Here is a 56,718-nt window from a genome sequence, read left to right on the forward strand (position 1 = left end):
ACAGCGTCTCGATCCCGTCGAGCCCGCCCTCCTCGCAGCGCTTCGCCGCCGCGGCATAGGCCTTCACGACCCGGTCGATATCATGCCGGTCCATCTCGCGGGGGATCGCGCGGTGCAGGGTCTCGCGCAACGGCGAGGGGCCGATGGCGGGCAGCCAGTCCTGGTCATAGGGCTGGGCGCGGCGCCCGAGATGCGTGATCTGGCACATCAGCGCCGCCCCCTGCGCGTGCATCCGCTCGGAAAAGCGCTGCAGGTGCGGGATGATCCCGTCGACGCCCACGTTGAGCTGGTTGAAGATGTTCGGGCTGTCCGGCGCCACGTTCGACGACCCCCCGAACATCGACAGCGCGATCCCGCCGCGCGCCTTCTCCTCGTGATAGGCCTGGTAGGCGTCCTGCGGATACCCGTCGACCTGCAGCCCGCAGGCATGGCTGGTCGACATGATCCGGTTGCGCAGTTCCAGCCCCCTGATCTTCAGCGGGGTCAGCAGCGGATCGGTCCGCCGGGTCTGGGCGGGGACATCACCCTGTAGCATGTGGCTCTCCATGGAATTCGAACTCTTCAATATTTCAACGCCTTACCCAAGCCGGTTGAACGGGTGCGAGGTGCGCGTCAGGCCGCCGTCGACACAGATGTTCTGGCCGACGATGTAGCTGTTGGCGTCGCTCGCCAGGAAGGCGACCAGCCTGGCCACCTCCTCGGGGCGGCCGGGCCGCCCGGCGGGAATATGCTGCGACGCCTGGTCAATCTGTTCCTGGCTGTATTTCCCGCGCATCGTCTCGCTCAGCGTGTAGCCGGGCGACACCGCGTTCACCAGGATGCCCTTCCCCGCCACCTCCGCCGCCAGCGCGGCATTCAGCCCGTCCAGCCCGAATTTCGAGGCGCAATAGGCGGTGTTCAGCGGGTTGCCCGCCACGCTCCAGATCGAGGTGATGTTGACGATCCGCCCCCAGCCCCTTTCCATCATGTGCGGCAGGCAGGCCCGGGTCAGGGCATAGGGCCCCTCGAGGTTCGTCCCGAGGATCTGGCCAAGCCGGTCGTCATCCGTCTCGGTCATCGCGCCCTTCAGGTTGATGCCGGCATTGTTGATCAGGATATCGGGCCGCAGCACCGTCTCCACATGCCCGATCGCCGCCGCCCGGCTGGCCGGGTCGAGAAAGTCCAGCGGTAGGTACCCGATCGCCCCGTCAAGCCCCTCCGGCCGTTCCGCCGACCGCCCGGTGATCGTGCAGGCACAGCCCGCCGCCCGAAGCTCGGCGGCGATGGCGGCCCCGATCCCCTTGCCGGCCCCGGTGATCAGCGCGGTGCGTTTTCCCCTCGTCATGTCTCGGCCTCTTCGTACAGGTAGCACGCCGTCGCGTGGCCCGGCCCGGTGCCGCGGAAATCCGGGTGGCGCTCGGCACAGGCCGCCATGGCGTGCGGACAGCGGTTGAGATAACGGCAGGCGCGCCGGTCGTCGGTCAGCGGGTTGAACACGTCCCGCGTGCTGGCCACGCTTTTGCGCTCGTGGTCGAGCGTGCCCAGAAGCTCCTGCGTATACGGGTGCTTCGGATCGGCATAGACCGCCCTGGTCGGCCCGAATTCCAGCAGCTTGCCGAAATACATGATGGCGATCCGGTCGCACAGGAACCGCGCCACATGCAGGTCATGGGTCACGAAGACGATGGTCAGGTCGTGACTGTCGCGCAGCCGCTTCAGCAGGTTGAGGATCTGCGCCCTCACCGAAACATCCAGCTTCGACACCGCCTCGTCGGCGAACAGCACCCTGGGGTTCGTGGCCAGCGCCCGCGCGATGGCCGCCCGCTGAAGCTGCCCGCCCGACAGTTCATGTGGGAAGCGGTTCCGGAACTGCGCGCCAAGCCCCACGTCCTTGAGCAGCGCGTCGATCGCCTCGGCCATGCTGCCCCGCCCGGCGTGCCCGTGCAGGCGCAGGGGGATCGCGATGGCCTCGGCAATCGTCTGGCGCGGGTTGAGCGAGGAAAGCGGGTCCTGGAACACCATCTGCAGCGTCCCGTCGCTCAGCCGCGCGGGCTTGCCGTCCAGCGTCACCGCGCCGCCGGCCACCGAATGCAGCCCCAGCGCGGCCTTGCAGATCGTCGTCTTGCCGCTGCCCGACTCGCCCACGATGCCAAGGATCTCGCCCCGCGCGACCGACAGGCTCACGTGGTCGACCGCGTTGAAGCTGGTCGTCCTGCCGCGCAGGCGCGACATCATCCCGGCAGAGGCCGCGAATGTCACGACCACGTCGTGGAAATCCAGCAATCCGCTCATGGCGTCACCTCGTTCGCCGCGCCCTGCCCGGCCTTGATACAGCGCACCAGCCCGTGCCCCTCGACCGGCCGCAGCGCGATGGCGTGGTCGCAGGCCTTTTCATAAAGCGGGCAGCGCGGCGCGAAACGGCAGCGGTTCTCCGGGTGCACCCCTGTGCCGATCTCGCCCGAGATTTCCGTCAGCGTCTCGACCTCGCCCTCAAGCTCGCGCGCTGTCCGCACCAGCCCTTGCGTATAAGGGTGCTGCGGGCGACGCATCAGCGCCTCGGTCGGGCCCTGCTCGACGATCTGGCCGGCATACATGACGATCACGCTGTCGCTGATCATCTCGGCGATGGTCATGTCGTGGGTGATGAAGATGAACGAGGCATCGGTCTCGCGCCGCAGCTTGTCGAACAGGTCGAGGATCTGGCGCTCGACGAGGTTGTCGAGGTTGGTCGTCGGCTCGTCCGCCACGATCAGCGAGGGCTTGGAGAACATCACCAGCGCGATCAGGCAGCGTTGCAGCATCCCGCCGCTCATCTGGTGGGGGTACTTCCGCAGCGCGTTCTCGGGGTCGGCGATGTCGGCCTTGGCCAGCACCTCCTTCGCCTCCTTCATGATCTCGCCGCGCGGGGCACCGGCGCCGCGATGCAGCTTGCCCACCGTGCGGAAATGCCAGCCGATCGTCTTGACCGGGTTGAACGAGCCCACCGGGTCCTGGAAGATCATCGCCAGCTCGGTGCCGCGCAGGCGGTTGAACTCGGCCTCGGTGAGCGTGCTGATGTCCCGGCCCTTGAACCGGATCGCCTTCGCCTCGAGGCTGGCGTTCTTCGGCAGAAGCCGCAGGATCGCCTTCGACGTCACCGTCTTGCCCGAGCCGGATTCCCCGATCAGGCCCAGCACCTTGCCCCGGTCGACCGAGAAGGACACGTCGGACGATACCGTCAGGTTGGCACTGGCCAGCCGGAACGCCACGTTCAGGTCGTTCACTTCGAGCAATGTCTCGGTCATCGTCATTCCCTCACTTTCAGCCGGGGGTCGGACAGGTCGCGGATGCCGTCGCCCAGCAGGTTGAGCCCCAGCAGCGCCACCGTCACCGACAGCCCGCTCAGCGTCAGAACCCAGGGCGAGCGGCGGAAATACTCCTGCCCGTCGGCCATGATCACGCCCAGCGACGGGGTCGGCGGCTGCACGCCCAGCCCGATGAAGGACAGCCCGCTTTCGATCACGATGCCGAAGGCGACGGCGATGGTGGCCTGCACCAGGATCGGCGCCGAGATGTTGGGCAGGATCTCGCGGAACAGGATGCGCGGGGTGCCCTGCCCCATCACCTGCGCCGCCTGCACGTAGGCGTCGTTGCGCACCGTCTCGGTCATGTTGCGGGTGATGCGGGCGAAGATGGGCAGGTAGACCAGCATGATCGCCAGGGCCACGTTGGTCACGCCATAGCCAAGGGCCACCATCAGGAACAGCGCAAGCACGAAGGCCGGAAAGGCGAACAGCAGGTCGACGACACGCATCACGATCACGTCCATCCAGCCGCCGTGGAAACCCGAGTAGAGCCCCGCCGTGATCCCGAACACCATCGCCGCGAACACGCCCGAGACGCTGATCAGAAGCGAGATGCGCGCGCCTTCCAGGACCCGGGTGATCACGTCGCGCCCAAGGCTGTCGGTGCCGAACGGATGTGCCCAGGACGGCGGCTGCAGGGCATTCATGAAATCGTGCTGGTTGCTGCTCCATTTCGACAGCATCGGCCCGAAGAACACCGCCAGCAGGAACAGCGTGGTGATCGTCAGCCCGGCCAGCGCGGTGCGGTTGTGAAGGAAATGCTTGAGTTTCATCGGGATTACCTCACGCGTCTCGGGTCAAGCATGGCGCAGATCAGGTCGACCACGTAATTGACCGCCAGCACGATGCCGAGGAACACGACCGCACAGGCCTGCACCACGAAGAAATCGCGGGCAAAGGCCGCCTCGACCATCAGCGACCCCACGCCGTTGATGCCGAAGATGCGCTCGATGATGACCACGCCGCCCAAAAGATAGCGGATCTGCAACCCGACGACGGTGATGTAGGGGATCAGCGAATTGCGGAAGACGTGGTGCAGGAAGCGGAACCGCCCGGAATGCCCCATCGCCTTGGCCACCATCACGTGCTCGCGGTCGAGGTTCTCGATCAGCGCGGTGCGTAAGGTGCGGGTGAAGACGGCCGCCATCGGCGCGGCGATCGCCAGCGCCGGCAGGAAGCCCGAGTAGAAGGCCCCGGCCAGCGAGTCCGACGGCGGGGTGAACCCGTAGGAGGGAAACCATCCCAGCCCGATCGACAGGCCAAGGATCAGCATGTAGCCGAACCAGAAATCCGGCATCGACACGCCCAGCACCGCCAGCGACGTGGCCGAGGTGTCGACCGTCGTGCCCCGGTTCAGCGCGGCCAGCGTGCCCAGGACAAGCGACAGGGTGACGGCGATCAGGATGGCATAAACACCCACGAAAATGGTGTTCGGCAGGCGGTAGAGCAGCAGGTCCCCGATATTCTCGCCGGCCGAAACCGACAGGGACTGGCCGAAATCGAACCGCACCAGCCCGCCGAGCCAGTCGAGATATTGCGCCATCAAGGGGGCGTCGAGGCCGTGTTTCCGGTTGAACGCCGCCACGGTTTCGTCGGTCGCGTAGTCGCCCAGCACGATCAGCGCCGGGTCGCCCGGCGCGGCCTTCATCACGAGGAAGACGACGATCGTGCCGACCAGCATCGTGACAAGCGACCCCGACAGGCGGGTCAGGAAATATTTCAGGCTAGAGGGCATCTGGCTTGGTCCGTCGGTCAGCGGCCCCCCGCGACAGGTGCGCGGGGGGCCTTGTCAGGCGAATGGCTCAGCAGTTTCCAACCGCCGCAAGCTGCGCCCCGAAGGCCGAGTACGGCAGCTGCACGAACCCGTCCACGTCGGGCGCCAGCAGGTTGTGCACGTTGCTCTCGAAACACGGCAGCACCGGGCAATCCTCGATCGCCAGCGCCTCCGCCTCGCGATACAGCGCCCCGCGCGCCTCGAGGTCGGTCTCCCGCCGGGCCGCTTCGAGCAGCTTGTCCACCTCGGGGTTGGAATAATGCTCGAAATTGCGCGCCCCGTCCGTGTGATAGATCTCGTAGGCATACTCATCCGGGTCCACCAGCCCCAGCCAGCCCCAGATCGACGCCTGCACGTCCCCGGTCTGCATCCGCTGGTAGACCGTGCCGGAATCCGACACCTCGACCGTGAAATTCACCCCCAGGACCTGGTTCACCTGCAGAACGAACACCTCGGCGAACCGCTTCCACCAGCTCGACCCCCAGGTCAGCACGGTCGCCTCGGTCCCGGCGCCGTACTTGGATTTCTCCAGCTCGGCCAGCGCCTTCTCCTGGTTCAGCGTCACCAGCTCCGGCGTCTCCTGCGTCGCGGCCCAGGAGATCGAGCTGGGGATGATCCCGTTCGCCGCCCGGCCCTCGCCGAACAGCACCACGTTGACCATCGCCTGCCGGTCGAACGCGTAGGACAGCGCCCGGCGGAAATGCACGTCGTCGAACGGCGCGACCGAGTTGTTGAGGCTCACGAAACGCGAGCTCGTCCCCGCCTGCTTGAGAACCTGCACGCGGTCATCCTCTTCCAGTTCCGGCACGTCGGCAAAGGGCGCGGTGCTGGTCACGTCGATGCTGCCCCCCAGAAGCGCGGTCACACCCGCCGATTCCTCGGCGATGAGCGGCACTTCCACCGTCTGCACCTTGGGCAGGCCTTCCTCGAAATAGTCCCCGTGCGCCGCCAGCTCGAGCGACGCGCCCGGCTCGTGGCTCACCAGCTTGAACGGGCCGGTGCCCACCGGGTTCGAGGCGAACTCCTCGTTCGAACCGTTCTCGAGGATATGCTTCGGCACGATCTGGCTGCCCGTGCGGGTGTTCGTCAGGTAGCTCAGCATCGGCGCGAAGGGCTCCTCCGTCTCGATCTCGACGGTATAGTCGTCCGGCGTCCGGATCTCGGTGATGGCGCTGAACTTCGACCGGTGCGGCGAACCGAACGCCTCGTCCCGCAGCCGGTCGAAGGTGAACTTGACGTCTTCCGAGGTCATCTCCTCGCCATCGTGGAACTTGACCCCCTCGCGCAGCTTGAAGCGCAGCACGGTCGGGCTGACCGACTCGTAGCTTTCGGCCAGGTCGGGAACGATGTTCATCTCCTCGTCGAACTTCAGCAGGCAGTTGAAGATGCCCCAGACCATGTAGGCCTCGGGGATCAGCGTCATCTGGCCCGGGTCGAGCGTGTTGATGACGTTGTAGCCGGTGATCCCCGCCCGCAGCGTGGAACAGGAGGCCTGCGCGGCGCCGGCCCAGAAGGGCACCATCGCCACGGTCGTCGCGGCCGCCCCGGACTTGAGCAGCGAGCGGCGGGAAATCGTAGTGGAGCGTGTCATGCTCTTTCTCCTTGTTGGATAGTTGCATCGTGGTTGATATCCGCCTTGTCCCGGCGGTTTGGGACGCCGTACAGGCGGGAAACCTCCCGCTTGTACCGGTCGATCTCTGTCTGGCGCTCGGCCTCGGTCCAGCCCAGCTCGGCGCCCATTTCCTCGGCGACGCGGGCGATCTCGGCATCGCCGAACCAGTGCCGCAGGCCGACACCGCTGCGCCGGAACAGCACGTCCAGAAGCGTGCGCGCATGTTCGTGCCGCACTGCGTGGCGGACATCGGCCAGCGTGTAGCCGGCCCCGTCGGCGATGGGCTGCGTGTTGGAGTTCTCAATCGGCATCCGCGGCCGATAGGACAGCGCGCTCGGCGCGCCCGACGGCGCAAGCTCCTTGCGCAGCACATCCGTGATCTTCCGGCCCGAGTCGCGGTGGCTCATCACCGGGGCGGCCGTCATCGCGTAGACGCCCTCCAGCCCCTCGCGGCCCAAGTCGTGCAACTCGCGCGCCCGGCTGCCCTTGGGGTGGGCCGGATCGTAGGTCAGCGGCCTGACCCCGGCCCAGGTGCGGATCACCTTGTCCCGCGTCACGTTCAGCCCGGGGAACAACGACGCCGCCTCGGACAGCAGGAACTCCAGGTCGTTTTCGTCGACATGGATATCGTCGAGATCGCCTTCATAGGGCGTTTCGGTCGGGCCGATGTAATGCAGGTCATGCCACGGGATACAGTAGAACGGCTCGCCCCAGCTGTTTATCGTGGAGACCCCCTGCCCGCGGTATTTCTCCGGCAGGCGGATGACGATATGGCCGCCCTTGGTGCCGAAGATCTTGCGCGCGGCGGGCTTGCCCGGCCCCGACAGGACCTTGTCGATCCAGATCCCCGACATCGCCATGATCCGGCGGCCGCGCACGGTGGCACGCGCGCCGTTCTCACCAAGAAGCGTGACCTTCCGGGTGCCGTTCTGCATATCGCCCATCCGGGCCTCGGTGTAGTTGAGCGCCACCGCGCCCGCCTCCTCGGCATCGAGCACGGCATCGAGACAGATGCGCTCGGGCCAGTTGAACTGGTACTCGGTGAACTGCGCGGCACCTTCCAGCCTGTCCCGGTTGCCCAGCGCCGCCACCATCGGCTTTTGCAGCGCCTCGGGCTTTTTCAACCGGTTGTAATCGAGCGGGACATCGCCCGGCGCCAGCCGCTTCAGCAGCCTGAAGGCCATGTCGACCTGCCACGGGCGATAGGGGCCGTCCGCGTAGATCGGGAAGAAGAAGTCGATCGGCGTGACCCGCTCGCGCGATGTCAGCACCATCTCCCGCCGCTCGCGCATCCCCTGCCGGGCCATGCTCAGCGACGTCAGGAAACGCCCCGGATGGCGGGCGAAGTAGGCAACCGGGTTCGGGGCCTCGAAATACCGCAGGCCGCAATGCAGAAGCCGGCTCGACCGGCTGGACGAGCCGGAGGCGAAATCGCCCTTCTCGACCAGCAGAACCGAGTAGCCTGCCGCCGCGGCCTCGCGGGCGGCGCTGCATCCGACGGCGCCCCCGCCGATCACGACGACATCGAAAACCTGCCCGTCGAGGGCCTTGATCTGTTCGGAGGGGGAGCGATGTTCGAGCATGGCGGGAAGGATTGCAGAGCCATGCCTCCCGATCAAATTACGTCCGGTTCACGCTGTATGTTGTTATGTTATAGGGCCAGTAATTGCTGGGCTCCGGACAGCAGTTCATTCCGTTTTGCCCGCAATGTCGTCATGAATTCCCCCGTCGCGCGGGACCGTGGAAGGTGCCGCGGGTAGAGCACGCCGACACGGAACAGGATCTCCGGCTCGAAACGCCGGAAGACGATTCCCGTTCCGGCGAAATCCGTGACCGTGAACATGTCCGTCAGCCCGATCCCCTGCCCGCGCATGACCAGCGCGCAGACCCCGGCCGCGTAGGTGGTCTCGCAGACGAATTGCGGCGTGACACCGGCCTCCGCCAGGCACGTGTCGAGCAGGCGGCGGGCGACCGTCTCCGGGCTCAGGCTGACCATCCGCTCACCTTCAAGGTCTCCGGGCGTCACGACCGAGCGGCCGCTCAGCCGGTGATCGGCCGGCATCGCCATCACGTAGGGCGTTTCGCAGAAACTCTCCCGCTCGATGCCCGGCCGCTCGAACGGGAACTCCGCCAGCCCGAGATCGACCTGCTGCGACGAGACCCATTCCTCGACCCGCATCGACAGTTGCAGGTCGTAGCGGATCTTCACGTCGGGCTGAACCTTGCGGAACCGGGCGATGGCGTCGGGCAGGAAGTTCAGCCCCAGCGCCGGCATCGACGCGATATGGAGCGAGCCGCGGCGGCCCAGCCGGATATCCTCGGCCGCGGCGACCAGCCTGTCATACCCGGCAAAGGCATTCTGCAGTTCCGCGTAGAACAGCCGGGCCTCCAGCGTGGGCACCATGCGCCCGGTGCGCCGGTCGAACAGCGTGATGCTCAGCGATTCCTCCAGCGCATCGATCAGCCGGCTGACGGCGGGCTGCGAGATTCCCATGATCTCTGCCGCGCCGCTGGCCGTGCCCGTCACCATCGTTTCCCGGAATGCCGTCAGTTGCCGCCACCGCATGTCTCGATCCTCAGCCTTGTCCTGCCCGCCACCCTAAGATCTGCGCCGCCCGTTTCAAACCGTCTTCGGCGGGGCACGGCCCCGCGGGCGCACCGAAACATGCACCGACGTGATACCGACAAAATACCGACGTGATACCGACGTGACATTTCGGCGCCGGAAGGCAGGACCTGTCGCCCGGAACCGGGCCGTCAAAATCGGCTGGCCTTTCCTCGAACCGCCGGTGTAAACAGCCGCTGATCCTGCCCCGAACAAAGCGAAATCCTCATGAAAGACTGGTCTTCCGCCGCCGCCACCCTCTATCCCGGCACCCCCCGCCAGATGTTCATCGGCGGTCAGTGGTGCGACGCGCAATCCGGCGAAACCATCGACGCCCGCAACCCCGCCGACGGCTCCCTCCTCGCCACCGTCCCCCGCGCCACCACCCCCGACATCCACGCCGCCGTCACCGCCGCCCGCACCGCTTTCGAAGGCCCGTGGGCGAAGTGGACGCCGTTCGAGCGGCAGAACCTTCTGCTGCGCATCGCCGACCGGTTCGAGGCGGAATGGGAAAGCCTGTGCCTGTCGGACACGCTGGACATGGGGATGCCGATCCAGCGCACTTTGGCCAACAGCCGCAGGGTCCTGGGCATGCTGCGTTTCTATGCCGGGCAGGCGGTGGCCATCCACGGCGCGACGATCCCCAACTCCTTCCCCGGCGAGATCTATTCGCAGACGGTGCGGGAACCGGTCGGCGTGGTCGGCGCCATCATTCCGTGGAACGCGCCGATCGCCGGGTCGATCTGGAAGATCGCGCCGGCGATCGCGACCGGCTGCACCGTGGTATTGAAACCGTCGGAGGAGGCATCGCTGACCGTCCTGATGATCGCGCGGATCATGCAGGAGGCGGGGCTGCCGGACGGGGTGCTGAACATCGTCACCGGCCTTGGGTCGGAGGCCGGCGCGGCGCTGGCCGCGCATCCGGGCGTCGACAAGATCGTCTTCACCGGCTCAACCGCCACTGGGCAGGCCATCGCCCGCGCGGCGACCGGCAACCTGAAGCGGGTGTCGCTGGAACTTGGCGGGAAATCCCCGGTGATCGTGTGCCGGGACGCCGATATCGAGAAGGCCGTGCCCGTGGCCGCGATGGCGGTCTTCGCCAATTCCGGGCAGATCTGTATCGCCGGGTCGCGGCTGTTCGTGGCCCGGGAAATCCATGACGAGTTCGTGCGCCGGGTGGCCGATTATGCCGCCGCATTGCGCATCGGGCATGGCATCCGCGAGGATACCGATATCGGCCCGATCATCTCGGCCCGGCAGGCCGAGCGCATTGCCGGTTTCCTGTCCAAGGGGCCGCAGGAGGGCGCGCAGGTGCTGACCGGCGGCGCACGGGCCGAGGGGCCGGGCCTTGACGGCGGGCATTTCTACCAGCCCACGGTGCTGGGCGGGGTGACCGACCAGATGACCGTGGCGCGGGAAGAGATTTTCGGGCCGGTGATCTCGGCCCTGCCCTTCGACAGCATCGACGAGGTCGTGGCGCGCGCCAATGCCACGCCCTACGGGCTGGCCGCCGGCGTCTTCTCGACCCACCTGGGGACAGCGCACAAGCTGGCGCACCGGCTGAAGGCCGGGTCAGTCTGGGTGAACATGTACCACGCCATCGACCCGGCGGTGCCCTTCGGCGGGGTGAAGATGTCGGGCTATGGCCGCGAGGGGGGCACCGAGCACATGGAAGAATACCTGGACACCAAGGCGATCTGGATCAACGCGGACTGAGCGGTTCGGAAACGGAGGGAGATCGGAATGATGGAAGTCGGTATCATCGGCGTGGGGCTCATGGGCCACGGCATCGCCCGCAACGTCATCGGGCGCGGCAAGTTCGGGCTGAGCTTTCTCGAGCATCCGGGGAACCAGCCGACGGAGGATATCGTCGCGCTCGGAGCGCGGGCCTGTGCCACGGCGGCCGAGGTGGCGGCGGCGGCGGACGTGGTGATCCTCTGCGTCACCGGCTCGCCGCAGGTCGAGGCGATCGTCACCGGCGAGGGCGGGCTGGCAGCTGCGCTGCGCCCCGGCGCGGTGGTGGTGGATTGCTCGACCGCGCTGCCCGACTCGACGCTGCGAATGGGCGAGATCGTGCGGCAGGCGGGTGGTGATTACCTCGACGCGCCGATGACGCGCACGGCGACGCATGCGCATCAGGGCACGCTGAACCTGCTGGTGGGCGGGGAACGGGACGTGCTGGAGAAGGTGCGGCCGGTGCTGGCGGCGTTTACCGAGAAGGTCGACCATGTCGGGCCGCTGGGGCATGGCCACCGGCTGAAGCTCTTGCACAATTACGTGTCGGTCGGGTTCATGACCCTGCTGGCCGAAGCCGCCGCGCAGGCCGCCGACAGCGGGGTAGACCCGCAAGTGTTCGTCGACGTGCTGGCCGGGGGTGGCGGGGCGAGCGCCGCGCTGGACCGGCTGGCGCCCTACATCGTCGCCGAGGATCGCGACGCCCTGCCCTTCTTCGTGGCCAACGCACAGAAGGACATTGACTATTACCGCGCCATGTCGGACTCCTCGGGCGCGCGCAAGGTTGTTGCCGACGGAGTGTCGGCGGCCCTCGCCGAGACGGTCGAGGCCGGTTTCGGAGAGGCTTACGTGCCTGAGCTGGTGCGCCTGTTCAGGAAGGAAACGAACACCTGACACGGACGCTGGCGGCCCGGATGTCGCAGGGTTGCCACTGAAAAAATACCTGTGTAGCAAATGCAAACGTTCAACGGGAGGATGATCCATGACGTTTATGACCCGAGGGCTGGTTTCGACCGGCATTTTCCTTGCGATGGGCTTGCCGGCCTTCGCGCAGACCGAAGTCAAGATCGGCTATGCGCTGGCCCCTGACAGCCATTACGGCGTCGCGGCCGCGAAGTTCGAAGAGGTCGTCATGGCCGAGGCCGGCGATGCTTTCGAATTCAAACATTTCCCCTCTTCTGGGCTTGGCGGCGAGCGCGAGGTGATCGAGGGGCTTCAGCTTGGCACGATCGAGGCGACCATCGTCTCCTCGGGCACGCTGGCCAATTTCGTGCCGGACACCGGCGTGTTCGACATTCCCTTCCTGTTCCGTGATCTCGAGCATGCCCGTGCCGTGCTGGATGGCGAGATCGGGCAGGAAATCCTTGCCAAGTTCGACGATGTCGGCCTGCACGGGCTGGCCTGGGGCGAGCAGGGCTTCCGCCACATCACCAACAACCGCAACCCGATCGAGACGCCCGAGGACGTCGAAAGCCTGAAGATCCGCACCATGGAGAACCCGGTTCACCTGGCGGCCTTCAACGCGATGGGCGCGGCGCCGACGCCGATGGCGTGGCCGGAGGTGATCTCGTCGCTGCAGCAGGGCGTGATCGACGGGCAGGAAAACCCGCTTTCGGTGATCGTGTCGGTGAAGCTGGACGAGGTGCAGAAATACCTGACGCTGTCCGGCCACGTGTACTCGCCGGCAATGCTGATCGTGTCGAAGCCGTTCTGGGAAGGGCTGGATGACGAGCAGAAAGCCGTGTTCGAGAAGGCCGCGACAGAGGCCGTGGCCGCCATGCGCGGCTATGTCGACAATGTCGAGACCACCGGGGTCGAGACGCTCAAGGAGCGCGGCATGGAAGTGAACGAGTTGTCGGCCGAGCAGAAGGCCGCCTTCCAGGAATCCATCGCCTCGGCCTACGAGGAGTATTACGAGACCTACGGCAAGGACCTCGTCGACTCGATCGTCGATTTCGAGTGAGAACATGGTGCCGGCGCCCCGGAGGCGCCGGCACGTATCCCGGGGGTGGCCATTGAAACGCATTGAGCGAGCCTTCGTCACGCTGAACGGCTGGGCGCTTATCCTGATGCTGTCGGCCATGGCGCTGGTGGTGGGAGCAAATATCGCGCTTCGCTACCTGACTTCGCATTCGCTGCCCTGGGCGGACGAGGTGGCGCGCTACCTGATGATCTGGCTGACCTTCATCGGCGCCGGGCTGATCCTGCGGATCGGAGGGCACGTCGCCATCACCAACCTTCAGGATGCTCTTCCCACGACCGGGCAGAAGGTTCTCAGGGCAATCATCGTGCTGATCCTGCTGGGCTTCTTCGGTTTCATGGTCTACGTGGGCTGGCAATACGCGCAGCGCATGCAATACCAGATGACCCCGGCGCTGCGCCTTCCGTTCCTGTATATCTACGCCGCGATGCCCGTGGGGTTCGCCCTGCTGATCGTGCATCTCCTGCTGATCGCCCGCCCCTTCATCAGCGCTGGCGAGTACAAGCCGCTCGACGGCTCGGGGGCGGATGAAATGGTCACTGGCGGCGCCAATGGCTGAGATCCTTTTCCCGGCCCTGTTCCTGTTGCTCGCCCTTGGCCTGCCCGTCGCCTTTGCCATGGCAATCGCGGCCTTCGCCGCGATCACGCTGGCCTCGAGCTATCACCCGCTGGTGGTGGTGAAGGAGATGTTCGCCGGGCTCGACAGCTTTCCGCTACTGGCGGTGCCGTTCTTCATCCTCGCCTCGGAGATCATGACCGGGGGGGCGGTGACACTTGCCATTCTGAGGCTGGCGCAATCGCTTGTGGGGCACATGCGCGGCGGGCTGGGCCATGCGAACGTGATCAGCTCGGCGATGTTCGCGGGCATTTCCGGCAGCGCGCTGGCCGACGCCGCGGGGCCCGGGACAATGATGATCCGGATGATGGAAAAGGGCGGCTATGACCGGCCCTATGCCAGCGCCCTGACCATTGCCAGCGCGGTCGTCGGACCGATCATCCCGCCCTCGATCACCATGATCATCTACGCGATGCAGGACCAGAACGTCTCGGTCGGGTCGCTGTTCATGGCCGGCGTGCTGCCGGGGCTGCTGATCACGGTTCTGGTGCTTCTGACCAATGCCCGGATGAGCAAGCTGCGCAACTATGCCTCGGGCGAGCCGATGCCGCCGCTGGCCGAGATCGGCCGGATCGCCTTTTATGCCCTGCCCGCGCTGACGCTGATCGTGCTTATCGTGGGCGGCATCCGTTTCGGTATCTTCACACCGACCGAGGCGTCGGTCATCGCGGTGTTCTACGCGCTTCTGGTGGGGATGTTCATCTATCGCTCTCTGCGGCTGCGCGACCTGCCGGGGATCGTGCTGCGGGCGGCGCTGACCTCGGGGGCGGTGCTGCTGATCCTGGGCGCGGCGCGGGCCTTCGCCTGGGTGCTGATCATCGAGAGCGTGCCACAGTTTCTGGCCGAGACAATCATTTCATGGGACCTGGCGCCGATCGTGTTCCTGCTGGCGGTGAACCTGCTGCTGCTGGCCTTCGGGCTGTTCATGGACCCGCTGCCGGGGGTGATGATCCTTGTGCCGATCCTGGCGCCGATCAGCTTTGCGCTCGGGATCGACCCGAACCACTTCGCCATCATCGTGATCGTCAACCTGACGCTCGGGCTGACCACGCCACCGGTGGGCAGCCTGATCTTCGTCGTGTCCTCGACCGTGCGGCTGAAACCTTCGGTCCTGATCCGGGAAATGCCGCCGTTCTTCATGGCGCTGGCCGCGGCGCTCCTGCTCATCACCCTGCTGCCGTTCATTTCGACGTGGCTGCCGGATATCAGCGGGTTCTGACGCCGAAACGGCAGCGAGGCGAGGACCCGATACATGGCGGCCCCGCCCCTGCCAAAGGCCGGGGGCGGGAGATCAGACCTAGAACCGGAGCGAGGCCCGAAGGTTGAACGAGCGGCCCGGCTCTTTCAGGGGGGTGACGGTCGCGAACTCCTGACCATAGGTCGCGCGTTCCGTGTAGGTTTCGTCGAAGAGGTTGTCGATTTCCGCCCGGATCGTCAGGTTCTTCATCCGGCGCGGCGTGTATTCGGCGAACAGGTTGAACACCTCGAACCCGCCGAGCTTGCCGCCCGGGGCCCCTGCGGCGGATTCGTCGAAGACCAGCTGTGCGTCGGCGCCGAGGGTCAGGCCGAGCGGATCCCACGTGTTCGCCACCTCGAGAACGAGGTTGTCACCAAGCGGTGTCGTCAGGTAGCGGCCGATGTAGCTGTCGGCCGGGCCGCCGTTGATCTTGTTGTCGATGTTCGCATAGGCGATGCGCGCGAAGCCGGTGGACCAGTTGTAGTCGGCACTGACCTCGAAACCTTCGGTGTCGAGATCGGCGACGAGGCCCGGTGAAGCGCCGAACAGACCGGTCGCCGGGTCGAGCAATGTGCGGGCGTTGTCGATGTTGGTTTTGAACAGCCGGGCGTTCAGGTCCCAGTTCCCCAGCCGGACATTGGCGCCGAGGTAATAGTTCTCGGACGTGACAGGCTCGATCGAGGCGGGATAGGTCCAGGCCGGGTCGAAGAGGAAGCTTTCGGCCAGCGCGATGCCGCCCCAGACATGCGAGGCGCCAGCGCTGAGCGTGACCGCGTCGGAGACGTCGTAGTCGCCGGAGATGTTGGCGGAAAGCCCGTCATTGTCGTAGGTCGTGCCGTCGAGTCCCTCGAATTCCTGGAAGTCGTAGCGGGCGCCGGTGGAGAGGCGGAACCGATCGGTCACGTCGAGCTCGGCCTGCACGAAAAGGCCGAAATTATTGGCTTTCTCCCGCGCGAAGAAGACAGCCGTGCCCTCGCCGTTGATGTCCGCGACGTCGCTGTAGAAATCGGCGCCCGCCTTGACCGTGCCGTTCGAGACCGTGAACTCGTTCACGAATTTCCCGGTGAAGCTGGTGGTCTCGCCGGAATAGGCATCGGTGCTGCCCGGCATGGGGCCGGTGTAGAGGTCGGTGGAGTTGTAGGCGATCTGGACCGTGGGGTTCCACATGTCGGTGGTGTTGCCGAACTCGTAGGACAGGACGAGGTTCTGCCGCTCGAGCGTGTAGGTCCGGGTGGCGAACATGCCCCGCAGCCCGGCGAAATCGGCCCGCAGGGGGCGCTGCGCGTCGTCGCGGACGTTCTCGTAGCTGAGCTCGAGCCGGCTGCCATTGGCGCCGTTATAGGCAACCTTGGCCAGCCCGCTGGTGAGCTGGGTGCCCGAGCCGGTGATATCCACACCATCGCCGTCCTCGCGCAGGCCGCCATCGGCGTACTTGCCGAAGGCGAGGTACTCGAACCCGCCGGTGACGCCGAAAATGGCAAGGCTGTTGGTGAAGACGTTGCCGTTGCTCTGGTACTCGGTGATGAACCGGCCACCGAAGGTGCGGCCCTCTTCCAGCAGGTCGTTGACGTCCTTCGTCTCGAAGGCGATGGCACCCGCCATCGCGCCGGGGCCCGCATCCGCCGGTGCGACGCCCGGGTCGACCCGCACGGCCTTGAGCAGTTCGGGGTCGATATAGGTGGTGGCGCTGTGGTGGAAGATGCGGTTGTTCTGGCGGGCGCCGTCGATCGTGACGTTGAGGTTGTTCTCTTCCACGCCGTTGACGTAGATCTTCTGCGAGATGGGCAGCGAGCTTCCGACCGAGACCGAGGGTTCGGACTTGAACACCTCCTGCAGGTCCTTGGGCGTGGTTCGCGTCAGGTCTTCGTTGTCGATGCCGATTTCGGACGTGGCGTCGGAGCCGATGTAGATCGTGCCGAGCACGAAGGGTTCCGGCGCCTGGGCGAAGGCCCCGCCTGTCCCGATCAGTACAACAAACGCGGCATTGGGCGTCACTCTGCGCATGGTCTTCCCCCAGAAGGTCAATTATTGGATTGGGGGTAGCTGTTGCGTGGCTGCCTGTCGCAACGGGCGTGGCACACGCTTGCGGGAAATGCAAGCGCGCCGCGGTGTGCAAGGAACTGACCGAAACCCGTTTACATCAGGTCCAGCAGACGCGGGATCGTCAGCGAGAGATCGGGCCAGAAGGTTGTCAGCAACAACACCGGCAGGGCCACGAACCCCATCAGCCCCAGCGCCGGCATCACGGCCTGCAGAATCGGCACCCGGCAGATCTTGCAGGACAGGAAGAGCGTTGGCGCTACCGGCGGGCTGTTCGCCCCGATCACCACGGAGCAGGCGACGATGGCGGCGAAATGCACCGGGTCGACCCCGTTGGCCACCATCAGCGGAAGGAAGAGCGGCGCGATGACGACGGTGACCGAGACGTCATCCATCAGGGCACCGGCGATGATCAGCACGAGGTTCACCACGAGCAGCGCACCGATCGGGCTGGTGACGACCGACTGGATCGCTTCGGTCAGGTCCTGGGGGATACGCTCGAATGCCATGATGCGCGAGATCATGAAGGAAAACAGCAGGATGAGGATGATCGATCCGGTCGTCTCGGCCGCGCCGATGACGCTTCGGCCTAGACTGCCCCAAGTGAATTCGCGGTAGATCAGGCCGCCCACGACGAGCGCCGCCACGGCGGCCACGGCCGCGGCTTCGGTCGGGGTGAAGATGCCGCCGTAGATGCCGCCGAGGATGATGACGGGCAGCGACAGGGCCGGCAGGGCGTTGAGCGTGACGCGGCCGAAGCTCTGGCTGTCGACCTCGGCAGAGGGAAGTTCCTCGAAGGCCCGGCCGACGAGGAACCGGTTGTAAAGGATGAGGCCGATGACGAGGATGATCGCCGGCCCGATCGTGGCCGCGAAACAGGCCGCGACCGACTGGCGGGTCACGACGGCGAAGAGGATCATGGTGATCGACGGGGGGATCAGGATGCCCAGCAGCGAGGAGATGCCCAGAAGCGCCGCGATGCGGCCGCGCGGATAGCCGCGGGCGACCAGCGGCTCGGTCATGATCGACCCGATCGAGGCGATGGCCGCCGTGGCGGTTCCGGAGATCGCGCCGAAGATGCTGGACGACAGCACCATGGCCGTGCCCATCCCGCCGCGGCCGGTCGCGAGGCGGTTGACGAAGGCGATGATGCGTTGCGCGATGCCCCCGGATTGCATCAGGTAGCCCGTCAGGATGAACAGCGGCAGGGCCACGAGCACGACGGAGTTGAGCGACCGGAACCCCTGAAGCATCAGGGTGTTGAGGTTCGCGTCATAGACCCATGTCAGGTAGGCGAGGACCCCGGCGAAAGACCAGGCGACGGGCAGCCCCAGCCCCATCAGGACGATGAGCAGGGGCAAGGCGATCAAGGCATACATTCGATCTCGTCCGTGAGTTATCGGCGTTTCAGGCGCAGGATGGCATCAATTGCATCGCGCAGGGCATAGGCGAAACAGGCCACCGCCGCGACCCCGATCGCGGCCTGCGGAATCCAGAGCGGTATCTGGTACGCCGGCGTGTGCTGCGGGCGCTTCATGCCCCAAGTGAACATGTAGTAGGACCAGACCATGAAGAAGCAGGTGATCACCACCGTGAGCAACGCGATCAGCAGGTCATGCGCGGCCTTGCTGCGCGGGTCGGTGATGTTTCCGGCGATCCAGTCGACCGTCAGGTGCTCGTGCCGTTGCGAGGCGATGATGGCGCCGACCATGTAAAGGGTGACGGCGGCCAGCATGATCAGCTCGTGCAGGCCCACCACCGACAGGCCGAGCACGTAGCGCGCGACCACGAGGAAGAACATCAGCCCGACCACGGCAGCCGAGGAGGCCACCCCGACCACGCTGAGCGTGATCGAGATGGCCGTGCCGATACGACCGGCGACGGTTGCCGGGTTAGAGTTCTCCGGCATTTTCGCGGATCGTGTCCATGATTTCGCTGCCGATCCGTTCCTCCATCAGGGGCCAGACCTTCTCGCGGACCTTCTTGGCCATCTCGGCCAGTTCCTCGTCGGAGGGCTCGATATACTCCATCCCGGCCTGCTTGGCCTGGTCGATGTAGTACTGATCGCGCTCCTGCGCCTGTTCGAAGGCCTCTTCCATCACGGTCAGGGCGGACTCCTGCACGACTTTCTGATGCTCTTCCGACAGGCTTTCGAAGGTGTCGTTGTTCATCGCGATCACGCCGGTCACGAATTGCATCTTGGTCTGGTTGTAGTAATCCAGCACGTCGCGGAAATACTCGTAATCCCAGTAGATGATGTTCGCGCCGTCGCCATCGACCACGCCGGTCTGGATGGCGGTGAAGACCTCGGACCAGTCGATCGTGGCGGTCTGGTAACCCAGCGCCTGCACCGACTCGGCCATCGGGAACATCGCGGGGACGCGGATCTTGAGATCGGCGGCCTCTTCCTCGGTCATGGCGTACTTGTCGGCCGAGGCGATGCCGTTGAAGCCTTCCGGCCAGGGGCCGAAGAACTTGAGGCCCAGGTCGTCGTAGATGCCCACCAGCATGTTGTTGACCCATCCCCCGGGCTTGTAGGCTTCGAACGCCTCTTCCCAACTCGTGACCATGTAGGGCGTGAACAGAACGCCGAGACGCTCGTCATAGGCGGTGATCGGCCAGTTGATCATCATGTCGATGTCGCCGGCGACGAAGAGGTCGAAAACCTCGGCCTGGCTGCCAAGCTCGTTCTGGTAGAACACGTCGACCTGAACCTCTCCGCCGGTGCCTTCTTCGACAAGGGCGGCCCAACGGTCGAGCGCATCGCCCGAGGGGGACCCCTTGGCACCGGAATCAGTGGCCAGTTTCAGTTCGGTTTGTGCCAGAGCCGGAGACATGGCGAGCATGATCACCGAGGCGCTCAGGCACAAGATTCTGTTGATAAACATCTAGATACCTTTGGTTGGAAGTTGGGCTGCGGAGCGTTGCAGCAGTTGTTGACGCGAAAGTGTGGACACAGTTGTCCAGTTCTGTCAATCGACATCGAGAAACGCGGGGGCCGGGCCGGCGCTGGCCCAGGCACCCTCGACGTTCAAAGCCCGGAAAAACGGCAATGCCGGGCAGAGCAGAAACGACACCGAATGATCGGAAAATCGTGACACCAGGTGTCCGCACATGGCCGATCAAAGCATCAAGAGCCGCCGCTGTCCGCCCCCCTGGACAGCAGGTAGGTATCCATGACCCATCCCTTCTCTTTCCGCGCCTCCGTCCGCAGTCGCTCGATCTCTTCCCGCACGTCGCCCAGCTTCCCGGCGACGAGAATCTCGTCTTCGGTACCGATATAGGCCCCCCAGTGAATCCCGAGGTCATCATCGACATTCCGAAATGCATCGCGGGAATCCAGCATGACGACCACGTTGCCCATCTCGTCGGACAGCCCCTGCGACACGAGCCGACCGGTCGTGATGGTGAGCGACTGACCGATCCGGTTCAGCGCGACCCTGTGGCGGGCCGCGAGGGCCGACACGCTGCTGATGCCGGGGATGACATCGTAGTCCAGGTCGAACCGGCCGGTCGCGTTGATCGCGTCGAGAATACCCATCGTTCCGTCATAGAGGGACGGATCCCCCCAGACCAGGAAGCCGCCCACCTCGTCCTCGCCGAGCTCCTGGGCCAGAAGGCGCTCGTAGATGGCGCGGACCTCGGCGCGCCACGCCGCCACGTCCGACGTGTATTTTCCGGCTTTCGAACGTTCCGGGATGTCGAAATCGACGAGACGATAATTGTCGCCCTCGATATAGCGTTCGCATATCTCGCGGCGCAGGTGATGCAGGTCGGCCTTGTCGTCGCCCTTGTTGGGAATGAAGAACACCGAGACGCGGTTCAGCGCCTTGACCGCCTGAACCGTGACGTATTCCGGATTGCCGGCACCAATGCCGATCACCGTAAGTGTGCGCTTCATGGACTGTCCTTCACTATACCTTGCTTAACGGCAGGTTACGCCGAGCACGTTTTTCCCGACCCTTACCGAGTTTGAGCGACAACACCATACCTGCCGAGGTGCCTGCAATTGCCCGTGTAGCGCACGCCCACCTGCACCGGCCAGACCCTATTGCCGCCATGCCGTCGCAAAACAGTAAAGGCGCCGTTCCTTGGAACGGCGCCTCGCTGTCGATCGTGATGTAGAACGCCCTGATCAGGCAGGCGTTCCCGAGAGCCGGTTCACTGCCCGTTCAGCCGGCGCATTCGCGCAGCGCTTCGACATCCGGGCCGTTCGGCGTCCGGCCAAGGTTGAACGGGGCCGAGGCATCGCGCCACTGCTTGTAGTCTTCGAGGTACTCGACCATGCTCAGGTAGACCTTCGCGGAATTCGGGTTCTCGCAGGCGGTCTCGACGATCACCTCGTTGGCCATTTTCTGAACCTCTTCAAGCGTCTCGTCGTCGTAGCGGTTGATCTCGACCGCCTCGTTGAACTTGGCATAGGCTTCCGTGGCCCGCTTCTCGGTGAAGGCCAGCGACCACAGCAGGGTTGCATCGGCCGCGATCTGCAGTTTTTCCTGCGTCTCGGGGCTCAGCGCGTCCCAGGAGGCCTTGTTGATCATGACGCCGAAGACCGAGGCAGACTGGTGCCAGCCCGGGGTCGCCCAATAGTCGGTGACCTGCTGGAAGCCGCCCGACCAGTCGACATTCGGGGTCGAGAACTCGGCCCCGTCGATCACGCCGCGCTCGAGCGCCTGGTAGATCTCGCCGCCGGCCATGGAGACCTGGTTGCCGCCGAGGCGTTCAAGCAGCTTGCCCTGCTCGAGGCCGGACAGGCGCAGGCGCTTGCCCTGCAGGTCTTCGAGGGTGACGATCGGCTCGTTGGTGCGGAAGCCGGATTCGTTGTTGGTCACGCCGTAGGGCAGGTAGACCATGCCGAAATTGCCGTAGATCTCGTTGTAGAGCTCGGCACCGCCCCATTGCTGGATCCAGTTCACGTAGTCGACCGCGTTGAACAGGCTCGGCGTGGTGGCGAGCGGCGAGAAGGCGGCGTCGCGGCCGGCCCAGTAGCCGGGCCAGTCGGCGCCGGCCTGGATCGTGCCGGATTCGACCGCGCCGAAGACCTCGCCCGACGGGACGATCGCGCCGCCCTCGAAGAACTCGATGGTCAGCTCGCCCTGGGTCAGCTTGTTGGCCAGCTCGACGAAATGCTTGTCGGTCTCGATCAGTTCGAGCGAGGAGGGCCACGTGGTCGTCATGGTCCAGCTTTCCTGCGCCACGGCCTGCGAGCCGATGACGGTCGCCGCGGAGGCGGCGAAAATGAGTGCCTTGGCAGTCATGATACTCTCCTTTGTAGGTTGGAAGTCAGTTCGAATAGAGGACGTCGGGCAGCCATGTGACCAGCGACGGGAACAGGGCGACCAGGACGCACATGATCAGGATCAGGACGATGAACGGCAGCACGCCCCGGATGATCGCCCCTGTCCGGACCTCGCGCGGGGCGATGGCCCTCAGGTAGAACAGGGCGTATCCGAATGGTGGCGTGAGGAAGGAGGTCTGCAGCACGACCGCCATCAGCACGACGAACCACAAGAGGCTGACATCCGGCATTTCCTGCACGATCGGCAGGAAGATCGGGAAGGACAGCAGCACGATGCCGGTCCAGTCGAGGAAGGCCCCGAGGACGAAGATGATGGCCAGCATGACGGCGACGAGCATCCAGGGCTGCATGTCGAGCGCGCGGATCAGTTCCTGCGTGGCGCGCAGGCCGCCGGTGATGTTGAAGACGCCGGTGAAGGCCGTGGCGCCGACCACGATGAAGAGGATCATGGCCGAGGTGCGGGCGGTTTCCAGCATCGCGCCGTAGAAGGTGCCGAGCCTGAATTTCCGGCGCAGGATCACGATCAGCAGGGCCAGCGCCGCGCCGATGGCCGAGGCTTCGGTGGCCGTCGCGATGCCGGCCAGGAGGGAGCCGAGGATGCCAAAGATCAGCAGCAGCGGCGGCAGCGCCTCGATCACCAGCATGCGCATCAGCTCGCCGCGGCTGGTCTTCTCGTCGGGTTCGACGGCCGGGGCGAGGTCGGGGCGGAGGACGGATATCACGTAGACATAGAGCGCGTAGCTGAGGCCCAGCAGGACGCCGGGGATCATCGAGCCTGCGAACAGCTCACCCACAGAAAGTGGCGAATAGCTGGCCATCAGGATCAGCATGATCGAGGGCGGGATCAGGATGCCGAGGCAGCCGGAGGCGGCGATCACCCCGGTGGTGAGCGACTGGGAATAGCCGTATTGCAGCATCGGGCGCAGTGCCATGACGCCCATCACGGTGATCGAGGCGCCGATGATGCCGGTGGTGGCGGCCAGCAGGATCGAGATGAACACCACCGCCAGCGCCAGCCCGCCGCGCACGCGGCTGAGCAGGAGGCGCAGCGTTTCGAACATTCGGTCGGTCACCCCCGAATCCGATAGAAAGCGCGCCATCAGCACGAAGAGCGGGATCGCGATCAGGGTGTAATTGTCGAGAACGTCACCATAAATCCGGTTGATGACGATGCCGAGGACCATGGGCTTGCCGGCGATGATGGCGGTGAGGACGGCGGTGCCGCCGAGGACGAAGGCCAGGGGATGGCCCATGAACAGGCCGCAGACCAGCAGCCCGAACATCAGGACGGCAATAAGCTCGGGGGTCATCAATGGCTCTCCTGACGATCAAGCAGGATTTTCAGAACTTCCGCGATCCCCTGGAGCAGGAGCAGGCCGGCGGCGACGCACATGGCCATCTTGAGCGGGTAGACGGGCATCTGGATGGCGCCGTAGGTCACCTCGCCCTGGGCCCAGGAGCGCGCGGCGAATTCCCACGACCTGGTGAGAAACACCCAGGCGAAGGGGAAGAAGAAGATCACGTAGCCCAGCAGGTCGACGACGCGGCGGGTGCCGGGGCCGAACTTCTCGGTCAGGATGTCGACCTTGACATGGGCACCGTGGCGGAGGGCGTATCCCCCCAGAAGGACGAAATAAAAGCCGAAGAGCTGCTTCGACACGTCGAAGGCCCAGCGGGTCGGTTCGCTGAAGGCGTAGCGCATGACCACGTCGAAAATGATGATCGCGGCGAAGATGATCGCCACGACGGCTACTATGCGACCAACGACTTCATTGAGCCCGTCGATTGCCCGGATGACCATGCGAACTCCTCCCGAATTCTTCCTCCGGACCGGTGCGCCCGAGGGTTTCGGGAGCGATGGCCGAGAGTCGGCACAAGGAGTCTGGATGCAATTGATATCGAGTGCAAGCCGGTATGTGTGCAGATGTATACGACGCCCGGCGCGGGGCGGGCGGAAGGGGGAGCGGGATTTGGACGAATCGGCGCGCAACGGATTGGTTAACAAGGCAAAATCCCCGGAATCGCCCTGTCGGTATCACGTCGGTATAACGTCGGTATTACGTCGGTGCCCCTTTCCGACGCGGCGGGCCGGTTAACCGGGCGCGCGGTGGCCGGCGGGGCCGCAACGGGGCGCGGGGAGCGCCGGGCGGACCGGCGCCCCCCCGCAAATGGTCTCACATCACGAACAGGATGCCGCCGATCAGCACGCCGCTGACGATCAGAACCGCGGCCGTGTAGCCCATGATGTCGCGGATGCCGAGCCCGGCGATGGCCAGCATGGGCAGGGTCCAGAACGGCTGGATCATGTTGGTCCATGCCTCGCCCCAGGCCACGGCCATGGCGACGTTGGGCATGTCGGCGCCCAGTTCCTGCGCGGCGGAGATCATGATCGGCCCCTGCACGGCCCACTGGCCGCCGCCCGAGGGCACGAAGATGTTGACCACCCCGGCGCCGAGGAAGGACCAGAAGGGCAGCGTGTCGGCCGAGGAGATGGCGACGAAGCCACTGGCCAGGGCCGAGGCCAGCCCGGTGCCCACCATCATGCCCATGATCCCCCCGTAGAAGGGGAATTGCAGGATGATGCCGTAGGCCGCCTTGGCCCCGCCCTGGAACGAGCGGCTGTAGGCCCGTGCGTTGGGCGTCAGCATCAGGCCCAGCGCGAAGAAGCTCAGGATCACGGTGTTGAGCGTAACCGCCCCGCCGCCGATGAAATAGGCGATGAGATAGAGCGCCGCCAGCGCGCCCAGCACGAGGGTGACGATGCGGCTGGTTTCCATCCGTTCGGCGGGCACCATGGCCACCTGCGCTTCGGCATGGTTGCCGCCGGCGGCTTCGGTGCTGGGATGGGCGGGCGTGTCGACGGCCTCGTCGGGGTCGATCTCGGGGATGCTCTGGCGCGGGGCATCCGCCTTGGGGCGCATCATCACGTTCACGACGGGAATGATCACCGCCAGCACGAGGACGATGGTGATGTTCATCGGCGAGAGCAGCGTGGCGCTGACCGGGACGACGCCCATCTGATCCTCGAGGAAGTGGCCCGGCGTGGCGATCAGCGTGGGGATCGCCCCGCTATAGCCGCCATGCCAGACGAGAAAGCCCGAGTAGGAGGCCGCGACGACAAGCGGATAGTGGATCTTGCCGCGATGGACGATTCCCATCTGGCGGGCGACGATGGCCCCCGCGACAAGGCCGAAGCCCCACGAGAACAGGCTGCAGGCCATCATCACCAGCGTGGTGAGCGCGATCACCTGCACCTCGTTCCGGGGGATGCGGGCGAAGGCCACGAGGGCGCCGTGGACCCATGGCGTATGGGCGAGCGCGAAGCCGGTCGCGAGGACCAGCGTGGATTGCGCCGTGAAGGTCAGGATGTTGAAAAAGCCGTCCCCCCAGAAACCGGCGACCGCCGCCGGCCCGTAGCCCTGCGTCATCCCAAGGATGAAGGTCAGCGCGCTGAGCAGGAAGACGAAGACGAACGCATCCGGCAGATATCGTTCGGCGACCCTGGTAAAGAATTCCGATAGCACCCTCATGATTGTTCCTCCCTTATCATGATTGTTTTTCGGTATTTTTTCACGGGTTTGGCCCGTGCCGTTTCTTGCCCCGCGATCCGGGCCGCGGGGTTCCCTTTGCCTTTTCTTCGAGTGGCTGCCGCGCGCCTCTCCCCGCGCGGTGGCGATGGGTTACTTGCCGTGTCGTTCCCAGTAGGGGCCGAAGAGGTCGGCCTCGCTCGGCTTGTCCTCGGCGACGGTGGTCACGAGATGCGTGACGTTGATGAAGTGCCGCCAGTTCAGGTTCTCGTCGATCGTGTTGCCCGCCCATGTGCCGCAGCCCATGGACAGGGTGAACGGCAGGGCGTTCTCGAAACTGCCGCCATTGCCGAAAGTGTGCGGCTGGTTGACCAGGACGCGGACGACCTCGGCCGACTGGGCGAGGTCGGCTGCGCGGTCCCGGTCTGTGGAGTGCAGCCCGACGGAGTGGCCGCGCCCGCACACGCCGAGCACGTCATGCGCGATGCGCTTGGCATCGGCCCAGTCGCGGGCGCGGTAGACGGTGAGGACGAGGGACAGTTTCTCGTCCGCGAAGCTGTGCTTGCCGCCGATCTTTTCCTCTTCGACGAGGAAGAAGGCCGCCTTGCGGGCCTGTTCGGGCAGGTCGAAGACATCGGCCAGCACCTCGGCATCCTTGGCGATGACCGCGCGGTTGAGGGCGCCGTTCTGCCAGAGGGTGTCGCGCACCTTCTCGCGTTCGTCGGGCGAGCAGCGCCATGCGCCTGCCTGCTCGAGCGCGGCGATGGCCTTGTCGTAGACGGCGTCGAGGATGATGACGGAGTTTTCCGAGGAGCAGGAGGTGGCGTTGTCGAAGCATTTCGACATGCGGATCATCCGGGCCGCCGCATCGAGATCGGCGGTGTCGTCGATGATCACGGGGACGTTGCCGGCACCGACGCCGATGGAGACGGTGCCGGACTGCATGGCCCGCTTGACGTTGTTCTGGCTGCCGGTGACGACGGCGAGGTCGGCCCGGGCGATGAGCTCGGTCGTCAGTTCCTTGGAGACGGGCCGGGGCAGGATCTGGACGAGATCCTCGGGGTGGCCCGCGCGGGCAAGCTCGGCGCGCATCAGGTCGACGGTGCGCTGGGTGGTCTTGGCCCCTGTCGGCGAGGGCGCGACGATTACCGCGTTGCCGCCCTTCAGCGCCATCATCGCCTTGTTGACGGCGGTGGCGGAGGGGTTGGTGGAGGGGCACACAGCGGCGACGACGCCGACCGGCTTGCCGTACTTGACCATGCCGTTCCCGGTGTCCTCCTCGATCACGCCGACGGAGCGGACGCGGAGCAGGTCGCGGAGGGTTCCGAAGGTCTTGCGGGTGTTCTTGGTGACTTTCGATTCCACATTGCCGAGGCCGGTGTCCGCAACCGCCAGCTCGGCCAGTTCGCGGGCGTTGCCCGGCTGGTAGAGCGACCATGCGAGCGCGGTGACCGCATCGTCGACGCGGGCCTGGTCGGTGTTGTCGTAGGCCTGCATCGCGTCGCGGGCGCGAATTACGAGCGCGTCCACGGTCTGGCGGGGGGACGGATCTGCCGTCATGCCGTTTCCTTTGCGGGGAGGTTTTTCTGGATGAAGTGGAAGCTTTGGATGTCGTCGCGTTCGGCGATGCCCTTGATCAGGGTCACCAGCGGGGTGCGGCCGAGCGTGTAGTCGGTGACGATGGGGCCGGCCGCCTTGAGGTCGCGGTAGGTCTTGTCGTCGTAGAAGGCGGCGAGCAGGAGGTCGTCATCGCTGTCGAAGGGGCCGCGGGTGTCGCGCAGGCGCTTGATGGCGGGGTCGACCAGCGCGCCGGGGCGCTCGGTGATGGGCTCGGCGCCGCGGGCGATCTTGTCGTAGAGGTTGGGGTCGACCGTGCCGGCGATCTCGCCATAGCCGCCCTTGACGTAGAGGCGCACCTCGTTGGGGACGGTTTCGTAGCGCGGTTTGCCCTGGTCGCGGGCCATCACGTTGAGGATGGACTGGGTGACGATGTACTGGGCGAAGGGGCTGACGACGATGGGGTAGCCGAGCTCCTGGCGGACGTGGCCGGCCTCTTCGAGGATCTCGTTGAGGCGGCCTTCGAGGCCCATGGTCTCGAGCTGGTAGGCGAGGTTCGAGACCATGCCGCCGGCGCATTGGTGGTGGTAGTGGAACTCGTCGTATTCCTGGGGGACGCCGGTCTGCTTGCCTTCCTTCCTGGCGATGAAGGCGAGGCGTTCGGCGACTTCGGAGACCGGTTCGAGGTCGATGTCGACGGTGTGGCCGCGGCGGCGGAGGTTTTGCGTCACCAGTTCGGTGGGGCTGTGGCTGACGCCGTTGGCGAGGGTGGAGGTGGCGGTGTGGACGACGTCGACGCCGTGCTCGACCGCCTGCAGCACCACGTAGGGGGCGAGGCCGGAGTTGCAGTGGGTGTGGATCTGGAGGGGGGTATCGCCCATGACCGCCTTGAGGGCGGGGACCAGGGTGGCGACGCGCTCGGGGCGCAGGAGGCCGCTGGCGTCCTTGAGGAAGATGCCGTCGACGCCCAGCGCGAGGAGGTCCTTCGCCTTGCGGGCGAAATATTCGTCGGTGTGGACGGGGCTGTAGGTGTAGACCAGCCCGCCGACGACGTGGAGCCCGTGGCGCTTGGCCGCTTTCACCGGGATCTCGAGGTTGCGCATGTCGTTGAGCGGGTCGTAGGGTGTGTGGTAGCGCATGCCGTTGGCGGCGAAGCGTTCGGCGGCCAGTTCGACGATGTCGTCGGGGAAGAATTCGAAGGTGAAGAGGCTTTGGCCCCGGGTGTGGATGATCAGCGGGGTTTCGGTGACCCAGCGGTTGAGGATGCGCATCCGCTCCCACGGGTCTTCCTTGAGGTAGCGGACCATCACGTCGAAGACCGCGCCGCCGACGAGGTCGATCGCCTCGAAGCCGGCCCTGTCGAGCCGGGGCGCGATGTCCTGCATCATGGCAGTGGTCATGCGCGTGGCCCAGAGGCACTGGTGCGCGTCGCGCAGGGTGACGTCGACCAGCCTGATGTCTCGTGTCATGCGACGCTCCTTTCGGGGTCGGGGAGGAAGCTTTCCTCGACCCACTTGGTGTGGATGTTGCTGGAGATGACATCGGGATGCTCGATGAGCTGCCGGTGGAGCGGCAGCGTCGTCCTGATGCCCTCGATGCGGAAGCCGCGGAAGGCGGCGCGGGCGCGGTCGAGGGCCTGGGACCGGTCGGCGCCGTGGACGATCAGCTTGGCGACCATCGAGTCGTAGAACGGCACGATGGTGCTGCCGGCCGTCACGAAACTGTCGATCCGGATGCCCGGGCCGCGCGGCGCCGTCCAGCCGGTGATCTGCCCAGGCGAGGGGCGGAAGCCGTTGGCGGTGTCCTCGGCGTTGATGCGGAACTCGATGGCGTGGCCGGTGCCACCCTCGGGCAGCGAGACGGAGATGCCGTCGCCCCGGGCGATGCGAAACTGTTCGGCGACCAGGTCGGCGCCGACGAGCATTTCGGTGACCGGGTGCTCGACCTGGATGCGGGTGTTCATCTCGATGAAGAAGAACTCGCGCGTGGCGGGGTCGAAGATGTATTCGACCGTCCCTGCCCCGCGGTACTTCACCCCTTCGGCGAGCCGGACGGCGCTGGCATGGAGCGCCGCGCGCTCGTCATCGGTGAGCACCGGCGAGGGCGCCTCCTCGATCAGTTTCTGGTGGCGGCGCTGCATGGTGCAGTCGCGTTCGCCCAGGTGGACCGCGTGGCCGGTGCCGTCGCCGAAGACCTGCACCTCGATATGGCGGACATTGGCGACGAGCCGTTCGAGATAGACCGCGGCGTCGCCGAAGGCCTGTTCGGCCTCGCGGCTGGCCTGAACGAAGAGGGCCTTGAAAGCGGCCTCGTCCTCGGCGATGCGCATGCCGCGCCCGCCGCCGCCGGCGCTGGCCTTGATCAGGATCGGGAAACCGATATCGGCGGTGGCCTTCATGGCATCGGCCACGTCGCTGAAGGCGTCCCTGGAGCCGGGCACGACCGGCACGTCGAGGGATATGGCCGTCCGGCGCGCTGCCGCCTTGTCGCCCATGGTGCGGATGGTGTCGGCGTCGGGGCCGACGAAGATCAGCCCCTCCTCGGTGCAGCGCTCGGCGAACTCGGCGCTCTCAGCCAGGAAGCCGTAGCCGGGATAGACCGCGTCGCAGCCGGTGGCCTTGGCCACGTGCAGCAGCGCCTCGCGCTGGAGATAGCTTTTCGAGCTGGGCGCCGGGCCGACGCAGACCGCCTCGGTCGCGGCCCAGACATGGGGAGAGGCGGCATCGGCGCTGGAATAGACCGCGACGGAGGAGAGCCCGAGCGAGTGGCAGGCATGGACCGCGCGCAGGGCGATTTCGCCCCGGTTGGCTATCAGCACCTTCTTCACGATTTTCTCCTCCGGCCGATTCTGCCGCAACGGCAGTTATCGCCGGAAAGGTTGCAGAGTTTTTCTCAGTTGTTAAGCATTTTCTTACCTTGCAAAACTTTTTGTTCCATTATTTAGTAATATGACGATTGATGAAGATGGGATGACGGAGGTCTTCGTGACATCAAAGCCGCCCACCGTGTCGCCGGTGTCGGGCGAACGCATGTCCGCCACGCAGAAGGTTTTCGCCGTGATGGAATGCGTCGCCACGTCGGAACGGCCGCTGACCGTGTCGGACCTGGCGGTGCTGCTGGACGTGCCGAAGGCGTCGATGCACCGGATCGTTCACCAGCTCGACGGCGACGGGCTGCTGATGCCCGAGCCGGGCTGCCGGGGCTATGTTCCGGGACCGCGGCTTTTGAATTTCGGGCTGCACGTGGTCAATGCGGGGATGCGCAATGCGCCGCGCCACGCGGTGTTGCAGAGGGTGTCGGCCGAGACCGGGGAGACGGTCAATTTCGGCCTGATTTCCGGCGGTTCGCTGGTTTATGTCGACCGGGTCGAGGCGGCGTGGCCCTTCGGCCTGCGCTACGAGATCGGCTCGCGCGTGCCGGCCTATTGCACGTCGATGGGCAAGCTGCTGCTGGCGCATATGCCCAAGCGGCGGCGCGATCATTTCCTCAGCGTGACGCACCTGCACCCCTATACGCCGCACACCATGACCGACCCGGCCGCGCTGGAAGAGCAGTTCGCGGAAATCCGGTCGCAGGGCTATTCGCTGGACGACCAGGAATTCCTGGCCGGCGTTGTCTGCGTGGCCGTACCGGTGCATGACGCGCGCGGGCAGGTCTGTTCGGCCATCGCCGCCTCGGCCCCGCTGGCGCGGATGCCGATCGAGAAGGCCGTCGGCCATGTCGAATTGCTGACCCGGGCCGCGGCGGAGATATCCGCCTCGTGGTCGCTGGACAATTCCGAAGAAGACGCCCCACCCCCTGCAGACAAGGACGATTGACCCATGTTGACCTATAGCGAAGTCGGCGAAATCCTGAGCCTGATCGACTCTTCCTCCTGCGAGGAGGTGGTTCTCGAAACCGAGGGGGTGAAGCTGGTGGTGCGCCGGAAGGGCGCGGGTGGCGCGGCTGTCGAACAGGCGCCCGCCCCTGCCCGCCCGGCAGAGGCGGCGGCGGCCCCGACCCCGTCGGCGGCCAAGCCTCAAGCGGCGCCGGAAACGCCTGCCCCGTCGGGCGGCGGAGAGGGCGAGGAGATCGTCAGCGCGCCGATGGTGGGGACGTTCTATCGCGCCCCCTCGCCCGAGGACCCGCCCTTTGTCGAGGTGGGCGCAAAGGTGAAGGTCGGCGACCCGATCTGCGTGATCGAGGTGATGAAGCTGTTCACCACCGTCTATGCCGAGGTGGCCGGCACGATCACCCAGATCGGCGCGAATGACGGCCAGCTTGTCGAGTACGGGCAGATGATCTTCGTGGTCGAACCCGGCTGAGGCCGGGCGCGCCCGCCCGAGTGCAATTTTCCCCAGGAAGGACGGATCATGTCGAAGCCCTGTATCATCTGCGTGGCCCTGAACGGCTCGGTCGCGCGCAAGTCGGACAACCCGGCGGTGCCGATCAGCATCGAGGAGGAGGTGGAATCGGCGCAGGAGGCGTTCGAGGCGGGGGCGACCATCGCCCATTGCCACGTGCGCAATGCCGACGAGACGCCGACCTCGGACCCCGAGAAGTTCGCTCGGCTGAAGGAGGGGCTGGAGACGCATTGCCCGGAGATGATCATCCAGTTCTCGACCGGTGGCCGGACCGGCGCGGGCCAGGCCAGGGGCGAGATGCTGTCGCTGCGGCCGCACATGGCGTCGTTGACGACCGGGTCGAACAACTTTCCCGGCCGGGTCTACGAGAACCCGCCCGAGCTGATCGACTGGCTGGCCGGGGAGATGCGGACCCATGGCATCAAGCCGGAGGTCGAGGCGTTCGACCTCGGCCATATCTTCCACGCCGCCGCGATGAACCGGGACGGGCGGATCCCGGGGCGGCTCTATATCCAGTTCGTGATGGGGGTGAAGAACGCCATGCCGGTCGACCGGGAGGTGTTCGATTTCTACGTGAAGACGGTCGAGCGGCTGGCGCCGGACGCGGACTGGTGCGCGGCGGGGATCGGACCGCACCAGATCACGCTGAACGAGTGGTGCATCGCCGGGGGCGGGCATTGCCGCACCGGGCTGGAGGACAACATCCGGCTGGACAGGGAGACGCTGGCGCCGTCGAACGCCGCACTGGTGCGGCGAACGGCGGAGCTTTGCGAGAAATACGGGCGCCCGGTGGCGACGCCGGCGCAGGCGCGGGAGATCTTGTCGATCGCCTGAGCCGGGCCGGGCGCTGTCTGGTTGCCGGGTCCGGGTGCGCGCGTCAGCCGGCCACGTCCCAGCGCCAGAAATCGCGGCCCTGGTCGCGCAGTTCACGGCTGAGGATCATGCGGTGCACCTCGTCGGCGCCGTCGACGAGACGGGCCTGGCGGGCGTAGCGGTAGATCCATTCGACGACGGTGTCCTTGGAATAGCCCCGCGCGCCGTTGATCTGGATCGCCACGTCGGCGGCGTCGTGCAGCACGTTGGCGACCTGGACCTTGGCCATGGAGATTTCCTTGCGGGCAAAGCCGCCGCGGTCGAGCTCCCGCGCGGCCTTCATGACCAGCAGGCGGCCGACCTCGATCCGCATGGCGACGTCGCCCAGCATCTGGGCGACGCTTTCGCGCTCGATCAGGCGCTGGCCGAATCCTTCGCGTTTCTCGGCGTATTCGGTGGCGATTTCCATGCAGCGCTTGGCGAGCCCCAGCCAGCGCATGCAGTGGGTGAGCCGCGCGGGCGCAAGGCGGGTCTGGGTGACCTTCATGCCGCGCCCCTCTTCGAGGATGACGTTCTCGGCGGGGATTTCGAGCCCGTCGAAGATGATCTCGCAATGGCCGCCATGTTCTTCCGGGCCCATGATCGGGATGCGGCGTTCGATATGCCAGCCCGGATCGTCGCGGTGGAAGAGGAAGGCGGTGTGGCCGCGCCGGTCGTCGTCGGAGGTGCGGGCGAGAAGGATGAAATGCGCGGCCTCGTCGGCGCCGGTGATGAACCACTTGTGGCCGTTGACGACATAGCGGTCGCCGCGCTTCTCGGCACGGGTCTGCATCATGCCGGGGTCGGAGCCGCCGCCGGGATGGGGTTCGGTCATGGCGAAGGCGGAGCGCACCTCGCCGCGCATGATGGGTTGAAGCCAGCGGTCCTGCTGCGCCTCGGTGCCCAGCGCGCCGAGCACCATCATATTGCCGTCATCGGGGGCGGCGGAGTTGAACACCACGGGCCCGAAGATCGAGCGGTTCATTTCCTCGTAACAGACCGCCATGCCGGCCTTGTTCAGCCCGCCGCCGCCCAGCTCTCGGGGCATCTGGAGGCACCAGAGCCCGGCCTCGCGCGCGGCGGCGCGTTCGCGGTCGAGCACCTCGAGCGAAATGTTCTCGTGTGCGTCGTAACTGGCGCTGTCGGCCTCGAGCGGGAGGAGCCGTTCCTCGACGAAGGCCGCGATGCGGCGGCGGGTCTCTTCGAGCTCGGGGGTGATGCTGAAATCCATGAACTGTCTATCCTTCAAAGGCTGCAAGCGGGGCGTTCGCCGCGGGGGGCGATACCGGCCCCGGTCTTGTAACCCCCGGCGCCGGAGACAAGCAACAGCGCAGCGCATGACCCTTTCCACCGTGATCCCCCCGGGACGTGCAGCTCGTACCGGACGCGTTCGCGGGCCGGGTCGTGACCCGGGCGTGAGATGACCCCGGCGCCGGCGTGGTTCGGGCAGCCGCGCTTCGCGACAGGCAGAGTCTGACTGTCGGGGGGCACTGGCGCGAGTCAGGCGATCTCGGTCGAGTACCAGACGTTGCGGGTGGTCAGGTAGCTTTCCAGCCCTTCCGTGCCACCCTCGCGACCGTAGCCGCTGGATTTCACACCGCCGAAGGGGGTTTCGGGCAGTGATGCCTCGAGGGTGTTGACCGAGAAATTGCCCACCTCGACCCCGTCGATCATCCGGTCGATATAGTCGGCGCGGTTGGTGAAGGCGTAACCCGCCAGCCCGTAAGGCACCGAGTTGGCCCGGGCGATGGCCTCGTCGAGATCGGCCACGGGGTTGAGCACGGCGATCGGGCCGAAGGGTTCCGTCTGCATGATCTTCGCGCTGTCGGGTACGTTGGCCAGAACGGTGGGTTCGAAGAAGTAGCCCTTGTTTCCCCGCCGGGCGCCGCCGGTGCGCAGGTCTGCCCCCTTGGCCACGGCATCCTCAACGAGGTCGGTGAGTACCGGCACGCGGCGGTCATTGGCGGTGGGGCCCATCTCGACACCGTCCTCGATACCGTTGCCGACCACGGTCGCGGCGGCGCGTTCGGTGAAGGTTTCGGCGAAATCGGCGTAGATGCTTTCATGCACGAAGAAGCGGGTGGGCGAGGTGCAAACCTGCCCGGCATTGCGCATCTTGCGGACCGCGCCGCTGAGGGCGGCCTTCCTCACGTCGGTGTCTTCGCAGACGATGACGGGGGCATGGCCGCCCAGTTCCATCAGCACGGGCGTGTCGGATTGCGCGGCGAGCGCCGTCAGTTGACGGCCCACCACGGTGGAGCCGGTCAGGGCGACGAGCCGCACCGAGGGCTGGGGGATGAGGTATCCGGAGATCTCGGAGGGGGTGCCGAAGACGAGGTTGAGCACGCCGGGCGGAAGGCCCGCCTCCTCGAAGGCGCGGACGATGTGGATGGCGCCAGCGGGGGTTTCCTCGGCTGCCTTGAGGATGATGGCGCAGCCCGAGGCCAGCGCGCCGGCGATCTTGCGGGCGGGCTGGCTCATGGGGAAGTTCCAGGGCGAGAAGGCGGCGACCACGCCGATCGGGTGGTGGTGCACGGCGATCTTGGTGCCGGGGGCCGAGGGGATTACCCGGCCATAGACGCGCATCGCCTCGGCCGCGTCCCATTCGAAGAACTCGGCGCCCCGGATCACCTCGAGCCGGGCCTGGGCGAGCGGCTTGCCGTGTTCGGCGGTGATGGACCGGGCGATCTCCTCCTGCCGGGCGCGCATGATGGCCGCGGCCTTCAGGATGATGTCGGAGCGGGTGCGCGGCGGGGTCTTGCGCCAGATCTCGAAGCCCTCCTGTGCCGCCGCCAGCGCGTCTTCGAGGTCGGAGACACGGGCATGGGGAAGGCGGCCGATCTCTTCCTCGGTGGCCGGGTTCACGACAGGGAGGTGATCCGGCGTGTCGCGCCACTTGCCGCCGATGAAGAGTTTCAGTTCGGGATAAGTGCTCATTCCGGCCTCGTCGCTGTGATCTTGGGTAACGGTCCGGGCGAAGTTTCCCGCGCGGCGGCCATCACTACAATCGAATTGAACAAATACCGGTATCGGAAAGATGGATATCAGGCCGCCGGGCTGAAGGCCGCGACTTCGACGGCGGAGTCGTGGAGCGCCTCGAGAAAGGCGCTTCCGGCGGGCGACAGGCTGTGCTTGCCGCGGTAGGAGACGCCCACCGGGCCCGCGCCGAAGGGCGCGGCCCAGTCGATCTTGGCCAGGAGCCCATTGCGGATGTCGAGCGCGGCCACGTGGGCGGGCATGATGCCGATGAAGTCGTGGGTGCGCAGCAGCGAGCGGTTGGCGAGGTAGGAGACGGACTCGATGGCGGTCGGGGGTACGTATTGCCCCTGCCGGATGAAGAACTGGTCGGTCTGGCGGCGCAGGGTGGTTTCGACCGGGGGCAGGATCCAACCGTAGGGTTTGAGCTGTTCGAAGGTGACGTTGGACTGGCCGGCCAGCGCGTGCTGGGGCCCGGTCACGGCAAGGACGCGTTCGTCGAAGAACTTCTCCTGGGTGATGTTCTCGCGGTGGCGATGGCTGGGCAGGCGGCCGACGACCATGTCGATCTCGCCCGACAGAAGCGCCGGCATGAGGACCTCGTTGGTGCCCTCGACGATCTTGATGGCCACTTTCGGGCGGTCGCGGAGAAGGCGTTCCACAGCCAGCGGCAGAAGCGAGGGCGAGGCCGCCAGCAGCGTGCCGACGACGACGCGGCCGCTATTGCCCTCGTTGAGGTCGTCGAGCTCCTGCGCGGCGTTGGAGACCTGGCCGAAGATGAGCTTGCCGTGGCGGATGAGGGTTTCGCCGAAGACCGTGGGCACGACGCCGCGATTGGTGCGGTCGAAGAGCTTGACCTCGAAATCGTATTCGAGGTCCTGGATCATCTTGGTGGCGGCGGGCTGGGAAATGCTGAGGTCGTGGGCGGCGTTCTGGATGCTGCCGTGCTGGCCGACGGCGATCAGGAGGCGCAGTTGCCGCAGCTTGAGCCGGGTGAGCGCGCGTTCGACGATGCGGGTGTGGCGGGTGGCCATGGCGGGGCCTCAGGTGGCGACGGGGGCGATGTGGCGTTCGATGGCGGCGACGGCGCTCATGGCGGCGAGGGCGGAACTGCGCGGGTTGTCCGGCAGGGCGTGGCCCTCGATGCGGAAGTGGAACTGGCCGAAGGCGCCGGTGGCGTGGATCTCGTGGATGTTGGCGGTGACGGCGGGGTCGGCGATCAGCCGGACCTGCGTGGCCTCGAACCCTGCGCCGGCCAGCGCGACGGCGGCGGCGACATTGGCGTTTTTCGGGTAGGTGGTGGCGGCGTCGCGGGCGGTGCCCTCGAAATGGGTGGCGGCGGTCTCGAGCATGTCGAGGTCGAGCCGGTCCTCGGCGGGGGAACCTTTCCAGCCCTTGGGTGGCTTGCGGCCGGTATAGGTGACCTCGGTCAGGCCGCCGACCCTGGCCGCGCGCAGGGCGTCGAGCGCGCCGATGGCGCCGCTGGCGAGGTGGAGCTGTGCCCTGCCCCGCCGCGCCGCTTCGGTGAGGGCGGTTTCGAGGGCCGGGTCGGCCAGCGCGCCGAGCGAGACGGTGACCAGGTCGATGCCGCGGGACAGGATGGCGGGGCCGTGCTGGGCCAGGGCGGCGTGGCCGGCGCAGTCGATCATCAGGGCCAGGTCACCGGGCAGGTCGTCGGCCGACCTGACGCGGGTGACGCCGCCGGGCGCGGTGCCTGTGGGCCCGGAGCGGGTGAGGATGACATGCGGCCCGAGACCGCGGGAGGCGAGCGCGTCTGCGACGTAGCGCCCGATTGCGCCTTCTCCGATAATGCCGGTTTTCATGAGGGACTCCTGTTGCGACCCCCGTCTATCGGAAATCATCCGGGCTTTGGTATCAAATTATTGGATATCCAGTTTCTGTCAATGTGATTGGTTTTGCCGGTGCGCTTGGCCTTAGTGCCGCCAGGGACCGGTGCCGTTACGGCGCCGGCTGTGCCCGGTTCGGACAACGGAGGCAGGTCGATGAAATACGCCAGGAACGAAGCGAAGTCTTATGCCCGCGAGACGATGCGCGGCATCTGGGCGGCGGCGCTCAACCCGTTCGACGAGAGCCTCGCGCTGGACGAGGCCGGGCTGCGCCGGAACATCCGGCACTGGATCGACGACCTGGAGATCCAGGGGCTGTTCATCGCCGGCAAGCAGGGCGAGTTCTGGTCGATGTCGATCGAGGAGCGGAAGCGGAACATGACCGTCGCCGTCGAGGAATGCGGCGGAAAGGCCGGGACGATCATGTCGATCTCGGACCAGAACGTGGATACGGTGCTGGAGCTTGGCCGCCACGCGCAGGAGTGCGGCGCCGACTACGTGGTGGTTCACGCGCCGATGCTGAGCTTTTGCCACGAGCGGGACGAGGTTTTGTTCAATTATTACAAATACCTGTGCGACCAGCTGGATATCGGGATCGCGATGTGGAGCCACCCCGACAGCGGCTACCTGATGGAACCCGAGACCTGTGCGCGGATTGCCGAGCTGCCCAACATCATGGCGATCAAGTACTCGGTGCCGCGCGAGATGTATGCGCGGCTGACCAAGCTGGTGGGCGACAAGATCCTCGTGTCGACCTCGGCCGAGGCGGACTGGCTCGACAATATCGAGGAGCTGGGCTGGCAGTTGTACCTGTGTTCATCGCCGCCCTACCAGTTGCAGACCAAGAACGACCGGCGGATGCACGAGTACACGCAGCTTGCCTTTGCCGGAAAGTTCGCCGAGGCGCGCCGGGTGCGCGACAGCCTCGACCCGGTGCGCCGGGCGATTGCCGAGACCAAGCCGGGCGGCAAGCCGACGGCGCATGGCAAGTACTGGCAGGAGCTTCTGGGACAGGTGGGCGGCCGGGTGCGCCATCCGATGCTGGAACTGACGGAGGCCGAGAAGGCCGCCACCAGCGCCGCCTTCGAGGATTGCGGCCTGCAGCTTTGAGCCGGCGGCGGTGACCGGAGAGGCGCTGGCCCTTGGCGCGGCGCTGGCCTACGGGCTGGCCGGTGTGCTGATCGTGCGGGGGACGGCCACGGCGCGGGGCGATAACGGGGCGTTCCTGTCGGTCGTGATGACGGCGGTCGTGTCCGGGCTTCTCTGGCTGGGCTGGGGGAGCGTGGGGCTGGCCGATATGGCGGCGCCCGGGGGCTTGTGGGCGGTGGCGGTCTTCGCGCTGGCCGGGGTGATGGCAAACGTCTTCGGGCGGCAATCCATGTACCGGGCGACGGGCCGGATCGGAGCTGTCAGGGCCGGGCTGCTGCGGCGGCTGACGCCGCTTTTCGCGCTGCCATGCGCTTTTGTCATCCTTGGAGAGGTTCCCGACCTGCGGACGATTGTCGGCGGGGCGATCGTGCTGGGCGGCGTGGTGATCTACATGCGGGTGCCGGAGATGGCACCCCCGGCGCCCGGGACGCGGGTTGGGATGGCGCTGGGGATCCTGTCGGCGCTGGCTTATGCGCTGGCCTACACGTTTCGCGGCGTGGGGCTGGAGGCGGCCCCGGACGCGGCGCTTGGTACATGCATCGGGGCGCTGGTCGGGGCGGGGTGGATACTGGTGCAGGCGATGGGGGGCAAAGGGGTGCGGCGCGGCTGGCAATTCCTGACCGCGGACCGCGGCAGCCGGCCTCTTCAGGCGGCGCTTGCGCTGACGGCGGGGCAAGTGCTGCAGTTCTATGCACTGCGATACACGACGGTCCTGTCGGTGGCGGTACTGGGCACGCTGGAAGTGCTGTTCTCGGCGCTGTTCGCCTGGCTGATTATCCGGAGCGAACCCGTTGCAATCACTCGATTAATCGTCGCCTCGGCCATGGCGATGGCGGGCACGGCGCTGGTGGTGCTGTAAGGGTTTGGATATCAAGAATACGGATACCCACTTTCCCAGAAATAAATATTTGTTTGGATCGTTTTCTCCTACGCTTTTTCGAGACTTACCGTGCAGCGACGAACTGCGGATTCTGCGGGAGATACCGATGAGCCAACATCCGACATTGAAGCCGTTCAACTTCAGGAAATGGACGGAGGAAAACGCCGACAAGCTGCGCCCGCCCGTGGGCAACCAGCTACTGCACAAGGAAGGCGACATGATCGTGATGGTCGTCGGCGGGCCCAACACCCGCGTCGATTTCCATGACGACCCGGTCGAGGAATGGTTCTTCCAGCAGAAGGGCGACATGATGCTGAAGATCGCCGATGGCGGGAAGATCTATGACGTGCCGGTGCGCGAAGGCGAGGTGTTCCTGCTACCGCCGCATGTGCGGCACGCGCCGCAGCGACCGCAGGAAGGGTCCATCGGGATCGTGGTCGAGGCGCCGCGGCAGCCGGGCATGAAGGAGGGCTTCGAGTGGTTCTGCTTCAACTGCGAGGCGCTGGTGCATCGCGAGGAGGTTTCGCTGGACGGGGCCGAGGGCATCGTTTCCGCCCTGCCCAAGATCTACGAGAAGTTCCACAACAGCACCGAGGCCCGCACCTGCCCGCAATGCGGTGAACTTCACCCCGGCAAGGGCAAGCCGCCCGAGGGCTGGGTAAATCTTTGAAATACATCAGAAACGTTACAGGGAGCTGACCAATGAAAATCATGATCAACGCATTCGCCGGCGCCGCAATCGCGCTGGCAAGTTCCGCACCGGGCTTTGCCGAGGAATTCCGCCTCGGCCTGATCACGCCGCCGCCGCATGTCTGGACGAAGGCCGCCGAGGCGTTCGGCGCCGAACTGGCCGAGGCCAGCGATGGCGAACACAGCGTCACCGTCTTCCCTGCGCGCCAGCTTGGCAACGAGGCCGAGATGCTGCAGCAGCTTCAGACCGGCGCGCTGGACATGGCGTTCATGACGGTCGCCGAGGTGTCGAACCGGGCGCCGGATTTCGGCGCGCTCTACGCGCCCTTCCTGGCCGATGACGTGGCCCATGCAGGGCGGATCCTGCGCAGCGACACCGCCAAGGGCATGCTGGAGCAACTGCCGGCGAAGACCGGCGTTGTCGGCACCGGCTACGGCATGGCGGGGCTGCGGCAGATCGTCAGCCGGGGCGCGGTGGAATCGGCCGAGGACCTGTCGGGCAAGAAGCTGCGGATCACGCCGTTCGACCCGATCCTCGACTTCTACAACGCGCTTGGCGCGGCGCCCACACCGATGCCCCTGCCCGACGTCTACGACGCACTGGCCAACGGCCAGGTCGACGCGATCGACATGGATGTCGAGCTGATCTGGAAGCTGAAATACTATGAACACGCCGACACGATCGTGCAGTCCGACCACATGATGTTCCCGATGGTGGGCCTGGTCTCGGCCAAGGTCTGGTCGGGCCTGTCGGAAGAAGACCGCGCGACGATCAGCGAGCTGATGGCCAAGCACGTGGACAGCACCATCGATTCCTACGTGGAAATGGAGCAGGGCTGGCTTGACCAGGTGCGCGAGACCGGCAAGACCTATGTGGAGGTCGACGAGGATTTCTTCGGCGCCGCGGTCGAGGAGTGGAACGCGATCTGGTCCGAGAAATCCTCGGTCCTGGGCGAGCTTCGCGACGTATCCGCCGAGACCGCGGAAGACTAACCTAACCAACTGACCGGGGGCGCGGCCAAGACGCCCCCGGCATCCTACCGGAGGTCGGGCATGATCGGGCGCATATCGGCGGCATGGGCGCGGATCGAACTGACGCTGGCCGCGGCGCTGGCTGTCTCGGTCACCCTGCTTATCCTGCTCAACGTCTTCACCCGCAGCATGGGCGCCGCGCTTTACTGGGTGGACGAACTGGCGATCTACGCGATGGCGTGGATGACCTTCCTCGGCGCCTCGGCGGCCCTGCATAACGGGCAGACGGTCGTGGTGACCGCGCTGACCGACCCCCTGCCCCCTGCCCTTGCGAAGATCGCGGCGAAGGTCGTCGACGTGCTTGTCGTGGTCTTCGCGCTGTTCATGGTCTGGTTTTGCTGGCGCTGGTATTCGCCGCTGGAGCTGGCGCGGTTCGGCTTCGACACCGAGGCGTTCCAGGGGGCGACGTTCAATTTCATCTATGGCGAGCCCACGACCACGCTGGGCGTGCCCAAGTACTGGGTCTGGATGGTGATGTGGGCCTTTGCGCTGGGGGCCACGCTGCATGGCTTCGCCAACCTTCTGGGACAGGGCCGCAAGCCGGAGGCCAAGACGTGACGCCGGTTGTCTTTCTCTTCAAGCTGCTGATCGGCGTGCCCGTCGCGCTGGTGCTGGCGCTGACCGCGATCTGGTACATCTGGGAAAGCGGCAACGCGGTGCTGTATGACAGCTTCGCACAGAAGATGTTCTCGGGGCTGGAGAATTACGGGTTGCTGGCCATTCCGCTGTTCATGCTGACCGGAGAGATGATGAACGAGGGCGGCATGACACGGCGCCTGATCAACGCGGCGCGGGTCTTTGTCGGCGGGTTCCGGGGCGGGCTGGCCTATATAAACCTGCTGGCCAACATGTTCATGGCCGCGATCATCGGGTCGGCCACGGCGCAGATCGCGGTGATGGCGCGGGCGATGACGCCGGAGATGGAGAAGGAAGGCTACGACACGGGCTTTGCCGCCGCGACCACGGCCGCCGGCGGGCTGCTGGCGCCGGTCATTCCGCCGTCGATGATGTTCGTGATCTTCGGGGTGCTGGCGCAGGTGCCGATCGGCGACATGTTCCTGGCCGGGATCCTGCCCGGGCTGTTGCTGTCGGGGGCGTTCGCCGCGGTGATCTGTGCGATCGGAATGGTGACGGAGTTTCCGAAGGGGAGCTGGTTCACCCGGCGCGAGGCCGCCTCGGCCCTGCTCTATTCGCTGCCGGCAGCGCTTATCCCGGTGGCGATCATCGGTGGCATCCTGCTGGGGATCGCGACGCCCACGGAAAGCGCCGCCATCGCCTCGCTCATTGCGTTCGTTATCGGATGGCTGATTTATGGCGAGCTGAAGCCCGCGGCGCTGTTCACGATGTTCCGGCGGACGGCGGTGAACGCCTCGATGATCATCTTCATGATCGCGGCGGCGAATGTCTTCGGCTGGGTGATCATCTATGAGGCGCTGCCGCAGAAGCTGGCGGCACTGATCACCTCGGTCACCAGCGACCCGTTCGTCTTCCTGCTGATCGTCAACGTGATCCTGCTGTTCGTGGGCATGCTGATCGACGGGATCGCGGCGGTGATCCTGATCTCGCCGATCCTGCTGCCGATCGCGATGAACGATTACAGCATCAGCCCCTACCAGTTCGGGGTGGTGATGTGCCTCAACCTGGTGCTGGGGCTGTTGACGCCGCCGGTGGGCGTGGGGCTATACGTCGCGTCCTCGATGAGCGGTGTGACGCCGGGGCGCATCCTGAAATCGCTCTGGCCGTTCCTGCTGGCGGTGGCGGTCATCCTCGTGGTGCTCAGCCGGTTCCCGTGGTTCACCACGTGGCTGGAGTGATGCCGGCGGGACAGTGACCCGAGGACCGGTACGCCCGAAGGCGAGCATGCGTTTCAGCCCGTTGGCCCGGGCCGGTCAGCAGATCGGGTGACGACCAGCGCCTCGCAAATCGGGCCCTGGGACACGCCATCGATCAGGATCTCTGCCGTGACGAGCATTCGCTCGGTGTGCGCCCAGTGCGGGGCCGTGGCGGGCAGGTCGAGGGTGCCGTGCCCGCCCGCAGGCAGGGTTATGCTGACGCTTCCTGCAGGCGTTTTCCATCCTTCGGGCAGGACAAGACGCGCCTCGTAGACGGCCGTGCGTGCCAGGTTGTTTCGAAGTCTCACCGTGAACAGGACGTCGTCGCCTTTCGAAACGATGGAAAGATACGGATGCATCTGCGCCCAGAACAGGTCGACAAAGTGATCTGCGGGGTCGCCCACGAGATCACGGACCGCACGTTCCTTTCGATCAATGAAATCCGCGTATTCGTCCAGCCGGGTCGGTGACATGGCAATCAGGTCTCCATGGCCGGGGCAGATCAGCTCTGGCCGGGAGGCTTGAAGAACCTCTGCACAGCGGCGGTGCATGTCCAACTGGAAGCTGTTCCGCAGCACGGTTGTCTGGGCGGGCCGTTCGCGACCGTGCGACTGGTAAAGAAAGATATTGTCACCGGTGAAGGCGACGCGCGTGCCGTCGATGGTTCCGGAAATGATGGAGTGAAACTCCGTTTGTCCGGGGGCATGCCATATCCGGAAATCGAAGCCACGCCAGTGAAACGCCTCGCCATCGCTTAGCTCGCGGTCGACTTCGATGGGCTTGTGAAAGACACAAGGCAGGGCGGCCCAATATGAGGGGCTTGCGATCACTTTGGAGACATGATCGAGAGCCCAGCACTTTGTCCCGAAATGCTTTCGGAGATACGGGATACCGCAGACGTGATCGTTGTGGATATGCGTGGGGATCACCATCTCGATCTCTCGGACCGCGAAATCATCGAAAAGTTGCCCAAGATGATGTTCCACGAAGCGCAGCAGTTGCATGCTGTCGTGGTCGGCCTGGCCGTGAAGATGGCCGAGGGAAGATAGCCCGTAGTCGATGAGCATGGCGTGCCCCTGGCCATCGAGCACGACGTAGAAGTTCGAGCACGTGTAGGGGCCGGCCCAGAGAAGGTGCTCGGAAATCCTTTGCAGCTTGCTTTCGTAAAGCGTTTCGCGTTCGGCAAAGGGGCTGTCCGTGCCCGACGTCCTCTGACGGCCGACTTCGGACAGGGCAACAAGCCGTTTCTCCAGAGCCGAGATATTCGCGTTCACATCGTGGATCGGCGCGCCATGAGACGGAAAGGCCACGTCGACATTCTGGCGCTTCAGGGCCAGCAGGGATTGCATGGTGAACTCTATCCCGAGCATGTCGCCGTAATTGTATTCCATGGCATGAAGCTGGTAGAGCTTGCCGCCATTGACCATGAGGTCGCCGGTAAAGGCGACCCTGCGGCCGTCAATCTCGGCGATCAGGCTGACCATGCCATAGGTGTGCCCTTTCGCGGGAAGGACGTGAAAGACGTGGTCTTTCCACCCGAATGTCTCGTAATCGTTGAGTGTTGCGTCAACGCGGATGGACGTGCCGAGCGAGAAGAACGTGTTCTGGTCGTTCATGTTGTCGAATAGTCTGCGTGAATTCCAGAAACACTCGACGTTGTCGAAGAGGTGGCGCTCGTATTCCGGGACGGCGACTTTCGCACCGGCCTTCTGGAGACGCGGGGTTCCCCAACATTGATCGCGGTGATGGTGCGTGTGCAGGATCCAGTCGACCCTGTCGACGTGGACGGATGCAAGGTGATCTGCGACAGCGCCGGATCCGGCGTCAATCAGCAGGCACTCCTTCCCGGATTTGACGACGTAGACGTTACAACTGTCTGAAAATTTCCAGATGCTTGGAGAAAGCTGGATCATGGCTGGCCCCGAGCCCTTGGCCCCGGACGAAGGAACGTGCAGAACGGGTGGCCGGGCATCGCCGCCTCCGGGGTCATTTGCCCCTTAGACGGCGTAATCAGGATCCTGGACATCCAGCACCTTCCTGACCGCGGCGAGGTGGCGTTCGGCGAAGCCGGGGTAGTCTTCCCACTGGCGCGCGGTCTTTTCCGCGATCTCGGCAGGCGCCGGGTTCAGTTCCTTTCCCGTCGCGGCGGCGATGAGATACGTCTCGCAGGCGCGTTCGAAATGGTAGATGTCGTCGAAGGCCCCGGCGATGGTCTCGTTCACCACGAGGACACCGTGCTGGCCCATCATCAGGATGCGTTTCTCCTTCAGAAGGGTGGATAGTCTCTCGCCCTCTTCGGCCAGGCCCATGCCGTCGAAGCCCAGGTCGATCTCGACGCGGTTGTAGAACCGCATGCTTGTCTGGTCGAGCGGCGGCAACGAGGGATCCTTGAGGATCGAGAGCGCGGTGGCATAGCGGGAATGGAGGTGCATCACGCAGCGCGCCCCGGGGACGTTGCGGTGGATGGCACCGTGGATGGACCAGCCCGTCGGGTCCACCCTGTCGCGAAGGTCATCCGGCAGGTGCGCGGCCTCGAGGGTCAGCAGGTCCTGCGCCTTCAGCGTGCCCCAGTGAACGCCGTAGGGATTCATCAGGAAGCGCTCGCCGCCCGGGTCGAGCGCATAGCTGAAGTGGTTGGCAATTGCTTCGGACATGCCGAGGCGGTCGAACCATCGGAACGTCGCGGCAAGGTCTTTCCGCGCGGCCTGTTCGGGAGACGCGGTGTCGTTGGGGAGGTCTGGATGCTGCATTCTGGCTCTCCTTTCCGGTTGGGTCTGAGGCGAAGGTCGGTGCGCCCGCGACGTCAGGCCACGTCGCTGTAAAGCGACATGCCCATCTTGCGCAGGCGGCCGCCGACGACGTTGCGCTGAATCTCGGAGGTGCCTTCCCAGATGCGGTCGACCCGGATGTCGCGGTAGAGGCGTTCGACCGGGTTCTCGCGCATGTAGCCGCGCCCGCCGAGGATCTGGAGCGCCTTGTCGACGACCCGGCCCGCCACCTCGGAGCTGTGAAGCTTGAGGGCGCTGGCGTGGGAGTGGATCAGCGAGCGGTCTGCGCCGCTGTCGATCTCGGCGGCGACACGGTAAAGCATCGACTTGGCGGCGTAGAGCTCGACCGCCATGTCGGCGAGCATGAACTCGATCGCCTGGAAATCGCGGATGGCGCGGCCGAACTGGCGCCGCTCTGTGGCGTGGGCATTGGCGATTTCGGCCGCGCGTGTGGCGGCGCCCAGCGTGTGGGAGGCGATCTGGAGGCGGGCCTCGACGAACCAGTCCTTGGTCAGCTCGAACCCCTGCCCGACCTCGCCCAGCATCTTGTCAGCCGGCACGGGGGTGTCGTTGAAGACCAGCTCGGCGTGGTCATAGGCGAAGTTGTGCATGAATTTGGGCGAGCGGCGGTGCGTCGTGTTGGGGGGCGCGGTGTAGCAATCGGGCTTGTCGACGAGGAAGAGCGTGGGCTTGTCGGGGTCGCCGTCGACATGGGCGTGGACGATGATGAAATCGCTGGCATTGTAGGAGGTGACGAACCACTTCTCGCCGCTGAGCCGCCATTGCCCGTCGCGGAAATCGGCGCGGGTCTGGACCTGTCGCGGGTCGGAACCAGCGCCGGGCTCGGTGATGGCGAAGCAGCCACGGCGTTCGCCGCCGGCGGAGGGGATGAGATACTCCTCGATCTGCCGGTCGGTGCCGAATTTCAGGCTGACGGGCGCGCGCCAGACGGCGGACCAGAGGCCGTTGGTCACCCGGCCGAGCTGTTCCTCGATCAGGGTCTGCTCGACCATGGAATACCCCAGGCCGCCGTGCTCGCGGCCGAGGTTGATGCCGGCGAGGCCCCAGTCGCGCACCTTCTGGCGCAGGGGGGCGCGCTCGGCGTCGGGGAGTTCGCCATGCTCGTCGGTCATGACTTCGAGGGGTTCGAGCACCTGCTCGAAGAAGTCGCGGCCGAGTTTGGAGAGGGCGCGTTCGTGATCGGTGAAGGTGAAATCCATGGCTAGTCCTTCGGTTACGGAGCGGGGGTGCGGGGCGTCAGCAGTGCGTCGACGGCGCAGCATCCGCCGGGGCCTGCCAGCACGGGGTTGACGTCCATCTCGGCGATCAGGTCGCCGAGATCCGAGGCAAGGCGGGAGAGGCGCGCCAGCGCGTCGGCCACGGCGTCGAGATCGGCCGGGGGGCGGCCGCGAGCGCCGGTGAGCATGGCGCCGAGGCGCAGGCGGTCGATCATGCGGCGTGCGCCGGCGGGACCGAAAGGCGGCAAGGCGACGACGCGGTCCTTCAGGAGTTCGATCCAGATGCCGCCGGTGGCCAGCATGACGAGCGGGCCGAAGCTGTCGTCGTGAAGGATGCCGAAGGCCAGTTCGGCGCCTTTCGGGGCCATCTCGGCCACGATCGCCATCGGTCCGAGCCGGGCGGAGAGGTCGGCATAGGCGGCGCGGACGTCGTCGGCGGTCTGCAGACCGACGATGACGCCGTTCACGTCGCTCTTGTGGGCCACGCCGGGGGCGGCTGTCTTGAGGACGAGCGGCAGGCCGACGGTGGCGACGGCCGCCTCGATGTCGGCCGGCGAGGTGATGCGGGCGAGGCGCGGCGTGGGGATACCGTAGTCGGCGAGGAGCGAGAGCGCCTCGGCCTCGTCGAGGGGGGCCGCTTCCGTCAAGCGGATGCGCCACTTGGCGGCGATGCCGGGGGGGATTTGGGGAAGGGGATCGGGGCTGTTCGCGTGGCGGCGGGCATCGCGCCAGTCGAACAGCGCACGGACGGCGCGGAGCCCTTCGTCGGTGCCTTCGATGACGGGCAGGCCCGCCGCGATGGCGTCGCTGGCCATCACCGCGTGGTTCACGCCGGAGAAATTGCTGACCACGACGCCCGGCTTGCCGCTGGCGGCGGAGGCGCTGGCCAGCGCGTCGACGCAAGTGCCGGAAGTCCACGAGCCGTCGCGGATATCGACGAAGAGGCCAAGTACGCCGACATCCGGATCGGTGATGAGGGCGTTCATCATGTTGTTGATTTTGGGTTCGAAATCCTTCCCGGAGCCCCACGCGTCGAGCGGGTTTTCCGGGTGCAGCCCGGCGTCGAGATTGTCGGCGAGCCGGGCCTTGGTGTGCGCCGAGAGCACGGCATAGGGCACGTCCAGCTCTTCGGCGCGGTCGACGACCATCTCGCGCTCGCCGCCGGAATCGTGGACGCCGGCGAGGCGCCCGTCGGGCAGCGCGAGCGGATCGACATGGGAGAACATCTGCAGACAGGCGGCGAAGTCGTCGAGCGTGTGGGTCTCGATGACGTTATGGGCGCGGAACACGGCCTCGTAGGCGGCGGCGTTGCCGGCGATGGCGCCGCTGTGGCTGGCGGCGAAGCGGGCCGCCACCTCGCTTCGACCGACCTTGAGGATCACGACGGGAATGCCGCATGCCTCGGCGCGCTCGAGCGCCTCGCGGAAGCGTTCCGGGTCACGCGCGGTTTCCTGGAAGAGGCCGATGACCCCGGTTTCCGGCTGGTCGAGCGCCCAGTGCAGGTAATCCTCGCTCCGGGTGGCGATCTCGCGCCCCGTGGACACGGCGAGGGAGAAGCCCAGGCGGTCGTGATTGTAGGTCAGCGCGCTGAAGGCCGAACCGGATTGCGCGATCAGGGCGATATTACCACGCCTAAGAGCCACGCGAGGCGCGTAGGCCATGACGTTGAGCCCGTGGGAGGGATTGACGAAGCCCATGCTGTTGGGGCCGCACAAGGCCAGCCCGGCCTCGCGCGCCATGGCGGTGAGGCGGGCCAGAACGCCGTCGCCCTCGGCGCCCGCACCGTCGCAGCCGGCGAAGATCATCGCGGCGGGAATGCCCCGGTCGATGACCTCTGACAGGGCGGCCTCGGTTCGGGCCTCGCCCACGGCGATGACGGCCAGGTCCACGTGCGAGGCAATATGGGCAAGATTGGGTACGCAGGTGAGGCCGGAAATTTCCGTTTCCCTTGGGTTTACGGGGAAGAGACGGCCCGTGAAGCCCCCGGCCCTGGCCTGGTCGACCATCACCCGGCCCGGCGCCCCGGCGCGGTTCGACGCGCCGATCAGCGCGATGGATGACGGGCGCAGCAATGCGTTCATGCCGTTGCCCCGGTCGGTGTGCGGATCGATGCGGGAGGTCGTTTCACTACGTGGATGGGAGATCGTGTGCATGGCGGGCGGACGGGTGCTCGTGGGAGATGGATGCGGTGGTTCTGCACAAAACCGTATGAAAAGGCGGCGTCCCGCACCATGCCGGGATTTCTCACTACTTCATTACCTGGAGTTATGATAAGCTGCCGGTAAACAAGGAGAGTGCCCGTCGATGAGCCTGCGATCGAGACTGCCGTCGTCCGGTGCGTTGTTCGTCTTCGAAAGCGCCGCGCGGAAGCTGAGCTTTTCCGATGCGAGCCGGGAGTTCAACGTCACCCAGCCGGCGGTGAGCAAGACCATTCGCCAGCTCGAGGAAGACCTTGGCGTGCGGCTGTTCGAGCGCGGTTCCGGCGGGGTGACGCTGACCCGCGCGGGGCAGATCCTGGCGGATGCGGTCACGGGCGGATTCAGCCGGATCGAAGCCGCCTTCGACGAAATCGAGCGGCTCAAGGCCGATCCCGATACGGTCACGCTTTCGGTGACGTCAGCCTTCGCGATGCACTGGTTCATGCCCCGCATGGACCTGTTCCGGCAGACTTTTCCGGATATTCCGATCCGGTTCCAGATCCTGCATGACGAGTCGATCGGGCCGCTGGATGGCGCGAGCCTCGGGCTGCGGCGGACAGAAGATGCCGATTACGGGTTCGACAAGTGGTTCCTACAACAGGAACGGGTCGTTGCCGTGGCAAGCCCGGCCTACGTGGCGGCGCATGGCGGGCTGAAGGGCTGCGAGAGCCTTGCCGGGCACACGCTGGGCCATCTCAACCAGCAGCTTCGGCTTCCCTGGGCGAAGTACCTGTCGGAGATGGGATTTGCCTCGCCAGCCGAGGCGGCCGAGATCCGGTTCTCGGATTATGCGCTGCTGATGCAGGCGGTGATCAAGGGGCAATGCATCGGGCTGGGGTGGCGGTACATCGTCGAGCACGAGCTGGAACAGAAGGGGCTGGTGACGCTGTGCGACCGGGATTACCTGACCGGGCTCGACTATCATGTCGTTGCGGCACCCGACCGGCCATTGCGCGAGACCACCGCGCAGGTGCGGGACTGGCTTATCGCGGAGTTGCGCACCGGCGAGGCGCCGGCGCGGACGGAAACCGGCTAACCGTTGAACCGTTCGGAACGGTGGACTTCGGAGCCGGCGAAGAGGGTCAGGAGCACCTCGGTCGCGCCGATCTCGTAGGTGTCGCAGGTCAGGATATCGCGGTCGATCACGATGAGGTCGGCGGCGGTGTGGCGGGAGAGCCTGCCGGTTTCCGGCCGCCACGCCGCGGCGGCGGCGTTGAGAGTGTAGCCTTTCAGCGCATCCTCGCGGGTCAGGCGATGCTCGGGGTGGAAGGGCGGATCGTCGGGCTGGCCGACCTTCTGGCGGGTCATCGCCACTTCCATGATCTTGAACGGGTTGAGGGTGGAAACCCCCCAGTCGCTGCTGAGCGTGGCGGTGGCGCCCGCATCGACCAAGGCGCCGAACGGGTAGATGTCGGCCGAGCGGTCGGCACCGGTCATCGGCACGGCGACCTTGGTGACGGTGGGGGCGTTGCGGGCCCAGAGGCATTGCATGTTGGCCACGGCGCCGAGGTCGGCGAACCGCCCGATATCGGCGGAATGGACGCATTCGACATGGGTGAGCTGGTGGAGCGAGGGCCAGGCGCCGTTGGCCCGCAGCGCCGCCTCGACCCCGTCGAGCCCGGCGCGGGCCGCGTAGTCGCCGATCACGTGCATGTGGATCTGGAAGCGCAGCGCGTCGAAGGCGACGCAGAGCGCGTTGAGGTGATCGGGATCGAACATCAGGGGGTAGTTGCCGCCGGCGGCGTCCTTGTAGCCGTCGATCATGGCGGCGGTGCGGTTCTCGAACACGCCGTCGAGGAAGAACTTGGCGGAATGCAGGTGGAAGAGGCCGCCGGAGAAGGTGTCGCGCATGGCGACGAGGGCGGCGACATTGTCCTCGACGCTGAGCTCGGGCAGGACGAGGCCGGCGCCGCCGACCCGGAGCCGGAGGCTGCCCTCGGCGGCCATGCGCTGGTAGACGCGGGCGTGGCGTTCGGTAACGCGGGGGTCGATCACGCCGGTCAGGCCGTTGCGGTGGCAGAGCGCCTGCGCCTCGGCGATGCCCTTGACGTAATCGTCGTCGGTGACCGGGGGCATGCGGTTGTGCGCCCATTCCATCGCGCTTTCGTGCAGCATGCCGGTCGGCTCGCCCCTGGCGTCGCGGGCGAAGAGGCCGTTGTCGGGGTCGGGCGTGTCGCGGGTGAGGCCGAGGGCGGTGCAGCCGGCGGTGTTGAGGCAGGAGGAGTGGAGATCGGCCGAGAGGATATGGCAGGGCCGGTCGGGCACGGCGCGGTCGAGATCGGCGCGGCTGAGGTTGGCCTCGGAAAACGCGCCGGTGTCGTAGGCCACGCCGAGCACCCATTCGCCGTCATGCCCGGCGGCGAAGTCCGACAGCCTGTCGAGCAGGGCGTCGTGGGTCACCGCGCCGGTCAGGTCGGCCATGGCGCTGTATTGATAGCCGCTGTCCTGCAGGTGGATATGGGTATCCTGCATCCCCGGCAGCACCATCCGCCCCCCGGCGTTGATCACCTGGGTCAGGGGGCCTTTCAGCTCGGTGATGTCGTCATCGCGGCCGATGGCGAGGATCTTTCCGTCGTGCACCGCCAGCGCCGTGGCGCGCGGCAGGAGCGGATCCATCGTGACGATGTCGCCATTCACGAGGATCGTGTCGGCCATGGCCCTAGTCATCGTTGCGTCCTTTCGACATCAGCACTGCAAGCAGCAGGATTACGAGGGAGATCCCGATCAGGAAGGACGAAACCGCGGCGATGGTCGGGTCAAGCTCGTCCCGGAGGCCGCTGAACATCTTCTTGGTGAGGGTCGTGTTCTCTCCGCCCGAGATAATCGACGAAATCACGACTTCGTCCAGAGAGGTAAAGAAGGCGAAGAGTGCCCCGGACATCACCGCCGGCGAGATCTGCGGCAGGGTGACCGTCATGAAGGCACGGAGTTGCGAGGCGCCGAGGCTGCGCGCGGCGCGTTCGTAGCCGATGTCGAAATGGCTGAGCGCCGAGGAGACGGTGACGAAGACGAAGGGGATGGCGAGGCAGGTGTGTGCCAGCACGATACCCGTCATGGTGTGGACGAGGTTGAGCCGGGCATAGAGATAGAAGAGGCCGATCGCCGTGATGATGACGGGCACGATCAGCGGGCTGATCACCGCCAGAACGAGGGCGCGGGCCGCCGGCAGGCGCGAGCGCGCCAGCCCCCAGGCCGCCGCCACCCCGAGCGGCGTGGCCAGCAGCGTCGTGTAGACCGCCGCCCGAAGCGAAACCCATATCGCGGCGCGCCATTCCGGCGAGGTCAGGAAGTTGATGTACCACCGCAGCGACCAGTCCTTCGGCGGGAAGCGCATGAAGCGGCTGTCGGAGAAGGAGAGCGGCACCACGATGAAGATCGGGAAGACCAGATAGATCAGGATCAGACCGCACAGGATGTAAAGCCAGAGCCGCTGCAGGTGGGTGATCTGGGTGTCGGTTGCATTGCCTTGCAGCATCATCCGCCTCCGAACATGGTTTCGATCCGGGTCAGCCGGCTGAGCAGCCAGAACAGCACCACGGTGATGGCCAACAGGATCACCCCCAGCGACGAGGCCGCGCCCCAATCGAAATAGAGGGCCGCGTTCTGCTGGATCTTCATCGACACCATCACCACCTTGCCGCCGCCCAGAAGCGCCGGGGTCACGTAGACGCCGAGGCAGAGCACGAAGACGAGGATGGCCCCGGCGAAGACGCCCGGCAGGGAGAGCGGGAAGAACACCGTCCAGTAGGCCCGGATCGGCGAGGCGCCGAGATTCGAGGCCGAGCGCATGTAGGTCAGGTCGATCGTGCGCAGGCTGGCGAAGAGCGGCAGGATCATGAAGGGCAGCATGATGTGCAGCATGCCGATTACCGTACCGGTGAGATTGTTGACGAGCGCCAGGGGCCGCTCGATGACGCCCGTGCCGATCAGCGCGTCGTTGATCAGCCCGCGCCGCTGGAGCAGCACCATCCAGGCGTAGGTACGCACCAGAAGCGAGGTCCAGAAGGGCAGCAGCACGCAGATCATCATCAGCCCGGCGATACGCCTGGGCAGCTGGCTCATCAGGTAGGCGAGCGGGTAGCCGACGAGAATGGCGAGGCCGGTGACGAGCAGGCTGATGCGGAAGGTCTGGCTGAAGATCTCGAAATAGGCGGCTGTCCACATGCGCTGGTAATGCGCCAGCGAGAACTGGCCATCCTCGATCAGCGACAGCCAGAAGAGCCAGCCGACCGGGCCGAAAACCAGCACGACGATCAGCAGGAGCGCCGGGAAGGTGAGCGCGAAATGGCGGAAGGTTTCGCCACGGCCGGCGGCGGCAAGCTGGCGGGTGTTGTCGTCCGGAACAGCGTTTCCGGCGGGGGCCGTGTCGGATTGCGCGGTCATGCGGCACCGTCCGGGACGAGCACCGTGTCGTCGGAATGCAGGGCGAGCGCGATCTCGGCGCCGCCCTCGCCGATCCGGTCGAGCACCGTGCGCCGGGCGGGCCGGCGCATGACGATCTGCTGTCCACTGGCCAGCCGAATGCGGATTTGCAGGCTGTCACCCTGGAAGACCTTCTGCTCGATCGTGCCGTTGAAGCGGTTGTGGGTGGGTTCGAGCCCCGGTTCCCAGAACTCCAGCTTCTCGGGCCGGACCATCAGGTATCGCGCGTCCGGCGCCGAATGGTCATGGCGCAGCGGCTGGCCGGAGAGCGTGTAATCCACGCCCGAACGCTCGATCGGAAGGAGCGTCGATTCGCCCAGGAACTCGGCGACGAAGCTGTCGGCCGGGCGATTGTAGAGATCCGTCGGCGTGCCGAGCTGGGCGATCCGGCCGTGGTTGATGACCGCGATCCTGTCAGACATGGTCAGCGCCTCGCGCTGGTCATGGGTGACGTAGACCGTGGTGATGCCGAGCCTGTCGTGCAGGCTTCGGATTTCGAACTGCATCTGCTCGCGCAGGTTCTTGTCGAGCGCGGAAAGCGGTTCGTCCATCAGGAGCACGTCGGGTTCGAAGACGATGGCGCGGGCAAGCGCGATGCGCTGCTTCTGGCCGCCGGACAGGTTGCCGACACGCTGATCGGACAGGTGGCGCAGCTGCACGAGGTCGAGCGCATGGGCGACCCGCTGCTCGGTATCGGTGCGCGACATGCGCCGCATCCGAAGCGGATAGGCCACGTTCTCGGCGACGTTCAGGTGGGGAAACAGCGAGTAATGCTGGAAGACCATGCCGAAATTGCGCTTGTGCGGCGGCACGGCTGCAAGGTCGCGCCCGGCAATCCGGATATGGCCCTTCGTTGGCCGCGTGAATCCCGCGATGGTCATGAGAAGTGTCGTCTTGCCCGAGCCGGACGGCCCGAGAAGCGTCATGAATTCCCCTGCCCCGATCGCCAGGTCGATTGCGTCCAACGCGCGGAACGAGCCGTAGTGCTTCGACAGGCCGCTGATGGACAAGCCGGTTGAACCGTTCAATTCAGCCTCCATTACCTTAACGGGTGCCGCCCGGGGAGGCCCCGGGCGGCGTGGGCATCGCTTACTTGAGCATGAAGGCGTCCCAGCGCTCGTCAAGCTCGGTCAGGCGTTCGCCCCAGTAGCTGGGGCTGATGACGGCCTGCACCTTGAGGTGATCGGGCGCAGAGGGGCTGGTGGCGATCTTGTCCTCGGGGATCTTGCCGGTTTCGAAGGCAAGCGCGTTGGCCGGACCGTAGTTGATGTATTGCGGCAGGTTGGCCTGGATCTCGGGCGAGATCATCAGGTTGATCGCCTTCATCGCAAGGTCCTTGTTGGGCGCCCCCTTGGGGATGGCGACGCAGCTGACCGAAAGGGTGCCCTGATCCCAGACGATTTCGACCGGGAAGCCCTCTTCCCGAAGCACCTCGATACGGCCGTTCCAGATCGGCAGCATGTCGACCTCGCCATCGGCGAGCAGCTGGATCGACTGGGCGCCGGAATCCCACCAGGCGTCGATATGCGGCTTGATCTCTTCCAGCTTGGCGAAGGCGCGGTCAAGGTCGAGCGGGTAGAGCTCGTCCTTCGGCACGCCGTCGGCCAGAAGCGCCGCCTCGAGCATGGTGGGCGCCTCGTTGTAGAGGGCGCGGCGGCCGGGGAAGTTCTCGACATCCCAGAAATCGGTGAAGTTTGTCGGTGCCTTTTCCAGCGCCTCGGGGTTGTAGGCGAGGACGGTGGAGTAATAGAGGATCGAGACCCAGGTATCGGACCAGGCGTTGTCGTCGAGCCCCTCGGTGGACACGACGTTCCAGTCGAGTTCTTCGAAGAGGCCCTCGGCCTGGCCCTGGGCGCATTCGAAGCCGCCCAGGTCGACGATGTCCCAGGTCACGGCACCGGAGAGCACCTGGGCACGGACCTCGTGAACGCCGGTGTAGGTTTCTTCGCGGATGGTGATGCCGAGCTCGTCCTCGATGGGATCGAGGAAGGCGTCCCGCTCGGCCTGCTGGTAGTTTCCGCCCCACGAGACGTAGGTGAGGCTTCCTTCCGCGTGAAGCGGCGCGGCGCACAATCCGGCCGACGCGGCAATCGCGGTTGCAACAATGCGTTTCATTCGTTTTCTCCCTGTCGGTGTGGTCGAGGTTCCGGTTTACGTGTCGTTTCTTCGTTTTTTCGTTCGCGGTCTTCGGCCAGCGCGCTCCCGGAATTCGCGCCGTGGTTCGGAGCGCCCTTCGGGGTAGTAGCTTCCCGACACGAGGCGGCCCTGCAACTGGGAAGAAGAGTATCGGTGGAGGGGGCGCAGCCGAAGTCACAAATAGTAAGAGGTACATTACTTGAAGTTATGTTTTCGATGCATTGACCAGGGGATGACCGTGCGATTCCGACGCTTGATCGCAGGTGGTTGGAACGGCGATAGCGTGGATATCCGGTACAGCTGAATCTCTATGAATTCGTTGTTTTTACATGTTTTAATTACATATCGACCGGGCGCAATGGCGTGCCATGCAGACGAAGAACGCACTTCGTCCTGTCGCCATGTCGTACTTCGACGCGGTCATTTTGAAATGAGGCAGGGTTTTATGCAGGCGGTGCCTTGCGCTCGCCGAAACTCGCGTGTGGATCGGGCGATCGGGTCGCTGTCAGGCCCGCGGCCAAGGGATACCGCGGGCCCGTATTGAATTGCCGGGACGCCAGGCGCCCGGCTTGGCAGGGCGCGGCCGATCAGCCGGCCGCGGCGCCCGCCGGCGATGTCAGACCCGCTTCCTGCCCTGCCTGTTCAATGGCCTTGCGCAGGATGCCGACGACATCGTCGATCTGCGCCCGGGTGATGACAAGCGGCGGGGAGATGACGCAACGCTCGGCGATCGGGCGGACGATCAGCCCGAGTTCGAAGCAGATCTCGTCGACACGGGCGGCGAAGGCGCGGTCCTGCTCCGTTCCGTCTGGCTGGCTGGGGTCGAGCAGGCACTGGACGCAGCCGACCAGCCCCGCGGAGTGCACGGCCCCTGCCCCCGGCAGATCGAGCAGCGATTCCAGCGCCTTGCGGAAATATCCCGCGGTGTCGCGCGCGTGATCGACGATGCCCTCACGCTCCATCAGGTCGATATTGGCGAGGGCCGCGGCGCAGGAGACGGGCTGGTTGGAATAGGTGAAGCCGTTGTTGAACCAGCTGCCCTTCGCGTTT

At 65.8% G+C, this 56,718-nt stretch carries 50 protein-coding genes (2 of these 50 running past the window's edge); 15 read left to right on the forward strand and 35 right to left on the reverse strand.

Translation table 11 applies throughout. The features are described 5' to 3' along the window. The 9 genes from QUV18_RS07180 to QUV18_RS07220 form a co-directional block, all read right to left on the reverse strand. Window positions 1-535: the 5' end (the start) of an FAD-dependent oxidoreductase gene (locus tag QUV18_RS07180; RefSeq protein WP_300892859.1), read on the reverse strand. The gene continues 1,508 nt to the left of window position 1, outside the view; the window shows 535 of its 2,043 coding nt (coding positions 1-535); it begins with the start codon at window positions 533-535; its stop codon lies beyond the left edge, outside the window. 42 nt (window positions 536-577) lie between these two features. Then, entirely contained in the window at window positions 578-1,324 is a 747-nt protein-coding gene (locus tag QUV18_RS07185; protein WP_300892860.1) for an SDR family oxidoreductase, read from the reverse strand. Next, window positions 1,321-2,271, reverse strand: coding sequence for an ABC transporter ATP-binding protein (locus QUV18_RS07190; protein ID WP_300892862.1), 951 nt, complete (start codon window positions 2,269-2,271; stop codon window positions 1,321-1,323). Before QUV18_RS07190 ends, QUV18_RS07185 begins: the two co-directional genes overlap by 4 nt. Next, complete coding sequence (locus tag QUV18_RS07195) at window positions 2,268-3,263, reverse strand: ABC transporter ATP-binding protein (protein ID WP_300892863.1); 996 nt, start codon at window positions 3,261-3,263, stop codon at window positions 2,268-2,270. The genes QUV18_RS07190 and QUV18_RS07195 overlap by 4 nt, the downstream gene beginning before the upstream one ends. Window positions 3,264-3,265: 2 nt before the next feature. Next, the gene (locus QUV18_RS07200; protein ID WP_300892865.1) at window positions 3,266-4,096 is read right to left on the reverse strand and encodes an ABC transporter permease; all 831 of its coding nucleotides are present in this window, start codon (window positions 4,094-4,096) and stop codon (window positions 3,266-3,268) included. Window positions 4,097-4,101: 5 nt separating this feature from the next. Then, window positions 4,102-5,058, reverse strand: coding sequence for an ABC transporter permease (locus QUV18_RS07205; RefSeq protein ID WP_300892867.1), 957 nt, complete (start codon window positions 5,056-5,058; stop codon window positions 4,102-4,104). 67 nt (window positions 5,059-5,125) lie between these two features. Further along, the gene (locus QUV18_RS07210; RefSeq protein WP_300892868.1) at window positions 5,126-6,688 is read right to left on the reverse strand and encodes an ABC transporter substrate-binding protein; all 1,563 of its coding nucleotides are present in this window, start codon (window positions 6,686-6,688) and stop codon (window positions 5,126-5,128) included. Beyond that, window positions 6,685-8,292, reverse strand: coding sequence for an FAD-dependent oxidoreductase (locus tag QUV18_RS07215; RefSeq protein ID WP_300892869.1), 1,608 nt, complete (start codon window positions 8,290-8,292; stop codon window positions 6,685-6,687). Before QUV18_RS07215 ends, QUV18_RS07210 begins: the two co-directional genes overlap by 4 nt. A 68-nt stretch (window positions 8,293-8,360) precedes the next feature. Continuing rightward, window positions 8,361-9,275 (reverse strand): LysR substrate-binding domain-containing protein, encoded by a 915-nt coding sequence (locus QUV18_RS07220; RefSeq protein ID WP_300892870.1) that lies wholly within the window; start codon window positions 9,273-9,275, stop codon window positions 8,361-8,363. A gap of 267 nt (window positions 9,276-9,542) precedes the next feature. Here QUV18_RS07220 and QUV18_RS07225 point away from each other — a divergent pair, with 267 nt between their 5' ends. From QUV18_RS07225 to QUV18_RS07245, 5 genes are all read left to right on the forward strand, one after another. Then, a complete protein-coding gene (locus tag QUV18_RS07225) occupies window positions 9,543-11,030 on the forward strand; it encodes an aldehyde dehydrogenase family protein (protein ID WP_300892871.1) in 1,488 nt (495 codons plus the stop codon). Between the two features lie 30 nt (window positions 11,031-11,060). After that, window positions 11,061-11,942 (forward strand): NAD(P)-dependent oxidoreductase, encoded by an 882-nt coding sequence (locus tag QUV18_RS07230; protein ID WP_300892873.1) that lies wholly within the window; start codon window positions 11,061-11,063, stop codon window positions 11,940-11,942. Between the two features lie 88 nt (window positions 11,943-12,030). After that, window positions 12,031-13,011: a TRAP transporter substrate-binding protein gene (locus tag QUV18_RS07235; RefSeq protein ID WP_300892874.1), complete on the forward strand. Its 981-nt coding sequence runs from the start codon at window positions 12,031-12,033 to the stop codon at window positions 13,009-13,011. A 52-nt stretch (window positions 13,012-13,063) separates the two neighbouring features. Beyond that, window positions 13,064-13,588 carry a TRAP transporter small permease gene (locus QUV18_RS07240; protein ID WP_300892876.1) on the forward strand — a complete coding sequence of 175 codons (525 nt, stop codon included), beginning with the start codon at window positions 13,064-13,066 and terminating at the stop codon, window positions 13,586-13,588. Further along, window positions 13,581-14,864, forward strand: a complete 1,284-nt coding sequence (locus QUV18_RS07245) for a TRAP transporter large permease (protein ID WP_300892878.1) — start codon at window positions 13,581-13,583, stop codon at window positions 14,862-14,864. Before QUV18_RS07240 ends, QUV18_RS07245 begins: the two co-directional genes overlap by 8 nt. Before the next feature lie 78 nt (window positions 14,865-14,942). Here QUV18_RS07245 and QUV18_RS07250 read toward each other — a convergent pair whose 3' ends face one another. The 12 genes from QUV18_RS07250 to QUV18_RS07305 form a co-directional block, all read right to left on the reverse strand. After that, window positions 14,943-16,886, reverse strand: coding sequence for a TonB-dependent receptor (locus tag QUV18_RS07250; RefSeq protein ID WP_300892880.1), 1,944 nt, complete (start codon window positions 16,884-16,886; stop codon window positions 14,943-14,945). Between the two features lie 131 nt (window positions 16,887-17,017). Beyond that, on the reverse strand, window positions 17,018-18,301 hold the full coding sequence (locus tag QUV18_RS07255) for a TRAP transporter large permease (RefSeq protein ID WP_300892882.1): 1,284 nt from the start codon (window positions 18,299-18,301) through the stop codon (window positions 17,018-17,020). A 17-nt stretch (window positions 18,302-18,318) separates the two neighbouring features. Then, window positions 18,319-18,831: a TRAP transporter small permease gene (locus QUV18_RS07260; RefSeq protein WP_300892884.1), complete on the reverse strand. Its 513-nt coding sequence runs from the start codon at window positions 18,829-18,831 to the stop codon at window positions 18,319-18,321. Further along, window positions 18,815-19,810, reverse strand: a complete 996-nt coding sequence (gene dctP / locus QUV18_RS07265; protein WP_300892886.1) for a TRAP transporter substrate-binding protein DctP — start codon at window positions 19,808-19,810, stop codon at window positions 18,815-18,817. The genes QUV18_RS07260 and dctP (QUV18_RS07265) overlap by 17 nt, the downstream gene beginning before the upstream one ends. Before the next feature lie 242 nt (window positions 19,811-20,052). Beyond that, on the reverse strand, window positions 20,053-20,823 hold the full coding sequence (gene cobF, locus QUV18_RS07270; protein ID WP_300892888.1) for a precorrin-6A synthase (deacetylating): 771 nt from the start codon (window positions 20,821-20,823) through the stop codon (window positions 20,053-20,055). Between the two features lie 271 nt (window positions 20,824-21,094). Continuing rightward, window positions 21,095-22,180 (reverse strand): TRAP transporter substrate-binding protein DctP, encoded by a 1,086-nt coding sequence (gene dctP / locus QUV18_RS07275; protein ID WP_300892890.1) that lies wholly within the window; start codon window positions 22,178-22,180, stop codon window positions 21,095-21,097. Window positions 22,181-22,205: 25 nt separating this feature from the next. Beyond that, window positions 22,206-23,531 (reverse strand): TRAP transporter large permease subunit, encoded by a 1,326-nt coding sequence (locus QUV18_RS07280; RefSeq protein ID WP_300892892.1) that lies wholly within the window; start codon window positions 23,529-23,531, stop codon window positions 22,206-22,208. Next, window positions 23,531-24,022: a TRAP transporter small permease subunit gene (locus QUV18_RS07285; protein ID WP_300892894.1), complete on the reverse strand. Its 492-nt coding sequence runs from the start codon at window positions 24,020-24,022 to the stop codon at window positions 23,531-23,533. The genes QUV18_RS07280 and QUV18_RS07285 overlap by 1 nt, the downstream gene beginning before the upstream one ends. A gap of 373 nt (window positions 24,023-24,395) precedes the next feature. Continuing rightward, entirely contained in the window at window positions 24,396-25,751 is a 1,356-nt protein-coding gene (locus QUV18_RS07290; protein WP_300892896.1) for a TIGR00366 family protein, read from the reverse strand. A gap of 150 nt (window positions 25,752-25,901) precedes the next feature. Next, entirely contained in the window at window positions 25,902-27,308 is a 1,407-nt protein-coding gene (locus QUV18_RS07295; RefSeq protein WP_300892898.1) for an aldehyde dehydrogenase family protein, read from the reverse strand. Beyond that, window positions 27,305-28,774, reverse strand: a complete 1,470-nt coding sequence (locus QUV18_RS07300) for a pyruvate carboxylase subunit B (RefSeq protein ID WP_300892900.1) — start codon at window positions 28,772-28,774, stop codon at window positions 27,305-27,307. The genes QUV18_RS07295 and QUV18_RS07300 overlap by 4 nt, the downstream gene beginning before the upstream one ends. Then, window positions 28,771-30,132 carry an acetyl-CoA carboxylase biotin carboxylase subunit gene (locus QUV18_RS07305; RefSeq protein ID WP_300892902.1) on the reverse strand — a complete coding sequence of 454 codons (1,362 nt, stop codon included), beginning with the start codon at window positions 30,130-30,132 and terminating at the stop codon, window positions 28,771-28,773. The genes QUV18_RS07300 and QUV18_RS07305 overlap by 4 nt, the downstream gene beginning before the upstream one ends. A 121-nt stretch (window positions 30,133-30,253) precedes the next feature. Between QUV18_RS07305 and QUV18_RS07310 the strand changes: the two genes are divergently transcribed. Genes QUV18_RS07310 through QUV18_RS07320 form a run of 3 tightly spaced genes read left to right on the forward strand, consistent with a single transcriptional unit; the run spans window position 30,254 to window position 32,482 of the window. Continuing rightward, complete coding sequence (locus tag QUV18_RS07310; protein ID WP_300892904.1) at window positions 30,254-31,123, forward strand: IclR family transcriptional regulator; 870 nt, start codon at window positions 30,254-30,256, stop codon at window positions 31,121-31,123. 3 nt (window positions 31,124-31,126) lie between these two features. Beyond that, window positions 31,127-31,609 (forward strand): acetyl-CoA carboxylase biotin carboxyl carrier protein, encoded by a 483-nt coding sequence (gene accB / locus QUV18_RS07315; RefSeq protein WP_300892907.1) that lies wholly within the window; start codon window positions 31,127-31,129, stop codon window positions 31,607-31,609. Window positions 31,610-31,657: 48 nt separating this feature from the next. Next, entirely contained in the window at window positions 31,658-32,482 is an 825-nt protein-coding gene (locus QUV18_RS07320) for a 3-keto-5-aminohexanoate cleavage protein (protein ID WP_300892909.1), read from the forward strand. A gap of 43 nt (window positions 32,483-32,525) precedes the next feature. Here QUV18_RS07320 and QUV18_RS07325 read toward each other — a convergent pair whose 3' ends face one another. The 4 genes from QUV18_RS07325 to QUV18_RS07340 all read right to left on the reverse strand — a co-directional run bounded on the left by QUV18_RS07325 (window position 32,526) and on the right by QUV18_RS07340 (window position 37,299). Beyond that, entirely contained in the window at window positions 32,526-33,731 is a 1,206-nt protein-coding gene (locus QUV18_RS07325; protein ID WP_300892911.1) for an acyl-CoA dehydrogenase family protein, read from the reverse strand. A gap of 269 nt (window positions 33,732-34,000) precedes the next feature. Beyond that, entirely contained in the window at window positions 34,001-35,437 is a 1,437-nt protein-coding gene (locus QUV18_RS07330; RefSeq protein WP_300892913.1) for an NAD-dependent succinate-semialdehyde dehydrogenase, read from the reverse strand. Between the two features lie 107 nt (window positions 35,438-35,544). Next, the gene (locus QUV18_RS07335) at window positions 35,545-36,510 is read right to left on the reverse strand and encodes a LysR family transcriptional regulator (RefSeq protein ID WP_300892916.1); all 966 of its coding nucleotides are present in this window, start codon (window positions 36,508-36,510) and stop codon (window positions 35,545-35,547) included. Between the two features lie 9 nt (window positions 36,511-36,519). Further along, complete coding sequence (locus QUV18_RS07340; RefSeq protein WP_300892918.1) at window positions 36,520-37,299, reverse strand: aspartate dehydrogenase; 780 nt, start codon at window positions 37,297-37,299, stop codon at window positions 36,520-36,522. Window positions 37,300-37,479: 180 nt separating this feature from the next. Between QUV18_RS07340 and QUV18_RS07345 the strand changes: the two genes are divergently transcribed. The 6 genes from QUV18_RS07345 (at window position 37,480) to QUV18_RS07370 (ending at window position 42,888) form a co-directional block, all read left to right on the forward strand. Beyond that, on the forward strand, window positions 37,480-38,433 hold the full coding sequence (locus QUV18_RS07345) for a dihydrodipicolinate synthase family protein (protein ID WP_300892920.1): 954 nt from the start codon (window positions 37,480-37,482) through the stop codon (window positions 38,431-38,433). A gap of 10 nt (window positions 38,434-38,443) precedes the next feature. Next, window positions 38,444-39,331, forward strand: a complete 888-nt coding sequence (locus QUV18_RS07350; RefSeq protein ID WP_300892923.1) for an EamA family transporter — start codon at window positions 38,444-38,446, stop codon at window positions 39,329-39,331. Between the two features lie 127 nt (window positions 39,332-39,458). Next, window positions 39,459-40,022, forward strand: coding sequence for a 3-hydroxyanthranilate 3,4-dioxygenase (locus QUV18_RS07355; RefSeq protein ID WP_300892924.1), 564 nt, complete (start codon window positions 39,459-39,461; stop codon window positions 40,020-40,022). A 32-nt stretch (window positions 40,023-40,054) separates the two neighbouring features. Further along, window positions 40,055-41,035 carry a TRAP transporter substrate-binding protein gene (locus QUV18_RS07360; protein WP_300892926.1) on the forward strand — a complete coding sequence of 327 codons (981 nt, stop codon included), beginning with the start codon at window positions 40,055-40,057 and terminating at the stop codon, window positions 41,033-41,035. 60 nt (window positions 41,036-41,095) lie between these two features. Further along, window positions 41,096-41,632 (forward strand): TRAP transporter small permease subunit, encoded by a 537-nt coding sequence (locus tag QUV18_RS07365; RefSeq protein WP_300892927.1) that lies wholly within the window; start codon window positions 41,096-41,098, stop codon window positions 41,630-41,632. Continuing rightward, window positions 41,629-42,888: a TRAP transporter large permease gene (locus QUV18_RS07370; protein ID WP_300892929.1), complete on the forward strand. Its 1,260-nt coding sequence runs from the start codon at window positions 41,629-41,631 to the stop codon at window positions 42,886-42,888. The genes QUV18_RS07365 and QUV18_RS07370 overlap by 4 nt, the downstream gene beginning before the upstream one ends. A gap of 53 nt (window positions 42,889-42,941) precedes the next feature. Here QUV18_RS07370 and QUV18_RS07375 read toward each other — a convergent pair whose 3' ends face one another. The 4 genes from QUV18_RS07375 to QUV18_RS07390 all read right to left on the reverse strand — a co-directional run bounded on the left by QUV18_RS07375 (window position 42,942) and on the right by QUV18_RS07390 (window position 48,993). After that, the gene (locus QUV18_RS07375) at window positions 42,942-44,819 is read right to left on the reverse strand and encodes an MBL fold metallo-hydrolase (protein WP_300892931.1); all 1,878 of its coding nucleotides are present in this window, start codon (window positions 44,817-44,819) and stop codon (window positions 42,942-42,944) included. A gap of 84 nt (window positions 44,820-44,903) precedes the next feature. Continuing rightward, complete coding sequence (locus tag QUV18_RS07380) at window positions 44,904-45,656, reverse strand: class II aldolase/adducin family protein (protein ID WP_300892933.1); 753 nt, start codon at window positions 45,654-45,656, stop codon at window positions 44,904-44,906. A gap of 53 nt (window positions 45,657-45,709) precedes the next feature. Further along, the gene (locus QUV18_RS07385; protein WP_300892935.1) at window positions 45,710-46,894 is read right to left on the reverse strand and encodes an acyl-CoA dehydrogenase family protein; all 1,185 of its coding nucleotides are present in this window, start codon (window positions 46,892-46,894) and stop codon (window positions 45,710-45,712) included. A gap of 14 nt (window positions 46,895-46,908) precedes the next feature. Next, on the reverse strand, window positions 46,909-48,993 hold the full coding sequence (locus tag QUV18_RS07390; protein ID WP_300892936.1) for an acetate--CoA ligase family protein: 2,085 nt from the start codon (window positions 48,991-48,993) through the stop codon (window positions 46,909-46,911). Between the two features lie 223 nt (window positions 48,994-49,216). Here QUV18_RS07390 and QUV18_RS07395 point away from each other — a divergent pair, with 223 nt between their 5' ends. Beyond that, window positions 49,217-50,146, forward strand: coding sequence for a LysR substrate-binding domain-containing protein (locus tag QUV18_RS07395; protein WP_300892938.1), 930 nt, complete (start codon window positions 49,217-49,219; stop codon window positions 50,144-50,146). On the opposite strand, the gene QUV18_RS07400 is transcribed toward QUV18_RS07395, so the two are convergent. The 6 genes from QUV18_RS07400 to QUV18_RS07425 form a co-directional block, all read right to left on the reverse strand. Further along, window positions 50,143-51,777 (reverse strand): amidohydrolase, encoded by a 1,635-nt coding sequence (locus tag QUV18_RS07400; RefSeq protein ID WP_300892939.1) that lies wholly within the window; start codon window positions 51,775-51,777, stop codon window positions 50,143-50,145. The genes QUV18_RS07395 and QUV18_RS07400 overlap by 4 nt on opposite strands. Then, on the reverse strand, window positions 51,770-52,585 hold the full coding sequence (locus QUV18_RS07405; RefSeq protein WP_300892940.1) for an ABC transporter permease: 816 nt from the start codon (window positions 52,583-52,585) through the stop codon (window positions 51,770-51,772). The genes QUV18_RS07400 and QUV18_RS07405 overlap by 8 nt, the downstream gene beginning before the upstream one ends. Further along, window positions 52,585-53,493, reverse strand: coding sequence for an ABC transporter permease (locus QUV18_RS07410; RefSeq protein ID WP_300892942.1), 909 nt, complete (start codon window positions 53,491-53,493; stop codon window positions 52,585-52,587). The genes QUV18_RS07405 and QUV18_RS07410 overlap by 1 nt, the downstream gene beginning before the upstream one ends. Next, window positions 53,490-54,542 carry an ABC transporter ATP-binding protein gene (locus tag QUV18_RS07415; RefSeq protein ID WP_300892944.1) on the reverse strand — a complete coding sequence of 351 codons (1,053 nt, stop codon included), beginning with the start codon at window positions 54,540-54,542 and terminating at the stop codon, window positions 53,490-53,492. Before QUV18_RS07415 ends, QUV18_RS07410 begins: the two co-directional genes overlap by 4 nt. Window positions 54,543-54,621: 79 nt before the next feature. Next, window positions 54,622-55,647 (reverse strand): ABC transporter substrate-binding protein, encoded by a 1,026-nt coding sequence (locus tag QUV18_RS07420; RefSeq protein WP_300892946.1) that lies wholly within the window; start codon window positions 55,645-55,647, stop codon window positions 54,622-54,624. A 608-nt stretch (window positions 55,648-56,255) separates the two neighbouring features. Next, window positions 56,256-56,718 carry the final stretch of an aminotransferase gene (locus QUV18_RS07425; RefSeq protein ID WP_300892948.1) on the reverse strand. Its footprint extends 932 nt past the window's final position, so the window shows 463 of its 1,395 coding nt (coding positions 933-1,395); the start codon falls outside the window, past its right edge — the gene reads right to left on this strand; the stop codon is at window positions 56,256-56,258.

The sequence above is a fragment of the Roseovarius sp. genome, from assembly GCF_030373445.1.
In the GTDB taxonomy this organism is placed as follows: Bacteria; Pseudomonadota; Alphaproteobacteria; order Rhodobacterales; family Rhodobacteraceae; genus Roseovarius.

What these genes read in the sequence shown, in the direction of transcription:
- QUV18_RS07185 (WP_300892860.1), bottom strand. Translation starts at nt 1,324, where the DNA reads ATGACGAGGGGAAAACGCACCGCGCTGATCACCGGGGCCGGCAAGGGG.
- QUV18_RS07190 (WP_300892862.1), bottom strand. Translation starts at nt 2,271, where the DNA reads ATGAGCGGATTGCTGGATTTCCACGACGTGGTCGTGACATTCGCGGCC.
- QUV18_RS07195 (WP_300892863.1), bottom strand. Translation starts at nt 3,263, where the DNA reads ATGACCGAGACATTGCTCGAAGTGAACGACCTGAACGTGGCGTTCCGG.
- QUV18_RS07200 (WP_300892865.1), bottom strand. Translation starts at nt 4,096, where the DNA reads ATGAAACTCAAGCATTTCCTTCACAACCGCACCGCGCTGGCCGGGCTG.
- QUV18_RS07205 (WP_300892867.1), bottom strand. Translation starts at nt 5,058, where the DNA reads ATGCCCTCTAGCCTGAAATATTTCCTGACCCGCCTGTCGGGGTCGCTT.
- QUV18_RS07210 (WP_300892868.1), bottom strand. Translation starts at nt 6,688, where the DNA reads ATGACACGCTCCACTACGATTTCCCGCCGCTCGCTGCTCAAGTCCGGG.
- QUV18_RS07215 (WP_300892869.1), bottom strand. Translation starts at nt 8,292, where the DNA reads ATGCTCGAACATCGCTCCCCCTCCGAACAGATCAAGGCCCTCGACGGG.
- QUV18_RS07220 (WP_300892870.1), bottom strand. Translation starts at nt 9,275, where the DNA reads ATGCGGTGGCGGCAACTGACGGCATTCCGGGAAACGATGGTGACGGGC.
- QUV18_RS07225 (WP_300892871.1), top strand. Translation starts at nt 9,543, where the DNA reads ATGAAAGACTGGTCTTCCGCCGCCGCCACCCTCTATCCCGGCACCCCC.
- QUV18_RS07230 (WP_300892873.1), top strand. Translation starts at nt 11,061, where the DNA reads ATGGAAGTCGGTATCATCGGCGTGGGGCTCATGGGCCACGGCATCGCC.
- QUV18_RS07235 (WP_300892874.1), top strand. Translation starts at nt 12,031, where the DNA reads ATGACGTTTATGACCCGAGGGCTGGTTTCGACCGGCATTTTCCTTGCG.
- QUV18_RS07245 (WP_300892878.1), top strand. Translation starts at nt 13,581, where the DNA reads ATGGCTGAGATCCTTTTCCCGGCCCTGTTCCTGTTGCTCGCCCTTGGC.
- QUV18_RS07250 (WP_300892880.1), bottom strand. Translation starts at nt 16,886, where the DNA reads ATGCGCAGAGTGACGCCCAATGCCGCGTTTGTTGTACTGATCGGGACA.
- QUV18_RS07255 (WP_300892882.1), bottom strand. Translation starts at nt 18,301, where the DNA reads ATGTATGCCTTGATCGCCTTGCCCCTGCTCATCGTCCTGATGGGGCTG.
- QUV18_RS07260 (WP_300892884.1), bottom strand. Translation starts at nt 18,831, where the DNA reads ATGCCGGAGAACTCTAACCCGGCAACCGTCGCCGGTCGTATCGGCACG.
- dctP (WP_300892886.1), bottom strand. Translation starts at nt 19,810, where the DNA reads ATGTTTATCAACAGAATCTTGTGCCTGAGCGCCTCGGTGATCATGCTC.
- cobF (WP_300892888.1), bottom strand. Translation starts at nt 20,823, where the DNA reads ATGAAGCGCACACTTACGGTGATCGGCATTGGTGCCGGCAATCCGGAA.
- dctP (WP_300892890.1), bottom strand. Translation starts at nt 22,180, where the DNA reads ATGACTGCCAAGGCACTCATTTTCGCCGCCTCCGCGGCGACCGTCATC.
- QUV18_RS07280 (WP_300892892.1), bottom strand. Translation starts at nt 23,531, where the DNA reads ATGACCCCCGAGCTTATTGCCGTCCTGATGTTCGGGCTGCTGGTCTGC.
- QUV18_RS07285 (WP_300892894.1), bottom strand. Translation starts at nt 24,022, where the DNA reads ATGGTCATCCGGGCAATCGACGGGCTCAATGAAGTCGTTGGTCGCATA.
- QUV18_RS07290 (WP_300892896.1), bottom strand. Translation starts at nt 25,751, where the DNA reads ATGAGGGTGCTATCGGAATTCTTTACCAGGGTCGCCGAACGATATCTG.
- QUV18_RS07295 (WP_300892898.1), bottom strand. Translation starts at nt 27,308, where the DNA reads ATGACGGCAGATCCGTCCCCCCGCCAGACCGTGGACGCGCTCGTAATT.
- QUV18_RS07300 (WP_300892900.1), bottom strand. Translation starts at nt 28,774, where the DNA reads ATGACACGAGACATCAGGCTGGTCGACGTCACCCTGCGCGACGCGCAC.
- QUV18_RS07310 (WP_300892904.1), top strand. Translation starts at nt 30,254, where the DNA reads ATGACGATTGATGAAGATGGGATGACGGAGGTCTTCGTGACATCAAAG.
- accB (WP_300892907.1), top strand. Translation starts at nt 31,127, where the DNA reads ATGTTGACCTATAGCGAAGTCGGCGAAATCCTGAGCCTGATCGACTCT.
- QUV18_RS07320 (WP_300892909.1), top strand. Translation starts at nt 31,658, where the DNA reads ATGTCGAAGCCCTGTATCATCTGCGTGGCCCTGAACGGCTCGGTCGCG.
- QUV18_RS07325 (WP_300892911.1), bottom strand. Translation starts at nt 33,731, where the DNA reads ATGGATTTCAGCATCACCCCCGAGCTCGAAGAGACCCGCCGCCGCATC.
- QUV18_RS07330 (WP_300892913.1), bottom strand. Translation starts at nt 35,437, where the DNA reads ATGAGCACTTATCCCGAACTGAAACTCTTCATCGGCGGCAAGTGGCGC.
- QUV18_RS07335 (WP_300892916.1), bottom strand. Translation starts at nt 36,510, where the DNA reads ATGGCCACCCGCCACACCCGCATCGTCGAACGCGCGCTCACCCGGCTC.
- QUV18_RS07340 (WP_300892918.1), bottom strand. Translation starts at nt 37,299, where the DNA reads ATGAAAACCGGCATTATCGGAGAAGGCGCAATCGGGCGCTACGTCGCA.
- QUV18_RS07345 (WP_300892920.1), top strand. Translation starts at nt 37,480, where the DNA reads ATGAAATACGCCAGGAACGAAGCGAAGTCTTATGCCCGCGAGACGATG.
- QUV18_RS07355 (WP_300892924.1), top strand. Translation starts at nt 39,459, where the DNA reads ATGAGCCAACATCCGACATTGAAGCCGTTCAACTTCAGGAAATGGACG.
- QUV18_RS07360 (WP_300892926.1), top strand. Translation starts at nt 40,055, where the DNA reads ATGAAAATCATGATCAACGCATTCGCCGGCGCCGCAATCGCGCTGGCA.
- QUV18_RS07365 (WP_300892927.1), top strand. Translation starts at nt 41,096, where the DNA reads ATGATCGGGCGCATATCGGCGGCATGGGCGCGGATCGAACTGACGCTG.
- QUV18_RS07375 (WP_300892931.1), bottom strand. Translation starts at nt 44,819, where the DNA reads ATGATCCAGCTTTCTCCAAGCATCTGGAAATTTTCAGACAGTTGTAAC.
- QUV18_RS07380 (WP_300892933.1), bottom strand. Translation starts at nt 45,656, where the DNA reads ATGCAGCATCCAGACCTCCCCAACGACACCGCGTCTCCCGAACAGGCC.
- QUV18_RS07385 (WP_300892935.1), bottom strand. Translation starts at nt 46,894, where the DNA reads ATGGATTTCACCTTCACCGATCACGAACGCGCCCTCTCCAAACTCGGC.
- QUV18_RS07390 (WP_300892936.1), bottom strand. Translation starts at nt 48,993, where the DNA reads ATGAACGCATTGCTGCGCCCGTCATCCATCGCGCTGATCGGCGCGTCG.
- QUV18_RS07395 (WP_300892938.1), top strand. Translation starts at nt 49,217, where the DNA reads ATGAGCCTGCGATCGAGACTGCCGTCGTCCGGTGCGTTGTTCGTCTTC.
- QUV18_RS07400 (WP_300892939.1), bottom strand. Translation starts at nt 51,777, where the DNA reads ATGACTAGGGCCATGGCCGACACGATCCTCGTGAATGGCGACATCGTC.
- QUV18_RS07405 (WP_300892940.1), bottom strand. Translation starts at nt 52,585, where the DNA reads ATGCTGCAAGGCAATGCAACCGACACCCAGATCACCCACCTGCAGCGG.
- QUV18_RS07410 (WP_300892942.1), bottom strand. Translation starts at nt 53,493, where the DNA reads ATGACCGCGCAATCCGACACGGCCCCCGCCGGAAACGCTGTTCCGGAC.
- QUV18_RS07420 (WP_300892946.1), bottom strand. Translation starts at nt 55,647, where the DNA reads ATGAAACGCATTGTTGCAACCGCGATTGCCGCGTCGGCCGGATTGTGC.